The following is a 56,687-nucleotide window of genomic DNA, read 5'->3' on the forward strand; positions in this document are numbered from 1 at the left end:
AGCCGGAGCCGCGCCGCCCGCCGCGCCCGCCGCGCCCGCCGCGCCCGACGCGGCTGCCGTGCCCGACGCGTCCGCGGTGCCCGACCCGTCCGCGGTGGTCGCCAGGCCGGGGGAGACCGCCGACACCGCCGCGCGCGTCGACGGCTTCCAGGTCAGCCTGCCGGAGTTCGAGGGCCCCTTCGACCTGTTGCTCGGCCTGATCGCCAAGCACAAGCTGGACGTCACCACGCTGGCGCTGTCCAAGGTCACCGACGAGTTCATCGCCTACATCCGGGCCCGGGGCGACTCCTGGGACCTGGACATGGCCTCGGAGTTCCTGGTCATCGCCGCCACCCTGCTGGACCTGAAGGCGGCCCGGCTGCTGCCCGCCGCCGAGGTCGAGGACGAGGGCGACCTGGCCCTGCTGGAGGCCCGCGACCTGCTGTTCGCGCGGCTGCTCCAGTACAAGGCCTACAAGCAGGTCGCCAACGAGCTGAGCCGCCGCCACGCCTCGGCCGGCCGGATGTTCCCGCGCTCGGTGAAGCTGGAGCCCTCGTTCGCCGACCTGCTGCCGGAAGTCATCATCAACCTGACGCCCGAGCAGTTCGCCGCGCTGGCGGTGAAGGCGATGACCCCGAGGACACCGCCGGAGGTGTCGGTCACCCACCTGCACGGCAGCAAGGTCAGCGTGCGCGAGCAGGTCGCGGTGCTGATCGCCAAGATGCGCGAGTTCCGCACCGCGACGTTCCAGAAGCTGTGCGAGGACGCGCCGGACACCCTGACGATCGTCGCCCGGTTCCTGGGGCTGCTGGAGCTGTTCCGCGAGGCCGCGGTGCTGTTCGACCAGCCGGACGCCTTCGCCGAGCTGACGGTCTCCTGGACCGGCACCGACGAGGGCGACGTGCGGGTCGCGGTCGACGAGTTCGACCGGAGCGCGCCGGCCGACGAGCAAGAGCAAGAGCAGGATTCGGAAGCGGGAGAGCAGGAATGAGCGACGACGCCTGGGAGTACGAGAGCCCGGAGTACGCCGCTCCCGCGGATGCCGAGGCTCTGACGGCTGCCGAAACCGAAACCGAAGTGGAAGCAGCAGCGGAAACAGAAGCAGAAGCAGCAGCGGAAACGGAAGCAGCAGCAGAAGCGGAAGTAGAAGCGGAAGCGGAAGCTGTTGTGGAGGTCGCCGAGCCCGGAGCCGCCGCGGCCCCCACCCCCGCCACCGTCGGTCTGCCCGCCCAGCGCACCGAGCCCAAGTCCCCGCTGCCCGCTCCCCGCGCGGCGGCCGCCGACGCGGGTATCGCGGCTCTCGACGACGCCACGTGGCAGCTCTCGACCGACATGGCGCCGCTCCCGCCCCTGCGCCAGTGCCTGGAGGCGATCCTCCTCGTGGTCGAGGAGCCGGTCGCCGACGTCGTGCTGGCGCAGATCACCGAGCGGCCCCGCGACGAGGTGGTGCAGACCCTCCAGGAGCTCTCCGCCGAGTACACCGAGCAGCAGCGCGGCTTCGACCTGCGGCAGGTGGCCGGCGGCTGGCGGCTCTACACCCGCGCGGCGTGCGCGCCGCTGGTGGAGAAGTTCGTCCTCGACGGCCAGCAGGCCAAGCTCAGCCAGCCGGCCCTGGAGACCCTCGCCGTCGTCGCCTACCGCCAGCCGGTCAGCCGCTCCCGCATCTCCGCGGTGCGCGGCGTGAACTGCGACGGCGTCATGCGCACCCTGCTGACCCGCGGCCTGATCGAAGAGGCCGGGACCGACGTGGACAGCGGCGCGATCCTGTACCGGACCACGCCGTTGTTCCTGGAGAAGATGGGTATGCAGTCGCTGGAGGAGCTGCCCGCGCTGGCGCCGCTGCTGCCCTCGGTGGAGTCGATGGAAGAGATCGAGACACTGGCCTGAGTCCCCGGCCGGAGAGAGCCGGCCGCAAATGTGTCAGCTGATCGATTGCGGCGGCTCGCGATGCGTTACAGTCCTCCGCCATGACCGATCAACAGTCGCACCAGCAGCCCACGGCTGGTGCCCCTGACGCGGGACAGAACCCGCAGCAGGGTTATATAGCCCCTGGCGCGCAGCAGGGCACTTACGGACAGGCGCAACCGCAGAATCCCTACGGCCTTCCGCCGCAGAACCCCTATGGTGTGCCGACCGCTCCGGCGTACGGGCCGGGCGCCGAGAAGCCCCGCCGCAACTACGGCATGATCTTCCGGGTCGTGGGCATCGTGGCCTTCCTGGGCCTGGTCGGCGGCGGATACCTGGTGCAGAAGCACAACCAGGCCGACCGCAACTCCGACGGCAACATCAGCAAGAAGGGCGACCTCGGCGCGTTCAGTATGAAGGTCGGCGACTGCTTCAAGAAGCCCGCCGACTCGGCGGCCGGGTTCTCGTCGGTGAAGGCGATCCCGTGCGACCAGCCGCACGACGCCCAGGCCTTCTACACCTTCGTGTACCCGGACGCGGGCGACACCCCGCCGGCCGTGGACACGGCGGACGCCGTCAACGAGCCGAAGTGCAAGGACGCCATCGCGGCCAAGCTCGACGAGGGCAAGGTTCCGGACGGCGCGCTCCTGAACATCTACACGCCCGACTCCGCGTCCTGGAAGGCCGGGCACCACGACATCATGTGCGTCATGGAGAACGCCACCGACATCACCGGCAGCGTGATGAAGGGCTGACCGGCCCGGTGTAGCCCGGCTGAACGCGGGCGGACGAGCGAGCGTCGCCGATGGGGGACAATGGAGCCCATGAACACGCCCGCTCGCCGCTCGCAGCCCAGTAAGCCCGCCCCCCGACGTGGTGGAGGCGGCGCAGGCGGCTCCGGCGGCGGAAGCAGCTCGGGCGGCTCCGCCGGTTCCGCCGGCCGCCAGAGCGGCTCCGGCGCGCGTCAGGGCGGCGGCTCCGGCGGCCGTCAGGGCGGCGCCCGGCCGGCCCCGCAGCTCCAGGGCGGCAAGACCGGCACCGGCTCGGCCAAGCCGGCCCGCGACTGGCGCGACTACGACCCGTTCGCCGACCCCAACGAGGAAGGCGTCCGGCTGCAGAAGGTGCTGGCCCAGGCCGGCGTCGGCAGCCGCCGGGTCAGCGAGGACCTGATCGCCGCCGGGCGGGTCGAGGTGGACGGCGAGATCGTCCGGCATCAGGGCATGCGCGTGAACCCGGAGACCGCGGTGATCCGCGTGGACGGGATGCGCATCTCCACCGCCGAGGGCATCGTGCACTTCGCGTTCAACAAGCCGGTCGGCGTGGTCTCCGCGATGGACGACCCGGAGCGGCCGAACCTCGGCGAGTACGTGCGCGGCCGCAACGAGCGCCTGTTCCACGTCGGCCGGCTCGACGTCGACACCGAGGGCCTGATCCTGCTCACCAACGACGGGGAGCTGGCGCACCGCCTGGCGCACCCGTCCTACGAGATCCGCAAGGTCTACCGCGCGCAGGTCTACGGCGTCATCCCCCGGGACCTGGGCAAGCGGCTGCGCGAAGGCGTCGACCTGGAGGACGGCTTGGCCCGCGTCGACCACTTCCGGCTGCTGGACACGGTCGGCAAGAACGCGCTGGTCGAGATCACCATCCACGAGGGCCGCAACCGCATCGTGCGGCGCATCATGGACGCCGTCGGGCTGCCGGTGCGCGGCCTGGTGCGGACCAAGTTCGGCCCGATCTCGCTCGGCGACCAGAAGCCGGAGCGGCTGCGGCCGCTGAACAAGGAAGAGGTCGGCGCCGTCTACAAGGCCGTCGGGCTCTGAGCCGGAAACGAGAACAACGGAAGAGCCCCGGGACCGAGGTCCCGGGGCGCTTCCGTTGTTCGCTGTACTCCGTCACTTCGTCAGACGTGGCCGAGAGTGCCCCGAGGGCCGCCCCTGAGGTCACGCGGCCGTCGCCGCGGTTGCCGTGGTCGCAGCCGCTTGCCGCTGCCGCCGGTCCAGCCGGTACAGATAGTGGGCGAACACCGCCGCCACCAGCGTCACGGCCATCGCCGCCACCGACAGCGCCGCCATCGCGTGCCCGGCCGAGTGCAGGGCCTTGCCCGGCGCCACCGACAGGTACAGCGTGCCCAGGGTCGCGATGCCCACCACCTGGGCCAGCTGGGCGGTGGTGGCCAGGGTGCCGGAGGCGTCCGCGGCGTCCGTGACCGGCACGTTCAGCAGCGCCAGCGTCATGGTCGGCGCGTTGCCCAGGCCGATGCCGAAGCCGAGCACCAGCTGGTCGACGTAGAACCAGCCGCCGCCGTAGCCGCCGTCCTTGAACATCGGGATCTGCGCGGCCATCGCGACCGCCCCGATCAGCAGGCCGACCAGGGCCAGCCGCCGGACCAGGTGCGCCGGGATCTTCCGCCAGTAGAAGCTGACCAGGCCGAAGCTCGCGGCGCAGGGGGCGAAGGCCAGGCCGGTCCGCAGCGCGCTGAAGCCCAGGGCGCCCTGCAGGTGGATCGCCGTGGCGAACAGGTTGCCCGCGTAGACCACCATCACCAGGAAGATCAGGATCAGCGAGGGCTTGATCCCGGGCCGGCGCAGCACCCGGCCCGGCAGGATCGGGGACGCGCCGCGGGCGGCGACCCGGCGCTCGACGGCCAGGAACAGGGCCAGCAGCGGCACGGAGCCGACCAGCAGCACCCAGCCCCACACCGGCCAGTGCTCGTCGTGGCCCAGCACCAGCGGCACCACCAGGGCCAGGATGGTCGGCGACAGGGTCAGCACGCCGGCCAGGTCCACCTTGTTGCCCGCGCCCGTGCTCGGCGGCCGGACCGACGGCAGCGTGCGCGCCGCCACCACCCACAGCACCACGCCGATCGGCACGTTCACCAGGAACACCGGCCGCCAGGACCAGCCGAACAGGTTCGCGGTCACCAGCACGCCGCCGAGCACCTGCCCGACCACGATGCCGCTGGCCAGCACCGCGGTCCAGGCGCTCATCGCCCGGGCCCGGGCCTCGCCCTGGAAGGTCTGCTGGATCAGGCTCAGCACCTGCGGCAGCATGACCGCCGCGGCCACGCCCTGGACGACGCGGAAGGTGATCAGCTGCCCGGTGTTCTGGGCCACGCCGCAGGCCAGGGAGGCGACGGTGAAGCCGGCCAGGCCGGCCTTGAACAGGCGCTCGTGGCCCAGGATGCGGCCCAGGCGCGCGCCGGTCACCAGCAGCACCGCGTAGGCGATGATGTAGCCGGCGGCCACCATCTGGAGCCCGGCGCCGGAGGCGTGCAGCTTCTCGTGGATGCTCGGCAGGGCCACGTTGACGATGCTGCCGTCGAGCAGGGCCATGAAGTAGCCGACCAGGATGGTGGCCAGGATCAGGCCGGGGCGCTTGGGCGCGCCGGCCGGTGAATCAGGTTTGACCTTTTCCGCGGTCTGCGGATCGGCGGTGGAGAGCACCGTCCTGGAGGCGCGCTCGGCGGTCGTCGCGCGGTTCGGCTGGTTCATGGTCTCGGTCACAACACCAGGATGGGCCGAACTTTATCGTGGTACCAGGAGTCCGCTTATCCTAGTACCGACACTACCTGGCACCAGGATGCCGACCGAGGCATAGTGGTAGTCGTGAGCATCGACACCAGCATCCCAGCTGTCGCCCGACTGCGGGCGCCGGAACCGTCCACGGATCGGGACCCGGCCCCGCGCAGGCGCTCCGAGCTGGCCTCCTTCCTGCGCAGCCGGCGCGAGCGGCTGGACCCGGAGGTGCTCGGGCTGCCGACCGGCACCCGCCGCCGGACCCCGGGCCTGCGCCGCGAGGAGGTGGCGCAGCTGGCCGGGGTGGGGGTGACCTGGTACACCTGGCTCGAACAGGGCCGGCAGATCAACGCCAGCGTGCAGGTGCTGGACGCGGTGGCCCGGACCCTGAAGCTGGACCAGGCCGAGACCGAGCACCTGTACCGGCTGGCCGACGTGCCCGCGGTGCCGGCGGTCGGCAACTGCCGGCGGCTGGACCCGGAGGTGCAGCAGATCCTGGACGCGCTGCGGCCGCTGCCGGCCGCGGTGACCAACGGCCGCAGCGACGTGCTGGCCTGGAACCGCTCCTACGCGCTGCTGTTCCCGTTCCTGGTCAACGCGCCGGAGGACAAGCGCAACAGCATGTGGCAGGTGTTCACCGCCCCGGAGTGCTGCCACCCCTTCGTGAACCGCAAGGAGGAGCTGGGCCGGATGGTCGCGAACTTCCGGGCCCGCTACGGCCGCCACGTCGGCGAGCCGGCCTGGGACGAGTTCGTGAAGCGGCTGTGCGCGGCCAGCCCGGAGTTCGCCGAGCTGTGGGCCGAGCACAGCGTCGCGGAGGGCGGCGTGCGGGTCAAGACCTTCCGGCACCCGGCGCTCGGCGACATGAACGTGGTGGTGACCACGCTGGAGGTGGCCGCGAACCCGGGCGTCCGGATGATGGTCTACACCCCGAACGACGACGCCACCCGGGACCGGATCGAGCTGCTGCGCCAGGACTCGCTGGAGAGCGGCCACACCTACGCCTGCGGGCACTCGTTCGAGGCGCCGCCGCTGGCCGAGCTGCCCTCGCCGGTCTCGCCGTGCCCGGAGATGGCGGGCATCCGGCTCGCCCTCGGAACGGAGCGCGGGACCGCCCTGTAGACCCGCCGGTCCAGCACGATTTGAGGTGCGCCGGCCGCCGCTCCGGCCCCGTTCCAGGTCCTGGCCTGGGGCGATGGGGAGCGGCGGGCCGGCGCCGTCTCGATCGGCGGGACACCGGACCGGTGCGCGAGACGTCGGGGGCCGCCGATCAGTAGGCTTGGCCGCATGGCAGTGCGGGCGGTACGAGGCGCGATCCAGCTCGACCATGACGACCGGGACCACTTGCTGGCCGGCGTCACAGACCTGATCAAGGCGGTGCTCGAACAGAACAATCTCGCCGTGGACGATCTGATCAGCATGCTGTTCACGGCGACCCCGGATCTGCACAGCGAGTTCCCGGCGCTGGCCGCGCGGGAGCTGGGGATCGTGGACGTTCCCTTGATGTGCGCGGCCGAGATCGACGTCGTCGGCGCGATGCCGAGGGTGGTCCGGCTGCTGGCGCACGTGGACACGCTGCGCGGCAAGAACGAGATCCAGCACGTCTACCTCGGTGGCGCCGCCGCCCTCCGCAAGGACATCGCGCAGTAACCCACGGTCGTGGCCGATAGGGTTCCCTACATGCGTTCTGCCCTTGTCGTCGGCACCGGTCTGATCGGCACCTCCCTCGCGTTGGCGCTCTCCCGCCGAGGCGTGGACGTGTACCTCAGCGACGCCGACGAATCCGCCGCGCGAACCGCCGCCTCCCTGGGCGCGGGCCGCGCAGTGCTCCCGTCCCAGCCGGTCGACCTGGCCGTGCTGGCCGTGCCGCCGGCGCGGATAGCGGAAGTGCTGGCGAAGGGGCAGCAGGAGGACTGGGCCCGGGTGTTCACCGACGTCGGTTCGGTGAAGGCCCGGCTGCACGACGCCGCCGCGGTCGCGGGGGCGGACCTGTCCCGGTTCATCGGCGGCCACCCGCTGGCCGGCCGCGAGCGCTCCGGCCCGCTGGCCGGGCGCGCCGACCTGTTCGAGGGCCGGCCCTGGGTGCTGACCCCGGGCCCGACCACCTCCCGCGACGCCCTGAACCAGGCCCTGGAGCTGGTCTCGCTGTGCGGGGCGGTGCCGGTGGTGATGGACACCGACGAGCACGACCACGCCGTGGCGCTGATCTCGCACGCCCCGCACCTGGTGGCGGCGCTGATGGCGGCCCGGCTGGAGAACGCCCGCGAGGAGTCGGTCCGGATCTCCGGCACCGGTATCCGGGACCTGACCCGCATCGCCGGCGGCGCCCCGGAGCTGTGGGAGGACATCCTGGCCGCCAACGCCCCGGCGATCGCCGAGGTGCTGGCCGCCTACGCCGACGATCTGACCGCCGCGGTCCAGGCGCTGCACGCCGTCGCGGGGCCGGACGCCGAGGCCGCCAAGCGCGGCGCAGCGGACCTGGCCGACCTGCTGCGGCGCGGCAACGCCGGACACGCGCGGATCCCCGGCAAGCACGGCGCGACTTCGGCCTCTTACGCGGTCGTTCCGGTCCTGATCTCCGACCGGCCGGGAGAGCTGGCGCGGCTGTTCGCGGCGGCCGGGAGCGCCGGGGTGAACATCGAGGACGTGCGGATCGACCACTCGCCGGGGCGCGAGGCGGGCCTGGTGGAGCTGCTGGTCGACCCCACGGTCGCCGACCGGTTCGCGACCAGTCTGGGCGCTGCCGGGTGGACCGTGCAGGCGTGAGGACCGGCCCTTTCCCGGTACGGCCCACGCCCTGACGGCCCCACCGTCTACGGTGGACACCTATGCGATTCCTGCACACCGCCGACTGGCAGCTCGGCATGGGCCGCCGGTTCCTGGACCGCGAGCGCCAGGGACAGTTCGACGCCGCGCGGCGGGACGTGCTCGGCACGCTCGGTCGGCTGGCCGTGTCCGAGGGCTGCGAGGCGATCGTGGTCGGCGGCGACGTGTTCGAGACGAACACCGAGTCGGCGCGGACGGTGCGGCAGGCCCTGGAGAAGCTGCGCGGGGTCCCGGTTCCGGTGTTCCTGCTGCCGGGCAACCATGATCCGCTGAACGCGGCCTCGATCTGGGACTCCGAGCGGTTCCGCGAGGCCTGCCCGGAGAACGTGACGGTGCTGCGCGACGAGACGCCGGTGGCGGTGCGGCCCGGGTTCGAGGTGGTCGGCGCGCCGTGGCGGTCGAAGCGGCCGACGTCGGACCTGCTCGGGGACCTGCTCACCGGGCTGGAGCCGGCGCCGGCGGGCGTGCTGCGGGTCGCGGTCGGGCACGGCGCGGTCGACGCGGTGGCGCCGCAGGCCGATCCGGTCGCGGCGATCCGGCTGGCGGCGGTGCAGGCCGCGCTGAACGCCGGGAAGGCGCACTACGTCGCCCTCGGCGACCGGCATTCGACCACTGAGGTGGCGCCCCGGGTGTGGTACTCCGGCGCCCCGGAGCCGACCGACTTCGACGAGGTGGACGCGGGCAACGTGCTGGTGGTCGAGCTCGACGAGGCCGATCCGGCGCGGCCCCCCGAGGTGCGGCGGCACCGCGTCGGCAGCTGGCGGTTCGAGCAGGTGGCGGTCGAGCTCAACGGCGCCGCCGACGTCGCGGACCTGCGCGCGCGCCTGATGGCGATGCCCGACAAGGACCGGACCATCCTGAACTTCGCCCTGCGCGGCACGCTGTCGGTGGCCGACAAGGGCGCCCTGGACGCGCTCCGCGAACAGGTCGCCGACCTGTTCGCCGGCCACCGCGACTCCGCCAGCCGCTCGGACCTGGCGGTCAGCCCGGCCGACGGCGACTTCGACGGCCTCGGGCTGACCGGCTTCGCGGCGCTGGCCCTGGCCGACCTGCGCGAGCTGGCGACGGGCGGCGACGAGGACGCGGCGCACCGCGCGTCGGACGCGCTGGGCCTGCTGGTGCGCCTGTCCGGGAGGGCTTCGTGAGACTGCTGCGGATCCGGCTGACCGACTTCCGCGGCGTCGCCGACCGGGAGCTGACGTTCGCCGAGCGGGGCGTGACCCTCGTCGAGGGCCCGAACGAGTCCGGCAAGAGCAGCACCATCGAGGCCTTCGGGCTGCTGCTGGACGAACTGGACTCCTCCAAGAAGGAGGCGGTCCGCGCGGTCAAGCCCCGGCACCGCGACGCCGGCCCGGAGGTGGAGGCCGAGTTCCGGGTCGGGGGCCACCACCTGGTGTACCGCAAGCGCTGGCTGCTGCGGTCGCTGACCGAGCTGCGGGTGCTGGCCCCGGCGCCGGAGACGCTCACCGGCCGCGAGGCGCACGAGCGGGTCGTCGCGATCCTGAGCCAGGCCACCGACTACGACCTGTTCAAAGCCCTGCGGGTGCTCCAGGACAAGCCCTTCGACGTCGACCGCATCGCCACCAGCACCTCGCTGCGCGCCGCCCTGGACGCCGCGGCCGGCGGCGCCGGCCCGTCCGACCGCGCCGAGGACACGCTGGTGGAGCGCGTCGAGAAGGAGGTCGCCCGCTACTACACGCCCAAGCACCAGCAGCCGACCGGCGAGTACCGCGCGGCCCTGGACGCGTACGCGGCCGCGGTGCGGGAGGCCGACGAGCTGTCCGAGGCCCTGGCCCGCGTCGAGTCCGACGCCGAGCGGCACAGCGAGGTCTTCGCCCGCCTGGGCCGCTTGCAGCAGCGGTTGGCCAAGGACCGCGGCGAGCACGAGAAGCTGCGCGAGAACGCCGCGATCGTGGAGACGCTGCGGCGGCGCCGCGAAGAGGCGACAGCCCTCGTCGAGCGCGCGGAGCGGGACGCCGAGCTGGCGGCGAGCGCGCGGGAGGCTCGGCAGACGCTGGTGCTGACCGTGGGCGACCACGCGACCGACCTGAAGAAGCTCCGCGCCGACATCGAGGCCCAGGCCGAGGTCCGCGCGAAGGCCGAGGCCCGCCGCAACGGAGTCCTGGCGATGCACCAGGAAGCCGACGAGGCCCACCGCCTCGCCCTGCGCCGCCTCCAGGAAGCGGACGCCGACCACCGGTGGCAGCGCGACGCCCACGAGCTGGAGCGGATCAAGGCCGACCGGGAAGCGGTCGCCGAAGCCGACCGGGACGTGGCCGCGGCCCAGGCCGAACAGGCGGCCACCGAGATCGACGACCGCCTGGTCGACCGGATCGAGGCCGCCGACCGCGCCGTCCGCGACGCCCGCACCGCGATCGAGGTGACCGCGGCGACGGTGCGGATCGAGCGCCTCGGCGAGGGCGAGGTGACGGTGTCGGGGGCGGCGGTCGCGGGGGGCGTGTCAGTGCCGGCGGCTCGTGCGGAGCAGGCTGACACGGCGACGGCGGTCGCGGCGGCGGGATCAGCCGACGGCGAGAGTGCCGATGGCGCTGAGGGCCTTGGGGGCGCTCAGAGTACGGTCGCGGCTGTCGCCGGGACTGCCGGGCACGGAGCGGCTGTCGGCGGCGTCGGCTCGATCGGATTTGTCGCTCCTGGCGCGGCGCGCACCACCGTGCCCAGCACCGAGCCCGTCGTCCGTCGCATCACCGACCCTCTGGTCATCGAAGCTGCCGGGGTCCTGCGCATCACCCTCGCTCCCGGCGCCAGCGAGCGCGAACTCCGCGCCAAGCTCGACCTCGCCGAAGCCGATCTCGCCGACCTCTGCCGGCAGGCCGGCGTCCGCGATCTCGCTTCTGCGCGGGTCCGCCTCCAGCGCCACTCCGATGCCCGCACCTCGCTCCGCGCCGCCGAGACCGCGCGCGACCGGCTCAGCAAGGACCCCTCGGCGCTCGCCGACGAGCAGGCGCGCCTTGAGACCCGCATCGCCGACCATCTCGATCGTCGCGATCCCGGCACCCTGCCGCCCGTCGACCGGCACGAGGCCGAGACCGTCGCCGAGCACCGGCGTGCCGAGTCCGAGGAGGCCGCCGCCCACCTCGACCTGGCCGCCGCCGCGCTGCGCACCGCCGCGGTCGAGGCCGGCGAGCTGGCCGCCGCCGCCGAGAACCTCCGCGGCCGCGCCGACCACCTCGCCGCCGAGCACGAGGCCGCGCGGGCCCGGCTCGCCCAGGCGCGCGCCGTCGCTGACGACGACGCGATCGAGTCCCGGGACGGCGACGCCGCCAAGGCGCTCGCCACCGCCGTGCAGGACCGCGCCGCGCACGACGCCGCCTATCGCGAGGCCGCGCCGGAGCAGGTGGACTGGCTGCTGACCAATGCCCGGGGCGTGCTGACCCGGACCGAGGCCGAGATCGCCGAGGCGCGGGGCGAGTTGCAGCGGCTGGCGGGCCGGTTGGAGACCGTCGGGGACGATCTGGCCGACCGGCGCCGGGAGGCCGAGGCGCGGCGGGACGTCGCCGACCGGGAGCGGCGGGCCGTGACCGCCCGGGCCGAGGCCGCGCGCCTGCTCCAGGAGACGCTGCTCCGGCGGCGGGCCGAGGCCACCGAGGCCTATCAGGGCCCGTTCAAGGAGCAGGTCGAGCGGTTCGGGCGGCTGGTGTTCGGGCCCTCCTTCGGCGTCACCGTGGACGGCGACCTGCGGGTCTCGCACCGCACGCTGCACGGCCGCACCGACCCCTACCCCGAGCTGTCGACCGGCGCGCGGGAGGCGGTGGCGATGTGCGTGCGGCTGGCGTGCGCCGCGCTCGTCGGGCCGGAGGGCGGCGTGCCGGTGCTGATCGACGACGCGCTCGGGGCCGCCGACCCCGACCGGCGCCGGACTCTCGGCGCGCTGCTGTCCCACGCCGGTTCCGCCGGCGGCGTCGCGGGGGCCGACAGCACCGACGGAACCGCCACGCCCGGAGCCCAGATCGTCGTCTTCACGTGTGATCCCGACCGCTACAGTTCGGTCGGATCGGCGCAAGTCCGCTCACTGGTCCAGAATGGCGATCGTGAGAACAGCCCGTCCGAGTGATCCGCTGACGCCCAGCGAACTCCAGAAACAGCGCGGTATGCGCCGGATGAAGTCCGTGGCGACCGGGTTCCTGCTGGGCGCGGCCGTGGTCTACATCACGATGAAGATCCTCCAGAACCACGGCGTCACCGGCTGGACCGGCTACGTCGAGGCCGCGGCCGAGGCCGGCATGGTCGGCGGCCTGGCCGACTGGTTCGCGGTCACCGCGCTGTTCAAGCACCCGCTGGGGCTGCCGATCCCGCACACCGCGATCATCCCGAACCGCAAGGACCAGTTCGGCGAGGGGCTCGGCACGTTCGTCGGCGAGAACTTCCTGTCCGAGAACGTCATCCGCGGCCGGCTGTCCTCGCTCGGCATCTCCAAGCGCACCGGCCAGTGGCTGGCGCAGCCGGAGAACGCCGCCCGCGTCACCAAGGAGCTGGCCACGGCGGTGCGCGGGGTGCTGGCCGTGCTGCGGGACGAGGACATCCAGAAGATCCTGAGCGAGGCCGTCACCTCCCGGCTGGCCAAGGCCGACCTGGCGGTGCCGCTGGGCGGGCTGCTGGAGCGGTTCGCCGCGTCCGGCGGCCACCACGAGCTGGTCGACACGCTCGCCGCGCGCGCCCACGACTGGCTGGAGGCGAACCCGGAGGCGATCGAGAACACGGTGTCCAGCGAGGCGCCGCTGTGGTCGCCGCGCTTCCTGGACGACGCCGTCGCCCGCCGCATCCAGCGCGAGCTGGTGAAGCTGGCGGCGAACGTCCGCGACGACCGGCACCACGCGCTGCGCAAGACCCTGGACCGGTTCCTGATCGATTACGCGCAGGAGCTGAAGACGGACCCGGACACCGGGCGCAAGGTGGAGGGCCTCAAGACCGAGCTGCTCAACCACCCCGAGCTGCAAAGCCTGGTGGCCTCCGGCTGGACCGCGATGCGGCAGGCGGTGATAGCCGCCTCGGAGGACCCGGACAGCGACCTCCAGACCCGGGCCCGCGAGGGACTGCGGACCCTGGGCCGCCGGCTGGAGAGCGACGTCCGGCTCCAGGAGAAGGCCGACGGCTGGGTCCGCGAGGTCGCGGTGCACCTGGTGACCACCTACCGCGACCAGATCACGTCGCTGATCACCGACACCGTGGCGGCCTGGGACGGCCCGGCCACCTCCCGCAAGATAGAGCTCCAGGTGGGACGTGACCTGCAGTTCATCCGGATCAACGGCACCGTGGTCGGCGCGCTGGCCGGTCTGGTGATCTACACGCTGTCGCAGCTGGCGTTCTGAGCGGGACGGCGCAGGGCTGTGTGGGCCGGTCCTGGCATGCGCGGCCGGGTCTTGCGCGGCCGAGTCCTGCGCGGCCCGGTCTTGCGCGGTCCCAGCCTCGGGGTCCGAATCGGCCCGCCCGCATCCGCTGACAGCAGAACGGCTGGCCCGGTCGCGCACCCCGCTGCCAGGGTGGAGCCATGAGACTGTTGATTGTCGGCGGCAGCCGCTTCCTGGGCCGGGCCGTGGCCGAGACCGCCCTGGCGGCCGGCCACGAGGTCACCGTGTTCAACCGTGGCCGCTCCGCCCCGGACGTCCCCGGCGTCACGGCGGTACGCGGCGACCGGGAGTCCGAGGCCGACCTGGAGCGCCTTGCCGGGCACGGGCCCTGGGACGCGATCGTCGACACCAGCGGCTATGTCCCGCAGGTCGTCGGGCGTTCGGCCCGCGCGCTGGCCGGCAGCTCCCCGGTCTACGTCTTCATGTCCACCTGCTCGGTCTTCACCGACTGGCCGCTGCGCCCGCTCGCCGACGACAGCCCGGTCTACGCCTGCCCGCCGGACGCCGGCCCCGACGACGGCGACTACGGCGCCCTCAAAGCCGGCTGCGAGCGCGCCGTGGACCGCGACTTCCCCGGCCGCACGCTGCACCTGCGCCTGGGACTGCTGCTGGGCCCGTACGAGGACGTCGGCCGCCTCCCCACGCTGCTGCTGCGCATCGCCGACGCTGGCGGCGCCCGCGACGAGCGGGTGCTGGCCCCGGGCGACCCGGCGTATCAGGTCCGGCCGATCGACGTGCGCGACGTCGCGCGGTTCACGCTGGGCGCGATCGAGCAGCGGCTGCGGGGCGCGTACTTGGTCACCGGCACCCCGGCCAGTGCCACCACCTACGGGGAACTCCTTCAGTCCTGCATCGACGCCACCGGCTCCCCGGCCCGCCTGGAGTGGGTCGACGGCGCCTTCCTGACGCGGCACAACGTGGCGATGTGGACCGAGCTGCCGCTATGGGTCCCGCCGGAGGACGTGCCTTGGGACAACGACACCTCCCGCGCCGAGGCCGCCGGACTGCGCTGCCGTCCGCTCCGTGAGACGGTGGCCGACACCTGGGCGTGGCTGGCGGCCGACGACGGGAAGGTGCGGCACTCCTACCGCCCGAACCGGCCGCACGGCCTGGACCAGGACCGGGAGCGGGAAGTGCTGGCCGCCTGGGACGCCGAGAAGGCGAGCGGCTCAGCGGGCTGACGGTTCTCCGGACCATGCCGCCGGGACGTCGAACCGTCCACGGAGTGGGCGGCCCGAGGAACCAGGAAGATTTCCGCCCGCCCGACGGGTTGTCGCTGTCGGAGGGGAGCACCGTGGCGATGGCGACACATCCATCGCCACGGTCCCCGCCGCCGCGCCGGCCCGCCCGGCCCGCCGCCGCGCCGCCGTGCTGGCGGTCCGAACTCAGCCGGCGGTCCGGACTCAGCCGGAGACCGGCAGCACCGACGACGGCGTGGTGATCGGGTACGGCGCGCCGACCGGCGTCAGCCGCCCGGTCCCGGCGTCCACCCGGAACACCGTGATCGAGTCCGAGCGCTGGTTCGCGCTGAACAGCAGGCCGCCGTCCGGGGACAGCACGATGTCCCGGGGCCAGGAGCCGCCGGCCGGCACCACCTCGACCGGCTCCAGCCCGGCGCCGTCCTCCAGCACCGCGAACACCGCGATCGTGTCGTCGACACGGTTGGCGGTGTAGACGAAGCGGTCGTCGGCCGACACCCGGATCGCGGCGCACCAGCACTCGCCGCCGCGCTCGCGGTCGGCGGCCGCCCGGGAGTCGACGGCGGCCCCGGCCTTGCCGATGCCCCCGGCCTCGTCCCACGAGCACACCAGGACCGTGCCGGCCAGCTCGTTGATCAGGTAGAAGTACCGGCCCGAGCCGTGGAAGGCCAGGTGCCGGGGCCCGGAGCCGGGCGGCACCGCGATGACGCCGTGCTGGGCCAGCCGCCCGGCGGCGGCGTCGTACTCGTACACGTACACCGAGTCGGTGCCCAGGTCGACCGACAGCACCCAGCGCCCGGACGGGGTGACCACCACCTGGTGCGCGTGCGGGCCCTCCTGCCGGTCGGTGCGCGGCCCGGACCCGCTGTGCCGGATGAGCTGCGCCGGCTCGGACCCGCTCACCCGGCCCTGCTCGTCCAGCGGGAACACCGCCACCGAGCCGGAGGTGTAGTTCGCGACGAACAGCGTCGTGCCGTCCGGGTGCAGCGCCAGGTGGCACGGATCGGCGCCGCCGCTGGCCGTCTTGTCCCGCACGTCCGACCCACCCTCGGCGACCGTGAACCGCGCCGAGGCGACCCGTCCCTCCGGCTGCTGCTCCACCACCGCCGTCAGCACCCCGCGCGCGTCGTCGTGGACGACGAAGGACGGGTCGGCGATGTCCACGACGGACACCGGGGACAGGGCGCCGTCGGCGTCGCAGCGCAGGCAGTGCACGCCCGCGCCGTAGCCGCCGACCAGAAGATACGAATTCGCAGAGTCGACCATGGTCCGTATTCTCACCCAAACACCGGGGTCCGTCTCACTGGAGGGCTGCTTTGGGGTCCGGCTTCCCGATACCGGAAGTCGGTATCGATGCTGCGCCGGAAGCTATTTCCGGGCTGATCCTGGCGGGCCGGATCCGAGGGAGGGGCTGTGAGGGAGATCACAGCCCCTCCCTCCGGAGCAAATACCCTAGGGGGGTATAGTAAACGGCATGATCGAGCTGACTGTGATCGACAACGACGTGGCCGCCGCCGCTTCCTGTTCCTGCTGCACCCCGTCTGCCGAGTCCGCCACGTCCGCCGAGTCCGTCGAGCCGAAGGAGGCCACCGTGTCCGAGAACACGACCATCGCCGTCTACACCGTCTCCGGGATGACCTGCGGCCACTGCGTGAAGTCGGTGACCGAGGAGGTGAGCGCCCTGGCCGGCGTCACCAAGGTCGACGTCGAGCTGGCCTCCGGGAAGGTCACCGTCACCAGTGCCGCGCCGCTGGCCGACAAGGACGTCGAGGCCGCCGTCGACGAGGCCGGCTACACGCTCGTGCACTGAGTCCGACCCCCGCAGGCCCCACCCGCGACGCGGGCGGGGCCTGCGGCGTTCATCAGAGGGCTGTTCGTCTCGTCATCAGGGCTCTACACTCCCGCCTCAGTTGCGAGGTGTGGGATGAAGATCGTCGTTTTGACCAAGCACGTCCCGCAGGCCGTCGGGGAGGTGGGCTACGCGCAGGACCTGACCGTGGACCGGTCGGCGGTGCGCTGCCGCCTGCAGGACGGCGACGAGTACGCCGTGGAGCAGGCGCTGCGGATCGCCGCGCGGCGCCTGGACGTGCAGGTGACGGCCCTGACCATGGGGCCGGCCGGCGCGGTGGCCGCGCTGCGCTCGGCGCTGGCGCTGGGCGCCGACGAGGGCGTGCACGTGCTCGACGACGCGCTGCACGGCTGCGACGCCCCGGCCACCTCCCTGGTGCTCGCCGCCGCCTGCCGCCGCCTCGGCTTCGACCTGGTGCTGTGCGGCACGGCCTCGGCCGACGGCGCCATGTCCGTGGTCCCGACGATGCTCGCCGAACGCCTCGCGGTCCCGGCGCTGTGCCGCTGCGACCGGCTGCACACCGAGGAGGACGAGGTCCACGCCCGGCGCGACGACGGCACCACCGTCGAGGACCTCACCGCCGCCATGCCCGCCGTGCTGTCGGTCACCGACCGCGGCGGCGAACCCCGCTACCCCCGCTTCGAAGCCGTCGCCGAGGCCCGCCACAAGCTGGTCCGGACCTGGACCCTGGCCGATCTCGGGGTCGACGCCGCCCACGTGGGCCTGGCCGCGGCCGCCACCGCCGTCCGCCGCGTCACCCGCCACCACCCGCGCCCGGCCACCGTGACCGGGGACGATCCGCGATCCGCGGCCACCCGCATCGCCGACTTCTTGGCGGAACGCCAGTTCCTTTGAGCGCCCCGGCGCTCCTGAGAACTTCTCCCGCACTACCGGACATCGTGGCAAGGAGGCCCGATGGCGAAAGTGTTGACGCTCGTCGAACGCGACGCGCGCGACGGTACGGTGCGGCGCTCGGCATGCGCGCTGCTGACCCTGGCCCGGCGGCTCGGCGAGCCGGTCGCGGTGCTCGGGGTCGACCCCGCGCAGGACGACCCCGCGCACGACGGCGCATCCCACGACGGGGCCGCCCCCGACCCCGTCCTCGATCCCGCCCTCGATCCCGCCCTGATCGACACCCTGGGGAGGTACGGCGCCACCGAGATCTGGCGCCCGGCGCCCGGCCCGGCGCGGGTCGGCGACGTCGATCTGCTCCAGCACCTGGCCGCCCGGCTGGACCCGGCGGCGATCCTGATCCCGGCCACGCACCGCGGCCAGGAGACCGCCGCCCGCCTGGCCGTCCGCCTGGACTCCGGCATCATCACCGACGCCGTCGACGTGCTGCCCGGCCCGGACGGCGGCCCGGTCGCGATCCAGCGCTGCCTGGCCGGCTCCTACCTGGTGGAGTCCAGCGTGGTGCGCGGCGTGCCGGTGATCACCGTCCGGCCCGAGGCGGCGGCGCCCGAGCCGCGTCCGGCTGTGCCGGTGGTGCGGCTGGCCGAGGTCGAGCCGGTGCCGACGGCGTCCCCGCGGATCGTCGCGGCGCCCCGCACCTGGTCCGCGCCGCCCGCGCTCGACCAGGCCGACATCGTCGTGGCCGGCGGCCGGGGCATCGGCTCGCGGGCCGCGTTCGCCGTGCTGGCCGAGGTGGCCGAGGCCCTCGGGGCCGCCGTGGCCGGCACGCACACCGCCGCCGAGCTGGGGTGGGTGCCGTCGGAGGCGCGGGTGGGGCCGACCGGCAAGACCGTGCAGCCCCGGCTGTACCTGGCCTGCGGCATCTCCGGGTCGGTGCGGCACCGGGCCGGGATGCAGGGGGCGAAGACCGTGGTCGCGATCGGCGACGACCCGGGCGCCCCGATCTTCGGGATGGCCGACCTCGGCGTGGTCGGCGACGTGCGGGAGATCCTGCCCGCGCTGCTGGCCGAGATCCGGGCCCGCGAACGACGCCGCGAGGCCTGACCGCCCAGCCCCGCACGCCCCGACCGCTCCAGCCCGACCGCTCCAGCCCGACCCGACCGCTCCAGCCCGACCCGACCGCTCCAGCCCGACCCGACCGCTCCAGCCAGCCCCGACCGCTCAAGCTCAGCTCAGCCGGCCCGACCGTCCCACCACCGACAGAACGGAGGCCCACGTGGCCGTACGACTCATCATCGGCGCGGCGATCACGCTCACGGCGTTCGCGTTGGCCGGACGCCGGGTGCTGATGCTCTATCGCCTGGGCCGCACGATGCAGCCGGCGGAGCCGGGCCGCGCGGACCGGCCGGGCGTGCGCCTCTGGGCGGTCGTCACCGAGGTCCTCGGCCAGCGCAAACTCCTGCGCTGGTCCGGGCCGGGCCTGGCGCACTTCGCCGTGTTCTGGGGCTTCGTCGTCCTCGGCGCCACCATCGTCGAGGGCTTCGGCGCCCTGTTCGACCGCGACTTCCACATACCGTTCATCGGCACCGCCGCTTGGCTGGGCTTCCTGGAGGACTTCTTCATCTGCGCGGTGCTGGCCGGCCTGGCCGGCTTCGCCGCCATCCGGCTGCGGCAGGACCCGGAGAAGGCGGGCCGCAAGTCCCGGTTCTTCGGCTCCCACACCACCGCGGCCTGGTTCGTGCTGTTCATGATCTTCAACGTGATGTGGACGCTGCTGCTCTACCGCGGCGCCCAGATCAACACCGGCAACTTCCCGTTCCCGCACGGCGCCTTCGCCAGCCAGGCCGCCGGCCACGTGCTGCACGGCGCCGGCCGGACCGCCAACGACGTCTTCGAGACCGTCGGCGTGCTCGGCTCGCTCGGCGTCGTGCTGAGCTTCCTGGTGCTGGTCGTGCACTCCAAGCACCTGCACATCTTCCTCGCGCCGTTCAACGTCGCCTTCTCCCGCCGCCCGCGCGGGCTGGGCGCGCTGCTGCCGGTGTACTCCGGCGGCCAGAAGGTCGACTTCGAGGATCCCGGCGAGGACGACAAGATCGGCCGCGGTGTCATCGAGGACTTCACCTGGAAGGGCCTGCTCGACTTCGCCACCTGCACCGAGTGCGGACGCTGCCAGTCGCAATGCCCGGCCTGGAACACCGAGAAGCCGCTGAGCCCGAAGCTGCTGATCATGAGCCTGCGCGACCACGCGCTGGCCAAGGCGCCGTACCTGCTGGCCGGCAGCGACGAGGAGAAGGCCGCGCTGGAGGCGAGCGCGGTCGACGTCTTCAAGGAGGCGCAGCGGCCGCTGGTCGGCGGCGCCGACGTCAACGGTGTCATCGACCCGGACGTGCTGTGGTCCTGCGTCACCTGCGGCGCCTGCGTCGAGCAGTGCCCGGTGGACATCGAGCACGTCGACCACATCGTCGACCTGCGCCGCTACCAGGTGCTGATCGAGGCCGAGTTCCCGCGCGAGGCCGGCACCATGCTGCGCAACCTGGAGAAGAACGGCGACCCGTGGGGCCGCGGCGCCAAGGCCCGCCTGGAGTGGACCGCCGGCCTGCCGTTCGAGGTCCGGGTCCTCGGCGCGAACGGGGAGGACCGGCTCCCCGACGACGTCGAGTACCTGTTCTGGGTCGGCTGCGCCGGCTCGCTGGACGACAACGCCAAGAAGACCTCCCGCAACGTCGCCGAACTGCTGCACGAGGCCGGGGTCGAGTTCATGATCCTGGGCTCGGGCGAGACCTGCACCGGCGACGCCGCCCGCCGCCTGGGCCAGGAGTTCCTGTTCCACGAGCTGGCGACGCAGAACGTGGAGACGCTCAACTCCGCCGGCGCCAAGAAGATCGTGGTCACCTGCGCGCACTGCTTCAACACCCTGGCCAACGAGTACCCGCAGCTCGGCGGCCACTACGAGGTCGTGCACCACACCGAGCTGCTGGCCCGGCTGATCAAGGACGGCCGGATCAGGCCGGCCGGCGAGGTCGACGTCGCGGTCACCTACCACGACCCCTGCTACCTGGGCCGGCACAACCGGGTCTTCGACGCCCCGCGCGACATCCTCGGCGCGGTGCCGGGCGTGAAGCTGAACGAGATGCCGCGCAACCGCGAGAAGTCGTTCTGCTGCGGGGCCGGCGGCGCGCGGATGTGGATGGAGGAGACGATCGGCACGCGGATCAACGAGACCCGCACCGACGAGGCGCTCGGCACGTCGCCGGAGCTGGTGACCGCCGCCTGCCCCTACTGCATCGTGATGCTGACCGACGGCGTGGCCACCCGCAAGCAGCAGGGCCGGGCCGACGAGTCGGTGCGGGTGGCGGACGTGTCGGAGGTGCTGCTCCGGTCGGTGCGGCGGCCCGCGCCGGGCACCGGGGTGCCGGCGCCGACCGCCGGTGGCGCCGGAGGTGACGCCGCCGCCCCCACCGCCGCCACTGCCACCACCGCCCCCACCGAAGCCACCACCGAAGCCACCACCGACGACGCTACGAAGCCGTGACCTCGCGCAGCACGCTGATCAGGGCGTCCGGCCGCTCCTCGACCGCGACCAGGTCGACGAACCAGGTCCGGATGCCCAGCGCGGACCCGCCGCCGTCGGCCGCGTGGTCGCCGACCATGACGGCCGACGCCGGGTCCACGCCCAGCTCGTCGCAGGCCAGCTGGAAGATCGCCGGGTCCGGCTTGATCAGCCCGACCTCGAAGCTGAGCACCACCGCGTCCAGCAGGTCCAGCAGCCCGGCGTGCTTCAGGTGCGGCCGGATGTCGAAGGAGATGTTGCTGATCACCGCGGTCGCCAGCCCGCGGTCCTTGGCCTCGCGCAGCGTCTCCACCGCGTCCGGGTACGGCAGCCAGGCCTCGGCGCTGTTGCTCCGCTCGTACAGCGGCTCGACCAGCTCCTCCCAGGGCCAGCCGGACTCCCGGATCAGGCCGGTGTAGCAGGCCCGGTGGTGCGGCTCGTCCAGGTCGCGGGTCTCGTAGATGGCGGCCAGGTGCTCGGGGATGCGGGTCGGGTAGGCGCCGTACCAGGCCCCGGCCTCGATCAGCCGGCCCGCCTGGTGCGCGACGTCGGCGTCGGTCAGGTCCAGTCCGGCCGCGTCGGTGACGGCTCGCACCCACCGCTCCGCCGGTTCGATCCGCATCAAGGTGCCCGAGAAGTCGAATAGCATCGCACGGGGATGGTCCATGGCTCGACTGTAGTTGACTCCTTACCGCAACAGCTCGTCGATCCACTGCGTGACCGCGTCGGCCAAGGCGTCCAGCACCGGCTCCTCGGTCTTCTTCGCGGTGAAGCTGTGGTCTCCCGCGGGCAATGCGTCCAAGCGATGCGTTCCGGGCAGTTCCGGGAACTCCCCGGGCGTCCCGAACGGGTCGGTGGCGCCCTGCACGACCAGCGTCGGCAGGCCGGTGCCCAGGAGCTCCTCGGCCCGCGACTTCTCCGGCCGGCCCGGCGGGTGCAGCGGGAACGCCAGCGCCACCACGCCCGCCGCCCCGGTCGCGGCCCCGGTCCGGCACGCCACCCGCGCCCCGGCGCTGCGCCCGCCGACCAGGAACGGCTTCTTGCGCGCGGCCGTGCGCACCGCCGCGGCGACCGGCAGCCACCCGGCGTCCAGGGTCTTCGGCGCCGGGGCGAGCTTCTTGCCCGCGACCACCCACGGCTGCTCGACCAGCACCACGTCGATCCCGCGGCCGGGCAGCGTCGCGGCCAGCACCTGGAGGTCCGGCGCCGCGATGCCGCCGCCCGCGCCGTGGCCGAGTGCCAGCACCGCGCGCCGTTTGCGGGCCGGGGCCGGGAAGCGGGTGATCCGCGCGTCGCCGGCCGGGGTGGTGATCAGCTCCTGCACGCAAGCGAGGGTAACGGCCGGGCGCGCCCCGGGCCCGGCGGACGCGCGCGCCCGCGCTGGGCCGTCTCGGACCCGCTCGGCGGGAGTCCCGGCCCCGAGCCGCTCGGCCCGGCCGGCGCACCGCGCTGTGACCTGCCGCGGAGCGCGGGACCCTACCCCGATCCGGCGGCGCTCGCTCGTTGAGACCCGCTCCTCCACCGTCCACCAGGCGTGCCACTGGGCCCGACGGTTAGAGTCGGAGCCATGAGCACGCATTTCGATGTCGTCGTCCTGGGCGCCGGCCCCGGCGGGTACACCGCGGCGGTGCGCGCCGCGCAGCTGGGCAAGCGCGTGGCGGTCGTGGAGGAGCGCTACTGGGGCGGCGTCTGCTTGAACGTCGGGTGCATCCCGTCCAAGGCGCTGCTGCGCAATGCCGAACTGGCCCACACCATCACCCATGAGGCGAAGACGTTCGGGATCTCCTCGAACGGTCCGATCACCTTCGACTACGGGGCCGCGTTCCAGCGCAGCCGCCAGGTCGCGGACGGCCGGGTCAAGGGCGTCCACTACCTGATGAAGAAGAACGCCATCACCGAGTACGACGGCCGCGGCACCTTCCTGGACCAGCGGACGCTCAGCGTCGCCAAGTCCGACGGCTCCACCGAGACCGTCACCTTCGACCACTGCATCATCGCCACCGGGACCCGCACCCGGCTGCTGCCCGGCACCTCGCTGTCCGAGCGCGTGGTCACCTACGAGGAGCAGATCCTCAGCTCCGAGCTGCCGGGCAGCATCGTGATCGCCGGCGCCGGGGCCATCGGCGTGGAGTTCGCCTACGTGCTCAACAGCTACGGCGTGAAGGTCACCATCGTCGAGTTCCTCGACCGCATGGTGCCGCTGGAGGACGCCGAGGTCTCCAAGGAGCTGGCCCGCCAGTACCGCAAGCTCGGGGTCGACGTGCTCACCGGCACCCGGGTGGAGGCCATCGACGACTCGGGCCCGAAGGTGCGGGTCACGGTCACCGGCAAGGACGGCGCCCAGCAGGTGCTGGAGGCCGACAAGGTGCTGCAGGCCATCGGCTTCGCGCCCAACGTCGACGGCTACGGCCTGGACAAGACCGGGGTGGCGCTCACCGAGCGCGGCGCGATCGCGGTGGACGGCCGCGGCCGCACCAACGTCCCGCACATCTTCGCCATCGGCGACGTCACCGCCAAGGTGATGCTCGCGCACGTGGCCGAGACCCAGGGCGTGATCGCCGCCGAGACCATCGGCGGGGTGGAGACGATGGAGATCGACTTCGTCATGGTGCCGCGCGCCACCTACTGCCAGCCGCAGATCGCCAGCTTCGGCTGGACCGAGGAGCAGGCCCGCCTGGAGGGCTTCGACGTCAAGACCGCCAAGTTCCCGTTCAGCGCCAACGGCAAGGCCGCGGGCCTGGGCGACGCGGTCGGCTTCGTGAAGGTGATCAGCGACGCCAAGTACGGCGAGCTGCTCGGCGCGCACCTGATCGGCCCTGAGGTTACTGAGCTTCTGCCGGAATTGACCCTGGCGCAGCAGTGGGACCTCACCGTCCATGAGGTGGCCCGCAACATCCACGCGCATCCCACCCTGGGCGAAGCGGTCAAGGAAGCCGTGCACGGGCTTGCCGGACACATGATTAACATGTAGATCAGTATGTTGACGTGTTCGCTCGCCGGGCGGGCGCCCGGCGGGCCGGCACGCCGCAGGCGCGCCTCACCCCGGGGTGCCTCGAACGCGGAAGGCCCGCCCCATGAAGGCCCGCCCCATGAAGGCCCAGCCGAAGGCCCCGACGCCGCCGTTCTCCGAACCGGTCGCGGCGGCGGGTGTTGACCCCGGACGATACGCTTCCTACGCCACCGTGGCAGTGCAGCCCGGCGTGGCCGGCTGATGAGCGTCGCGAGAGGCGGCACGACGTGACGACGCACAGCGCTGAGGTCGGGATCGGCGGCGCCGAGCCCGTGTCCGGTCTTTCCGGCACCGGCGAGGCGGAGTTATGGCGGCCGCGAATAGCCGCGCAGCGCCACCACGGCCCCGAACCGTTGCCCGAGCCCGACCACGGATCCGTACTCGGCCCCGGCGACCACACCGGCACCGGTACTGATACCGGCAGCGACACTGACACCGACATCGATACCGGCACCGACCCGCACCCCTCCCGCTCCGGGTCCGGCCCCGCCGCCACGCTGGCCCACGCCTGGGCCACCGGCCTGTCCGCCGCCGCGGCCTCCCCGCTCGGCTACGACCAGGCGCTGTGCGTGGTGCGCCCGCTGGCCGAGCAGCTGGTGGCGGTCCCGGACGACCCGGAGCCGGCCCGCGAGCTCGGCGAACGGGCGGCCAAGGCGCTGATCGACGCGCACTGCTTCCAGGGCGCCTGCGTCGCCGTCACCGTCGAGGTGCTGGACCACCACTTCCCGCCGTTCCTGCACCCGGCCACCCGCAGCGCCCTGCGCGCCGGCCTGGCCGCCGCCTTCGCCGAGGGACTGCGCGAGCGCACCCGCGCCGAACAGGCCTCGATCCACGAGGCGGTGCTCACCGCCTACCGGGCCGGCGAGGCGCGGTTCCGCACCGTGTTCAGCAACGCCGCGCTCGGCATCGTCATCACCGACCGGCACGGCCAGGTGCTGGAGGTGAACCCGGCGCTGGCCGAGATGCTCGGCGTCGACGGCTACACCGCGCGCGGCCGCCCGATCAGGAACCTGATCGACCCCGCCGACCCGGCCGAGTACTGGCGCGGCTACGACGCCCTGCTGGCCGGGCGCGCGGTGGAGACCGAGTCCGACACCCGGATCCGGCGGGCCGACGGCGGCGAGGTGTGGACGCACGTGCGCACCACCGCGGTGCGCGACGACGACGGCGAGGTGGCGCTGCTGATCGGGCTGCACGAGGACGTCACCGCCCGGCGGCTGGCCACCGACCAGCTGCGGCACCAGGCCACCCACGACGCCCTGACCGGCCTGCCGAACCGGGTCCGGCTGCTGGACGCGGTCGCCGAGCTGCTGCGCTCGGCCGGCCCCGAGGACCGCCTCGGCCTGGCCTTCCTGGACCTGGACGGCTTCAAGGGCGTCAACGACACCCTCGGCCACCACGCCGGCGACCGGCTGCTCACCGAGGTGGCGGCCCGGCTCACCGCCGCCACCGACCCGCGCCGCCACGTGGTGGCCCGGATGGGCGGCGACGAGTTCGTGGTGCTGTTCCGCCGCACGCACGGCCCGGAGTCGGTGTTCCCGGTGCTGGAGCGGATCCTGACCGAGGTGCGGCGCCCGATCGTGCTGGACGGCCACAGCGTCTCGGTGACCGCCAGCGCCGGCCTGGTGGAGCGCCCGGCCGCCGCGGCCTCCGCCACCGAGCTGCTGCGCGCCGCCGACATCACGCTCTACTGGGCCAAGTCCGCCGGCAAGGCCGACTACGCGCTGTTCGACGAGGACCGCAACGCCCGCGAGGTGCACCGCTACGCCCTGGCGCAGGCGCTGCCGGCGGCCCTGGCCGCCGGCGAGATGTTCCTGGAGTACCAGCCGATCGTCGGGCTGGCCGGCGGCCGGCCGCCGGCCGTCGAGGCCCTGGTCCGCTGGCGCCACCCGGAGCGCGGCCTGCTCAAGCCGGCCGAGTTCGTCCCGGTCGCCGAGGAGACCGGCGCGATCGTCGAGCTCGGCCGCTGGGTCCTGGACCAGGCCGTCCGGGACGCCGCCGGCTGGCCGGACGGCCCGGCGGTCGCGGTGAACGTCGCCGTCCGCCAGGTCCGCGACGCCGGACTGGTCCGCGACGTGGAGCGGGCCCTGGCCGGCAGCGGCCTGCCGGCGGACCGGCTGTGCCTGGAGATCACCGAGACCGCCCTGATGGACGCCGAGGACGAGCGACTGCCCGGCCCCGGCACGCTGCGCACCCTGGCCGACCGCGGCATCGGCATAGCCGTGGACGACTTCGGCACCGGCTACTCCAACCTGGCGCGGCTGCGGCACCTGCCCGCCACCGCGCTGAAGATCGACGCCTCGTTCGTGGCCGGCCTCGGCGATCCCGAGGGCGACCGGTTCGCCGAGTCGGTGATCACCAGCCTGGTGGCCCTGGCCCACGCCAGCGGTATGACGGTGACCGCCGAGGGCGTGGAGACCGCCGACCAGGCCCGGCGTCTGGCCGCGCTCGGAGTGGACTACGCGCAGGGCTTCCACTACTCGCGGCCGGTGGCGGCGTGCGACATACCGGGGGTGCTGGAGCGGCTCGTGCGGGCCCGCAGCCGGGCCGTGGTCCACGCGACGGACGGACCGGACGACTCCGAGCCAGGATAAAGCGCTCGACTAAGGGTTCGAACAAACCGTGTAGTAGCGGAGCGGTCGCCCACCGTCAGCGGCCGGCGGGGCGGCCCGGCTCAGGCGCCCCGGCCAGGAACTCCAGCACCGCCGACCCGGCCACCGCGCGGAACTCGTCGAAGTAGGCGTGCCGCGCACCCTCGATGAGCATCATGCGCGCTCCGGGGACGCGGTCGGCGATCAGCGGCGCGTTCGCGGCCGGATTGAACACGTCGTCGGTGCCGTGGACCACCAGCGTCGGGGCCGCGATGGCCGGCAGCGCGTCCCACGCGTCGTGCTTGCCGCTGGCCGCGAGATGCCGGGCGCGCGCGAACGCCGGCATCTCGGGATCGCCGAGCACGAAGTACGGGCCCTGGTGCGCGGCCAGCCACTCCGGCGTGTACATCAGCTCCAGCAGGAACCGCTCCGCGGCCTCGCGATCGGCCTGGGCGAGCGTCCGGCGGATGCCCTTGTCCCGCTCGACCGCGTGCGGGCCGCCCGGCGACGTGCAGCCCAGCACCAGCGCGCCGACCCGGTCCGGGAAGTCGGCGGCGAGCCACTGCGCGACCCGGCCGCCCATCGAGGTGCCGTAGACATGGGCTCTGGCAATACCCAGATCATCGAGCACGGCGACGACGTCGGCCGCGAACCCCCGCGTGGTGTACGGCTCGTCGGGCTTGTCGGAGCCGCCGACCCCGCGCCAGTCGAGGGTGGTCGTCCGGTATCCGGCGTCCTCGAAGTCGCCGCGCGCGCCATCCCACCAGTGATGGTTGTTCGACTGCCCGGCCAGCAGCACCAACGGCGCGCCGCGGCCCGCGCTCTGATGAGCGATCACGGTGCCGTCGGCGGCGACCGCCTTGCCCGCTTCGACGTTCACTCCGCCGCCACCTCTTCCCAGCTCACGCCATCGCTCCCACCGTCGCGCCGATCAGGCTACCCACTCCTGGACGACCATCGCTTTGATCGGTCTGGAAGGCTGGGGCCCATGCCGACCGCCGTGCCCCTCCCGACCGCCGCCGCAGCCGATCTCAAGGCCCTTCTCGGGGACCGCGTGCTCACCGAGCCCGGAGCGCTCGCCGCCTACGGCCGGGACGCCACCCCGCTGTTCCGGCGTGCGCCGGACGTCGTCGTGCAGCCGGTGACCACCGAGGAGGTGTCCGGCGTGCTGCGGATCGCGACGAAGCACCGGCTTCCGGTGACCACTCGCGGCGCCGGCACGAACCTGTGCGCGGCGACGGTGCCGCTGTCCGGCGGCATCGTGCTGTCCACGACGCGGATGACCGAGCTGAAGGAGGTCAGCCGCGACGAGATGCTGGCGGTCTGCCAGCCCGGGGTGACCGCCGGGGCGTTGAACCGCGCGGCCGCCGCCGAAGGCCTGATCTATGTGCCGGACCCGGGCAGCAAGGAGGCTTCCACGGTCGGCGGCAATGTGGCGACCTGCGCCGGGGGTCTGCGAGGGCTGAAATACGGGGTAACCAGGCAGTATGTGCTGGGCCTGGAGGCGGTGCTTCCCGACGGCGAGGTGATCCGCACCGGCGGCCGCCTGGTGAAGGACGTCGCCGGCTACGACTTGACCCGCCTGCTGGTCGGCTCCGAGGGCACGCTCGCGGTGCTCACCGAGATCACCATGGCCCTGGTCCCGAACCCGGCGGCGGCGCGCTACGGCGTCGCCTACTTCGAGACCATGGCCGACGCCTCCGAGGCGGTGCGCGACATCGTCGCCAACGGTCCGGCCCCGGCGACGCTGGAGTTCATGGACACCGTCTGCATCGCCGCCGTCGAGGACTTCGCCCGGCTGGGCCTGCGCCGCGACGCCGGGGCGCTGCTGCTGTTCGGCGACGACGGCGAACCGGACGCGGTCGACCGCTCGCTGGCCCGGATGGCCGAGGTCTGCGGCAAGCGCGCGACGCATATCGAGCTGGCCGAGTCCGTGGCCGCCGCCGAGGACCTGCTCGCGGCCCGCCGCTGCAACCTGCCGGCGCTGGCTCGCAGCGGCAGTATGACGATCCTGGAGGACGTCACCGTGCCCCGGCCCAAGCTGGCCGAGATGGTCGCGTTCGTCGCCGGCGCCGCCGAGCGGCACGGCGTCCGCATCGGCACGTTCGGCCACGCCGGCGACGGCAACCTGCACCCCACCGCCGTGGTGGACGGCGACGACCCGGCCCAGACCGACGCCGCGATGGCCGCCTTCGACGAGATCTTCCGCCGCGCGGTGGATCTTGGCGGTACGATCACCGGCGAGCACGGCGTGGGGGCGGCGAAACTGCCGTACCTGGAACACCGATTGGGGCCGGAGCAGATGGCGCTGCTGCGCCGGATCAAGAGCGCGTTCGACCCGCTCGGTCTGCTCAACCCCGGGAAGCTGGGGTCATGACCGAGGAGCCTTCGCCGCGCGGGCCGGCCGGCCGCGGGGTGTTCAGCAAGGACCTGCTCGACGCCTGCATCTCCTGCGGGTTCTGTCTTCCGGCGTGTCCGACCTATGCGATGACCGGACAGGAGCAGTCCTCACCGCGCGGCCGGATCACGCTGATGCGGCTGCTGGAGACCGGGGACCTGGCCCCGGACGACGACACGCTGGCCGAGGAGTCCTCGCTCTGCCTGGGGTGTCGGGCCTGCGAGACCGTGTGCCCGGCCGGGGTCCAGTACGGACACCTGCTGGAGGAATGGCGCGACGAGCAGTGGCGCGGCCGCGGGCGGCCGTGGATCGTCCGGCCGCTGCTCCTGGTCGCGAATCGCAAGTGGGTGCTGCGGATTCTCGGCACGGTGCGGCGCAGCGCGCGTAAGCGGACGCGCGTTCCCGCGAGCGGGGCGGCAGTCGGAGCTGGAGCCGGAGTCGGAGTCAGACTCGGAGCAGGGCCCGGAGCCGGAGCAGAGACCAGGGCCGGAGCAGAGACCGGGCCCGGAGCAGACACCGGGGCCGGAGCAGGAGCCGGGGCGTCCGGACAGCGCACTCTGATGCTCGGGTGCTTCGAGCGGGCGCTGTTCCCGTCGGTCAGCCGCAGCCTGGCCGCGCTGGACCCGGACCTCGCGGTCGATCCGGACCAGGGCTGCTGCGGCGCGCTCCACGCGCACAACGGCGAGCTTGAGAAGGGCCGGGACCTGGCGCGCGAGCTCGGCGAGCGGCTCCCCGGCATGATCGTCACCACCAGCGGAGGCTGCGCGGCGCACCTGGCCGACGTGATCGGCCGGGAGCGGGTCGTCGAGGCTTCGGAGTGGCTGGTGAAGAACGCCGAGCTGGAACAGCGTCCGCTGCGGGTCGGCCTCCAGGACAGCTGCCACCTGCGCAACGGCCTCGGGGTGTGGAGGGAGCCGCGCGAGCTGCTCGGCCGCGCGGCGACCTACGTCGAGCTGCCTTCGGCAGGGTCCTGTTGCGGCGCGGCGGGCACGTACGCGCTGGTCCGCAAGAAGGAGAGCAAGGCGATCCTGGCGAAGAAGATCGCGGAGATCGAGGCCGCCGACCTGGATCTCGTGATCGCCGTCAATCCGGGGTGTCTGCGCCAGCTCCAGACCGGGCTGCGCAAGTCCAAGTGCCGGACCAAGGCTGTGCACATCGTCGACTTCGTGCGCGGGCGTTGACCCTCAGGGCTTCGCAGTGAGCGGATAGGCCATCTGGAAGGCCAGGCGGCCGTCAGCCTCGTCGGCGATCCGGGTGAGGACGTCGTCGAGTTCGAGGAACTCGTCCCAGACCGGCCGGCCGCTCGCGGCCGCGAGGCGGGCGACGACGAGGTCTTCGAGGTCGGTCCGGCGTTTGCCCTTCCACACCGCGTCGGCGAGGCTCACCAGGAGGTCCTCCAGGCCGGTGGCGTCGTCGAAAGCGGCGTGGGTCGCGGCGCCGAAGAGGACGGCGTCCTCGTCCAGGCCCAGGGGGACCGGGCGGGTCGCGGTCCAGGCGACGAGTTCGGCGGCGACGTCGTGGACCGCTCGCAGGTGGGCGACCAGGCGGGGCGGGGCCGCGACCGCTTCCAGGACGGCCGCCGCGGGCCGGGGGAGCGGGCGGAGGGCCGGCAGCGGCGGAACCGGGTCGGCGAGGGCTATCGCGGCTACCCAGGCTGCGGTGGTCATCCGGCCAGGGTAGCCAACTCAGGGTACTAATGGGGGTGCGCACGGACGCGGGCGCCGCGGACCTCCCCGGTCCTCGGCGCCCGCTCGTCCCCGCTGCCGCTCCAGCGCGGGGATTCAGGGGGTCATGCCCGCCGGGTCACCCGTTGTACTGCACCAGGATCTTCGTGAAGTCCCACGGGTTCTGCGCCACGCTGGAGCAGGTGCCGTCGGCCCAGTTGTGCGGGACGCTCGGGTCGCAGGCCCGGTCCCGGTTCACCGACCAGTAGGCGAACCACGCCGGGTGGTTGGCCTTGGCGAAGTTCAGCAGGGCCGTGAAGTCGCTCTGCGTGAACAGCTCCGAGGGCTGGTCGGTGTGGCCGTTCATGATCTGCAGGCCGAGGTGCGACCAGGCCTGCGCGGCGGTCCAGCCGTAGATGGTCTGGAGCTGGGCGATCGCGTCGTTGGCGATGGTCTCGGTCTGGGCCACCTCGGTGCCGGCGGTCAGGCCGGTGTCGAAGTCCATGATGTTGATGACGTCCAGGCGGGCGCCGTTCGCCACTGCCTGCTTGATCTCGTCGGTGCCCGAGCCCGGGAAGCCGATGGTGGTCATCGGGATCGTGAGGGAGACCTTCAGGGTGGGGTTGTTGGCCTCCAGGATCTTGATGGCGCCGAAGCGGACCGCGGTGTTGCTGTCCAGCGCGGTGTTCTCGTAGTCGAAGTCGACGTGCTTCAGCTGGTACTTGTTGACCACCTGCTGGTAGGCGGCGGCCAGCGCGGAGGCGCTGCCGCAGGTGGAGCCGAGCTCGTTGCCGTTGTATCCGCCGAAGGACACTGCCACGTCGCCGCCGACGGCGCGGATGGCGTTGACGTCGGCCAGCACGGTGGTGTCGGCGGCGACGGTGCTGGTGCTCAGGCCGCCCCAGGCCGGCGTGCAGCCGCCGGAGTCCAGGACGAACGCCAGGTTGAGCTGGTTCTCGCCGGCGGCCACGATGGCGGCCATCGTCTGCGGGCTGTTCTCCAGCGGCATGAAGTAGGCCGGGTGGGCGTAGGCGCCGTTGTTCGGGGGCGGGCTGGTCGAGGGGGAGGTGGACGGCGACGTGGACGGTGAGGTCGACGGCGAGGTCGACGGCGACGTGGAGGGGGACGTCGAGGGCGAGGTCCGGGGCGTCGTCGGCGACGTGCTGGGGGAGGAGGTGCTCGGCGTGGTGGGCGGGCTGCTGGAGGAGCCGCCGCCGGCCGGGCCGGTCAGGCTGACGTCGTCGGCGTAGTACGTGCCCTGTCCGTACCAGCCGTGGGTGTAGATGGTGACGCTCTTGGTGGACGCCCCGGTGGTGAAGGACGTCGTGAGCTGGTTCCAGGCGCCGTTGGTGCTCCAGGTGCTGGGATCGGTGGTGCCGGTCCCGGTCGCGCCCAGGTAGACGTAGTTGCCCTGGACCCAGGCCGACAGCGTGTAGGACGAGCTCGGCTGCACGCTGATGGTCTGCGTGCACTGGGCGTCGTCGGAGGACGTCGCGGCGGCGGCCAGGGCGTGGGTGCCGGAGTGGACCGGACTGCCGACCACCGATCCGCTGCCGGCGGTGCAGGTCCAGCCGGCCAGGGTGCCGGTCTCGAAGCCCGGGTTCGAGACCAGATTCGCGTCCGCGGCGCTGGCGCCGGTGGCGGCCAGGGCGATGCCGGCGGTGGCCAGGGCCCCGGCGGCGAGCGCGGACAGGGCGCCCGCCGCTATCCGGCGGGACTGCCCGGGTGGTGTGCTGGTGACCATCAGGTCTCCTCATCGATCGATGTCCAAGCGACCCCGCTGCCAGGAGCGTGGACTAGACCAATGGCCGCGTCAAGGGACTAGACCAATTCATTGCCTTGCTTCACTCCCGCCCATTCATCGGTCTCCGATTGTTCGGGCGAAGTGGATCTGCCGCGGGCCCGCCGTCTCATCGAGGGCCTCGCGTCGGTGCTGGTCCCCGCGATGTGCGGCATGTCCCCTTGACCGCGTTAGTCCGGCCGCCCTACAGTTCCCGCGATGTTTCATCGATGAACGATGCAAGAAGGGGGGCGGCGGTGACGCAGCTCCGGTTCACCCAGAAGGGGACAAAGAGTTCTCTTCGGGCGCGCAACGACGTGCTGGTGCTCCAGTGCGTCGCGGCGGGCGGTGGCCGGTTCTCGCGCACCGACGTGATCCGGGAGACCGGGCTGCCCACGGCGACGGTGTCGGAGATCGTCGCGGACCTGATCGAGCGGCGGCTGGTGCGCGAGGCCGGGCGCGAGGCGCAGCCGGTCGGCAAGCCGCGGGTGCTGCTGGACCTGGACGACGCCCACCACCGGTTCATCGGCGTGCAGGTCGCCAACGAGCGGATCACCGCCAGCCGCTTCACCCTGAACGGCCACCGCGAGGCCACCGAGACCGTGTCGCGCCCGCTGGACGCGCCCGCGCTGCACTCGGTGGCCGGGATGGTGCACCGGATGGCCGAGCCGGTCCGGGGCCGGGTCACCGGCGTCGGGGTCGCGGTGCCGGGCATCGTCGGCGACGACGGCGTGATCCGCGCGGCGGTCAATTACGGCTGGCACATGGTCTCGCTGGGCCACGAGCTCTCCGAGCTCTGCGAGGGCCTGCCGGTGCACGTCGTCAACGACGCCAACGCGGTGGCGCTGTCCGAGGTGGCGCTGTCCACCGACAGCGTCAACACCGTGGTGGTGCTCTGGATCGGGACCGGCATCGGCGCCGGCATCGTCCTGGACGGCCGCCTCTACCACGGCGGCGCGTTCCGCAGCGGCGAGATCGGCCACATCGACATCGGCACCTCGCTGCGCTGTCACTGCGGCCTGATCGGCTGCCTGGAGACGGTCGCCGCGCAGCCCACGATCCGGGGCGACGCGACCGACCAGGCCGTGGCCGCCTACCTGGCCGGCGGCGACGACCAGGACTCCCGGGCCCTCACCGAGCGGGTCGGGCGCGCGGCCAAGGAGATCGCCCGGCTGCTGTCCACGCTGGCCGGCACCCTGGACGCCACCGAGTTCATCCTCGGCGGCCCGATCGCCGCCGACCCGCTGGGACCGCCGCTGATGCGCGCCGTCAACGACCTGCTCGCGCTGCGGGTGATGTCCGGATTCGAACAGCTGGTACTACGTTCCTCAACTCTGGGTACCCACAGTCTCGTGTTCGGCGCCGCGGCCCATGCCATCCGACAGGAGCTCGGAGTCGTCATCACGATGCCCGCGGGCGCCGACGAGGCCGGTGATGTCCCGGCGGCCTGACGGCCGGCACCCTGACCACCCGACCACCCGCAGCGCGGCCCGCCGGCCGCCCGAGACCGTGCCGCCCCGAAATCCTGAGCCGGGGCGACACACCGGAGCCGCCCCGAAATCCTGAGCCGGGGCGACGCCGGGGCCGCCGCTCCGAAATCCTGAGCCGGAGCGGCGACCGACAGCGCCGCCCCCGCATCCTGAGCCGGGGGCGGCGCTGGGTTTCCGGCCTCTGCCGGGTAATAAAGGTGTCCTCTTATACGGAGCTCATACAGACCTCATATAGAGGTCATACGGACTCCGGCTCCCGCCGGTACCGTCCCGGCGCGATTCCGTACTCCCGCTTGAACGCTTTCGCGAACGCGAACTCCGAGGAATAGCCCACACGCTGGGCCACCGCGCTCAACGGCGCGTCGGACTCGCGCAGCAGCCGCCCGGCCAGCGTCATGCGCCACCACGTCAGGTAGGCCAGCGGCGGCTCGCCGACCAGCGCCGTGAACCGCTGCGCGAACGCCGAGCGGCTCAGCCCGGCCCGCGCCCCGAGCTCCGCGACGGTCCATGCGCGCGCCGGGTCCTCGTGCAGGCCCAGCAGGGCGCTTCCGACCGCCGCGTCCGTGAGCGCGCCGGGCCAGCCCGCCGCCGATCCGGCCCCGGGCCCGTTCCCATTCCTGTTCCCGGCCCCGGGCCCGTTCCCGGCCCCGGGCCCGTTCCCGGCCCCGGGCCCGTTCCCGGCCCCGGGCCCGTTCCCGGCCCCCGGCTCGGCCGCCCCGCGATCGATCCAGGCCCGCAGGATCAGCAGCAGCATCGCGTCGACCAGCGCCGGCACCACGCCGTCCTGACCCGGCCGGCCCTGCTCCAGCTCCTCGCCGAGCAGCGCGACGGTCGCGGCCAGCCCGGGGCCTTCGCCGGCCCGCAGGTGCAGCACCTCCGGCAGCGCGGCCAGCAGCGGATGCGGACGGCTCCGGCCGAGCTGGTACGCGCCGCAGATGAGCAGCGACCGCTCGCCCGGACCGTCCACGTCCACCCGCCCGATCAGCTGGCCCGGCCGCCACCGGCCCGGCCGGAAGTCCCGCAGCGGGCTCGCCGGGTCGTCGGCCAGCGAGACGGTGCTGCCGTGCCGCAGGAACACCACGTCGCCGGGCTCCATCGGCACCGGATCGCCGTCGGGCGGGAGGATCCAGCAGCTTCCGCGGAGGAGGGCGTGGAACGTCGTCCCGCCGACCGCCGGGAAGCGCAGGCCCCACGGCGCCCGGACTTCGGTGCGGGCCGAGCGGGTGTGGCCGACGCGCATGGCGGCCAGCGCGTCGGTGAGGACGTCCATGGTGGGGATGGTAACCCTCGGTCCGGACGCTTGGACATGTTTTCAGGATTCGACGACATTCATCATCCGGAGCTGCCGCTCTAGCGTGGGGTGCGCAAGCGAGAGTGCAGCGGAGCAGGGAGCTGATGACGATGACTGTCCTGGTGATCGGTGCGACGGGCAAGACCGGACGCGCGGTGGTGGAGGCGCTGGTCGCGCGCGGGGCGAAGGTGGCGGCCGGCAGCCGGACGCCGGGGACGGAGGCCGCCGATGCCGCGGTCCGGCCCGTGCGCTTCGACTGGGCCGACCGCGCCTCCTGGGCCCCGGCGCTCGACGGCGTCGACGGCCTCTACATCGTCGGCCCCACCGGCGAGCCCGTCGGCGAGGTCCTGGTCGGCGAACTCCTCGCCGACCCGGTCGCCGCCGGCCTGCGGCGCGTCGTGCTGCTGTCGGTCCTCGGCGCCGACCGGCTGCCGCCGGAGGTCATGATGGCCGACTGGGAACGCGACGTCCGCGCTTCCGGCAAGGACTGGACCATCCTGCGCCCGAACTGGTTCCACCAGAACTTCGGCGGCGGGTTCGCCGCCGGGATCCGGGAGCAGGGCGTCCTGGAACTCCCGGCCGCCGACGCCGCGCTGAGCTTCGTCGACACCCGCGACGTCGCCGAGGTCGCGGCCGTGGCGCTGACCGAGGACGGCCACGCCGGCCAGGTCTACGACATCACCGGCCCACAGAGCCTGACATATGCCGAGGCGCTGAAGACCATCAGCGCCGCGAGCGGCAGGGAACTGGCCTTCCGGCCGATCAGCCACGAACAGGCCGCCGAGAACCTGCGCACCGCCGGCGTCGGCGAGCGCGCGATCATCTGGCAGCGCGGGCTGTACGACCTGATGCTGGAAGGCACGAACGCGCCGGTGACCGATGTCGTGGAGCGGGTCACTGGCGGCGCGGCTCGCAGCCTGGACGCGTACGCGGCTGAGAACGCCGACGTCTGGCGCTAGCGAGCTGGTCCGGAGATTCGCGTGTGGGCGAATCTCCGGACCGGGCCGCCGGGCGTCAGGGTCAGGCGTCAGGCGTCAGGCGTCAGGCGTCAGGCGTTAGGCGTCAGCCGTCAGCCGTCAGCCGTCCTCGCGCATCCCCCACGGCGACCCGTACTCCACCAGCAGGTCCAAAAACGGCTGCGGCGCGAAAGCTTCCGGCCCCAGCACCCCGGCTCCGCTCCATGCGCCTGTCGCGAGCAGCTCCAGCGCCACCACCGGGTTGATCGCCGTCTGCCACACCACCGCCTGCGATCCGTACTCCCGCATCGACCACTCGTTGTCGACCACGTGGTAGAGATACACCTCGCGCCGAGCACCGTCCTTGGTCCCCGTGACCCACGTCCCGGCGCAGGTCTTGCCGCGCATCCGGGGGCCCAACGTCGCCGGGTCCGGCAGCGACGCGGCGACCACATCGCGCGGCGACACGGCCACCGCGCCGCGGTCGCTGCCGACCGTCACCGGCTCGGTCCGGTCCAGGCCGAGGTCGTGCAGCGTCCGCAGCTTGCTGATGAAGTCCTCGCCGAGGCCGTACTTGAACGTCACCCGCTTGGCGTCGACCCAGCGCGGGACCAGCAGCACCTCCTCGTGCTCCACGTTCACGCACTCCACCGGGCCGATGCCGTCCGGGAACTCGAACACCTCCGGCTCGCTGAACGGCGCCGTGGTGAACCAGCCGCGGTCCCGCTCGTAGACCACCGGCGGGTTCAAGCACTCCTCGATCGTCGTCCAGATGCTGAACGAGGGCGCGAAATCGTAGCCCTCGACCGTCAGGTTCGCGCCGTCGCGGACGCCGATCTCGTCGATCTCGTCGAACAACTCGTCGGCGGCGTGGCGGGCGAAGACGTCGGACAGACCCGGCTCCACGCCGATGCCGACCAGCGCCAGCCGGCCGGCCCGCTCCCACTCGGCGGCGCGCGCGAACTGGGCGTCGCCGAGCTTCTCGCCGCACTCGGCGTACGGCCGCTCCGGATGCGGGTGCGACAGCGACATCGCCATGTCCAGGTAGTCGGCGCCGGCGGCCAGCGCGGCCTCGAACAGCGGCAGTACGAAGCGGGGGTCGGTGGCGTTCAGCAGCACGTCGCAGCGGTGCTCGGCGAGCAGTGCGCGCACGGCGTCGCGGTCGGAGGCGTCGACACGCGCCGCGACGAAGCGCGCGTCGCCGTCGAGGGCGGCGACCGCCGCCTCGGCGCGCGCCGGGTCGTAGTCGGCCACCACCAGCAGCTCGAAGAAGGGACGGCGGGCGGCGATGCGGGTCACGGCGGTGCCCACACCGCCGGCGCCCACGAGGAGGATGCGCATGCCCAGATGGAACCGCCGCCCCGATTTAACGTCAATGGTGTTGGCATAAGGGCTAGGCTGCCGCCATGCCCCCGAAACCGGTGACCCCCGAGACCGCCCGGCGCCGACGCCGCCCCACGAAGCAGGGGACGGTGCTGACCCACGACCTGATCGTCGCGACCGCTCTGCGCATGCTCGCCGAGCACGGCGCCGACGGCCTGTCGGCCCGCCGTCTCGGCCTGGCCCTCGGCGCCGACCCCAGCGCCGTCTACCGCTACTTCGCGGGCATGGACGACCTGGTGCTCGCGATCGCCGACGAGCTGATCCACCAGGCGCTCGACGGCATGGGAGCCGACCGGCGAGTGGCGTGCGGACCTGCGCACGCTCGGCACCCGCGTCCACCGCGCCTACCTCGCGCATCCGCAGGCCGCGCAGCTCACCGCGAACCGGGTGTCAGGGCGCTCCCACGAGATCGACGCCGACGAGACGATACTCGGCATCCTGCACCGTGCCGGGTTCCGCGACGCCGCGGCTGCCCGCGTCTACCACGCCTTCATCGACCAGACGCTGGCCTTCGCCGCCCTGGACGCGGCCTCGCTCGCGCTGCCGGACGAGGCCCGGGAGGCGGACGAGCGGCAATGGCGGGCGACGTACGCGCGGCTGCCGGCCGAGACCCATCCCCATATCGCGGCCGCCGCGCCGCTGCTGGTGGCGCGGATGAACGACAGTGCCTATCCGGCCGCGCTCGATCTGCTGATCGCCGGTGCCGGTGTGGAGCTCGAAGCCTGACCTGTGGGCGCGCGCTGGACTATTGAACTAGTGCAAAATGTACTTGCCGCTAGTTCAATACTTTCGTAGACTTTCGATCATGCCTGCGAAGACTCCCGCACCCGTGACCCTGACCGGCCGCCACGTGCGTCTGGAACCGCTGACACGCCACCACCTGTCCGACCTGTTCGCGGCCGGCGGCAACGACGACGCCGTGTGGCAGTGGCAGGGCGGGCCGACGCCGCGGACCGAGGCCGAACTCGGCGAGAAGCTGGACACGATCCTCGACAACGAGGCCTACGTTGCGTTCGCCGTCATTCTGCTGGAGAGCGGCCGTGCGATCGGCTGGACCACCTACCTGGACATCAGCCCGATCGACGAGCGGCTGGAGATCGGATGGACCTGGTACGGCAGCGCCTACTGGCGCAGCGCGGTCAACACCGAGTCCAAGCTCCTGCTGCTCACCCACGCCTTCGAGGACCTCGGCATGGGTCGCGTGCAGTGGAAGACCGACCACATGAACCAGCGTTCGCAGAACGCGATCGCCCGCCTCGGCGCGCGGCCGGAGGGCGTGCTGCGGCGGCACCGGCTGCGGCCGGACGGCACGTGGCGCGACAGCGTGTACTTCTCGATGCTGAAGGACGAGTGGCCGGAGGCCAAGCAGCGGCTTGGGGAGCGGTTGGAGAGGGGCTGAGGCGCTGGTGGTGGTGCCGCAATGGTAGAACGCGAAGATCCTGCCGCCCTCGGACGCCACCTTCGCGGTGTAGACGCAGAAGTGCGCCGGTGGACATCCCGTGCGTGACGCTTACACGGACTTTGCAAGCGACACGCCCGATCATCCCTCGAACGAGTACGGGTGCTGCGCTGAACGAGTGATGATCACCGGGTCGCTCCGCGGTTAGGGTGAAGGGCCGCGCCGGAGCCGAACCAGGGGGAGACCATGACCGCCACGCCATCCGCCCCTGTCGAACGCCACGAGGCCGGGGGCGGTGATCCGGCCGGGGAAGCTGTTTCCCCGGATGGCGTTCCGCGCGTTGTCCCGGATGGCGTCCCGCACGGCGTTCCGCACATCGTTCCGCACGGTGTTCCGCGCCGCGTGAGCACTCTTGAGCTGTTCTTCGACCTGGTCTTCGTCTTCACCATCACCCAGCTCACAGTGCTGCTGGCCGACGACCTGTCGTTCGCGCAGGCCGGACGCGTGCTGCTGATCTTCTCCGTCCTGTACTGGATGTACGGCGCCTACGCCTACCTCACCAACCAGGTGCCGCCGGAGACCCTGGCCCGCCGCGTCGTGCTCGTGGCCGGCATGTTCGGGTTCCTCACGTGCGCGCTGGCGGTGCCGAAGGTGTTCACCAGCGACGGCGTCGCCTTCGGGCTGGCCTTCGTCCTGGTCACCGCCGTCCACAGCACCCTCTACGCGCTCGTGCACGGCAAGTACGTCCTCGCTTTCGCCATCCCGAACCTGGTCGCGGCCGGGTGCGTCACGGCCGCCGGCGCCGTCGACGGCGTCCCGAGCGATCTGCTGTGGCTGGCGGCGGTGCTGCTCCAGCAGCTGGCACCGATCGTCTCCAGCCGCATCACCGGCGAATACGCCGACGGCCGCGCCGCCGTCACCGAGCACGTGGGCGAACTGGACCCGGCGCACTTCGTCGAACGGCACGGCCTGCTGCTGATCATCGCCTTCGGCGAGTCGATCGTCGCCATCGGCCACGGCGCCGAGGAGTCGCACCTGGACTGGACCCTCGCTGCGGGGATAGCCCTGGCGCTCGCCTTGGCCGCGACCCTGTGGTGGTCCTACTTCGACGCCGACGAGTCCGCCGCCGAGCACGCCCTGGGCGCCGCCACCGGCATCAAACGCTTTCGCTTGGGCATGCTCGCGTATTACTACAGCTTCATCCCGATGCTGCTCGGCATCGCGTTCCTGTCCGCCGGCCTGAAAAAGGCGATCGGTCACCTCGCGCACGAACTGCCCGCCGCGCCGGCCGTCGCACTGGCCGGAGGGGTGGCGGTATTCCTGGTCGGCGACCTGTGCTTCCGATGGAGTCTGGGGATCGCGCCTATGCGCTACCGGGCGGTCGGTATCCTCGCTGTGCTCGCCACGGTCCCGCTGGCCCGCGCCGCGTCCGCCGCCCAATTGCTGGGCCTCACGGTTGTCATGGTTTTGATGCTGGTCGCGGAGGGCCGTGGCCGACGCCGTGACGCGCCACCGGCGCCTGCCTAGATCGTAGTGGATCACCTATTGACGCCTGCCCCATGGCTGGTTAGACAGAGCAGAGTCCGCACATCAGCCGCCCTGTCCTGAGGGAGCCGACGATGACCGAACTGCTCGAGTTGGAGCCGCGCGAGACCGCCACCGAGGATCTGGACGTGGACGCCGCGTTCAGCGGATTGGTGGACGCCAGCCGTGATCATACCCAGTGCCCGCATTGCTGCGACGATGATGTGAGCCAGTGGTTCTTCGCCACCAGGATTCCCTGGTAGAACGCATGATTCGCAGAGCTTTCCAGGCTTCTCGGGCTTTTTAGCTTCTCAGGCTTTCTAGCTTCCCGAGCTTCTTAGGCTCCTCAGGCTTCACAGGCTTCTGGCTACGACGGCACCAAAGGCTCCACGGAAGAAGGAACGGTCGACATGAACGGCGGACTGTCGGCGGAAGAGGTAGAGGCCCTGATCGTCGGGCACGCCGAGAGGGCCGGCACCGCGATCCGGCTCCAGCCCGGACCGGTCTGGCTGATGGTTCGCCCACGCGGGTCCCGGATCCCCGAGCAGGGGTGGAAGCTGCACGTCTCAGCCCGGATCGCCACCCTGGGCACGACCGCCGACGCGATCGTCCCGGCGCTGCTGGCCGAGGGCTGCGCCTTCAAGATCGCCCGCTCCGGCGAGGCGCTGGCGCGGATGAACGACGGGACCACCACCCCCTCCTCGATCGGGAAGGCGTTCACGGTCTACCCCGAGCAGGACCGCGTCCGCGAGGTCGGACTGCTGCTGGCGGAGCTGCTGCGCGGACGCGCGGCGCCGCGCGTGCTCAGCGACCGGCGGGTGGCGCCCGACGCGCCGGTGTACTACCGGTACGGGCCGATCGACAAGCCGTGGACCGCCGATGCGCAGGGCAAGCTGGTCATGACGCTGACCGGGCCGGATGGTGAGGAGTTCCCGGCGCAGGCGACGTTGCGGTACCGGCAGCCGGGGTGGGTGGTGGATCCGTTCACGGGGCAGGGTGGGGATGGGCCGGTTGGTGCGGTGGGGCCGGTTGGTGCGATGAGTGGGGTAGTTGGTGGGGCGGGCCCGGTTGGTGGGGTGGGTGGGGGCGAAAAGCCCGCGGTCTTCTTGGCTTCGTCGACGCTGTCGATCCCGCCGACGCGGTTGGGCGATCATTTCGAGATCGACGGCGGCATCGTGCACGCCGGTCGCGGCGACGTCATGCGCGCCGTGGACCTGCGCGACGGGGGCCGGGTCATCGTCAAGCAGTCGCGGGCGTTGGTCGACGAGGGCGAGGACGGCGTCGACACCCGGCTGCGGGTGCGCAACGAGCGGCGGGTACTGGCGGCACTGGAGGGCGTGGAGGGCGTCGCGGGATTCGTGGACCACTTCCGCGCCGATGCCGACGAGTTCCTGGTGACGCGCGACGTCGGCCGCTTCAACCTGGCTGATGACGTCATGGAGCACGGCCGGTACGCCGCGGCGGACGAGCCGGAGGCCGTGCCGGGACGGACGCTGGAGCGTCTGGCACAGCGCATGGCGGCGATCATCCTGGCGGTGCACGAGCGAGGGGTGCTGATCCGCGATCTGAATCCGCGCAACGTGGTCGTCGGCCCGGACGGCGACGCGAACCTGATTGATTTGGGACTGGCCGGGTTCAACGGGCTGCATCTGCCGGGCGGGACGTCGGGATATTCGTCGGCACGCCAGTTCCGGAGCCAGGAACCGACGACCGGGGATGACCTGCTGGCGCTGGGGACGACGTTGATCTACGCGTGGACGGCGCTGCCACCGGTGGTGCTGAGTAAGGATTCTGATGAGCCGCGATGGGTGGCGCTGAGGATGATCCGCGCCAGGCGGGGGCCGGCTCCGGATGGGGTGGTGGGGCTGATCTGCGATCTGCTGAGTATGGATGACGAGCGGACGCACGAGGCGGCGCGGTTGATGGCGGCGGGGGAGTTCGGGGGTGGGCGGCCGACGCGGACGGCGTTGCCGCGGCCGGCGGCGGTGAGTGATGGGCTGGTGGCGGAGATCGCGGGGAATCTACTGGGTGACTTGGTGGGGCAGACGTGGAGGGTGTTGGGGGAGGTGCCTCGGTACGAGAAGGTTGCGGTTGATGGGTGTGTGTATCGGGGTGGGGCGGGGATTGGGTTGGAGTTGTTGGAGCATTTGGGGGATGGGGACGGAGATGGGGTTGGGAGTGGGCGTGGGAGTGGGGTTGGGAGTGGGAGTGGGGAGGGCGTTGGGAAGTTGGTGGAGGAGTTGGTGAGGTTCAGTGAGCGGGGGGCTGATGTTGTGCGGTTGGGGCCGGGGTTGTGGACTGGGAGGACGGGGCTTGATTTGTTTCGGGTTAGTGCTTTGCGGAGGTTGGCGGGTGGGGTGGAGGTAGCGGCGGACGCGGGGGTGGCGCGGGTGGATGCGGAAGCGGGTGCGGGTGCGGGTGCGGCGGCGGGGGTGAGGGCGGCGGCGGGAGTGGGTGCGTCGACGGGGGTGGGTGCGTCGGCGGGAGTGGGTGCGGGGGCGGGGGTGAGGGCGGGAGTGGAGTCGCGGATTGATGTTGAGTGGAAGCCTGAGTACTGCGATTTGATCAGCGGCGCTTCGGGCGTGGGGCTTGGGCACTTGCTGCTGCATGATCTGGATGGCCGGCCCGAGCATCTGGATGTGGCGCGGTGCTGTGCTGAACACGTGCTGGCGAACACCGTGCCCGATGAGCGGTCACAGCCGGGTGTGTTGCCGGAGCTGGCCGGGGTCGAACCGTCGGCGGCGAAGGGACACGGCCTGGCGGGGACAGTGGAGGCGCTCGTCGCGATCGGCGCTCGGCTGGGCGATGCGAGGATTTTGGCGGCGGCTGATGAGCGGGCGCGGGATTTGATGGAGAGGGCTGATCGGCTGGCGGTGAAGTCGCGACGGCCTACTACCGCACCGTTGGCTGCTTCGTGGTGTCAGGGGCTGTCGGGGATTGCGTCGACGTTGTTGTTCGCTGGTGATTGTTTGGGGGACGCGAGGTACGTCGCTGCTGCGCGGCGGGCTGCTGATGCGTGTATTGCGTTGGTGCCGCGGATTGATAAGCCGATTCAGTGTTGTGGGTTGGCTGGGGTTGGTAACATGTTGATTGATGTTGCTGTGCATGATGATGATGAGAAGTATTGGGGTGCGGCGCGGGGGGTGATCGGGCAGATGTTGTTGAGGAGCGCTGGGGCGCCGGGGCATCCGTTGTTTGTCAAGGATAATCCGACGGAGTACAGCGCTTCTTGGGCTTATGGGGTGGCGGGGATTTTGAGCTTTTTTCGGAGGTTTTTGCGGGGTGGGGGGGCTATGGTTTTGGGTGTTGGGGTGGGGGTTGGATTTGGGGTGGGGGCGAGTGTGAGGGTAGGTGCGGGGGCTGCCGTTAAGAGCTGAAGATCAAAGTCAAAAGCTGGGTAAGGCAGGCGCCTCCGGCGAGGGCCTCGGATCCCTCGGGGAACTGGCGCCGGCTCCATAGGGGGGTACATTCAGGGCCCTGCGCTGGCGGTTGGTGAGGTGGGGGTTCGTTCCCCTCGGTCACGTCGGCAGCCCTACGGGTACAGTGCCGCCGCCCAGGTGTCAAGTCCACGCGCTTACTTTTGAGGTGTTGGCGGCGGTTGCGTACAGCGTGGACTGGACACCCGGTCGGCGGCACTGTAGGCAAAGCCCTGCCGACGTGACCGAGGGGAACGAACCGAAAACCCAGACAGGGGACTGACAATCTCGGCGGCGGAGGTTGTTGCTGTGCTGCCGGTGGCCGCCGGTTTCAGCCTCGGTGGGTTGCCGTTGATGGCTATTGGTTGCCGCTGCCGGTTTGGACCCCGGGCGATGTGCCGTTGAGACTGCCCGATTGCTGCTGCGGTTCCGCCGTTGATGTTGTCCGATTGCTGCTGCGGTTCGGACCTCGGGCGTTTGCAGTCGTCTCAGGTCTGGCGCGCTGGGCCAGTCGCCGGTCGCCGGTCGCCGGTCGCCGGTCGCCGGTCGCTGGTTACCGTTCACCGTTCACCGGTTGCGCGTCGCGTGCTCCACGATCGCGTCGAGGCTTGCGGAGTGGGCGCCGCGCCAGTAGGTGTGGTCGCAGGATTGGCATTCGGCGAAGGTGTCGTAGTTCTGTGCCGTGCCGGTTTGGAGGCGGTCGCGCATTTCGTCTTTTGTTACTGGGCGGAGTTCGCCGTTGCAGGCTGTGCAGCGGGTCCAGGGGGCGAGGGTGGGTTCGAAGCGGGTCAGGACTTCGTCGAGTTGTTCGGTGGGGTTGGTGCTGTAGATGTAGGCGCCGGCGAATAGTTCTCGGCGGTGGAGGAGGCCGCGGTCGCGGGAGAGCATTATGCGGTGTTCGGTGGCGGAGCGGGTGGCTAGGGCGGCGTCGCCTATGTCGGGGGTTTCGTAGGCGGCGTCGATGCCGAGGATGCGGAGGCGGCGGGCCAGGGTGCCGAGGTGGATGTCGAGGAGGAAGCGGAGGGGGGTGGTGGTGGGTTGGGGGGTGGTGAAGGTGCGGACTTCGATGTGGTCGCCGGTGGTGGGGATGTGGTGGGGGCGGACTTCGTCGTTGTTGACGAGGAGGGCGCCGACCTCGGTCAGGGGGATGCCGAGGGATTCCACTACGTGGCCCAGGCTGGAGGTGCCGTCGGTGGTGATGGCGCTGGTCGCGGAGCGGTGCTGCGCGGCGAGGAAGAGGTGCAGGCCGGGGTCGAAGGCGATGGTGATGTCCGCGTTGCTCACGGGCTCAGCATGCCAGCCGGGTTGAGTGGGGGACCACTTGTTTGTGGTTGCTACTCGGGTTCTTGCAGGCTCGGGGCCGCGTTGGCCATGACCCATTCCACCAGCGGTGTCATGGCTTGCCAGTCCTTTTTGAGGGTGGTGGCGAAGGTGGGGGTGGCGGCTTCCGACGGGTCGATGTCGCGGCCGGCTGTGAGGTATTCGCGGCGCATCAGGTCCAGGCGGGGGTGGTCGGCGGGGACGCCTCGGGGGCGGGTGCGGACTTGGTCGCCGCCGATGGTGAAGCCGTGCTTTTCCAGCTTGGCCACGATGGTGACGAGTTCGGGGCCGGTGGCGTCGTTGTCGACGGCGGCGCGGAAGCGTTTCGTCTGCTCGCGGTCCAGGGTGTAGAAGCCGCCGCCGATGGTCAGGCCGTCGATGCCGAGGGAGAGGTAGTAGCCCACGCCCCGGGCGGCGGACAGGAAGCCTGCCTGGTGGGTCTTGTAGGGGGACTTGTCCTTGCTGAAGCGGATGTCGCGGTGCGGGCGGAACATCGACGGCTCGGCGCGGAAGGTTGGGGCGAGTTGGTCCAGGAGGGCCTGCATGGGCTCGCGGACTGTGCGCTCGTAGACCGCTTTGTGCTCGGTCCAGTAGCTCTTGGAGTTGTCGGCGACCAGTCCGAGGTAGAAGTCGTAGGCCTCATCGGCGAACCCTGCGAAACGCGGCATGGCGCCATCGAACCATGCCCGTGGTGGGGGTGGTCGGTCGGTGTCACCCGTTCGGACGGCCCGGGTGCGGGGTCGGGGTTGGTGCGGCAGCGTGGGGGCAAAGGTGCGCCGTCATGGCCACGTCCCAGGAGGCGGAATGAGCGACAACACCTATCGCGTGACCGAGATCGTCGGGTCGTCGTCGGAGAGTATCGACGCCGCGATCCGCAATGGTCTCAAGCGGGCCGGAGCCACGCTGCGCAAGCTCGACTGGTTCGAGGTGACGCAGGTCCGGGGCCATTTGGTGGACGGCGAGATCGGGCATTTCCAGGTGGGGCTGAAGGTCGGCTTCCAGTTGGAGGACCCGGAGTGAGTTAGTCGCGGGCGGCGTTGTTGACGCGTTGGAGCAGCGTCAGCAGCGTCGCTCGTTCGTTTTCGTCGAGCGGCGCGAAGGATTCCGCGAGCGCCATCGACGCCACCGGCCGTCCGGCGGCCAGAACCTGCCGGCCGGCGTCGGTGATGAAGTGCTCCACCCGGCGGCCGCGTCCCGGCCGGCGTTCGATCAGCTGTTGGGCTTCCAGCCGGCCGGCCAGTGCGCCGAAGGACTGCTCGCCCTGGAAGGTCTCGACGGCCAGTTCGCGCCCCGAGGATCCGGGTGTCCGCGCGATGGCCCGCAGCGCGTCCCACTGCACGAGGGTGGTCCCGACGTCGCTGAGCGCGGTCTCCAACGCACGGTGGTTGCGGTATTGCGCCTGCTTGACGGCGCGGCCGAGCGATTCGATGTCGACAGGCATGGGGCCATGTTACTACGCATCAATAGCTACGCTTGCTTAACTACGTATGCGTAGTTAGAGTGGGTCGCATGACAACCGACATGCGTTCCACGGCCCGCCGTCCCGAGGTCCCGCTCACTGTTGTGGAGAGTGGGCCGGAGTCCGGTCGTGTCGCCCTCGTCCTGCACGGAGGCGGAGGTCCGGTCACCGTTGCCGGCATCGCCGATCATCTGTCCCGGACCATGAGGGCCCTGACTCCCACTCACCCTGGCTGGAACGGCACGGAGCGTCCGGACTGGCTGGTCGACGTGGCGGCCCTCGCCGACGTCTATCTGGATCTGCTCGCTGCCGGTGGCCACGAGGACGTTCTGCTCGTCGGGTCTTCGATCGGCGGCTGGATCGCGGCGGAGATGGCGGCCCGTGCTGAGCCCGGCCGGATCGGCGGCCTCGTCATCATCGATGGCGTCGGCATCGAGGTCGCGGCCCACCCGATTCGTGACTTCTTCGCGCTGGACGCCCGGGGGGTCGCCGAGTACAGCTATCACGAGCCCGAGCGGTTCTACGTGGACCCGGCGACTCTCGCCGAGGAACAGATCGCTCTGCGGATGGGGAACATGGCCAGTCTCAGGGTCCTGGCAGGCGACCCCTATATGCACGACCCGACGCTCGACGCCCGCCTGCCCGCGATCACTGCGCCGACGCTGGTGCTGTGGGGCGAGTCCGACCGCATCGCCACCAGTGGATACGGACGCGCCCTGGCGCAGCGGATTCCCGGTTCCCGCTTCGAAGTCATCCTGCGGGCCGGTCACCTGCCGCAGCTCGAAAGGCCCGAGGCGACGTTCGGGGCGATCGAGAGCTTTGTCGCAGGACTCTGATGCGTCTCAGGCGGCGTTCCCCAGAGCGACCAGCTCGGCGTTCGGGAACTCCCGCCGCAGCGCCTCGACCGCGTCGAGCGGAACCGCCTCGCCCGATAACGAGACGCGCCGCAGCCACCCCCGGTCGCCACCGGATTGGGTGGCCAGCGCGGCCAGCACTGCCGTGAACGCTGTCGGCGTCGACGTCCACAACGTCACCGCTCGCGTCACCAGTGCCTCGGCGACCTGGCGCGGCTCGGCGAGATCGGAGTCGGGGAGAAGCAGGATGCTGCCACCGGCGGCCAGCACGCCGAAAATATCGTGCATCGACAGATCGAGGCTGAGCGGCGCTGCCTGAAGCAGGGAGTCCCGGTGGGTCACCTCGTTGCGAAGATTGAGCCAGTTCAACAGGTCGACCAGGTTCTGGTGCCGGATTCCCTCGGTCGCCCCGACGGCGTAGGCCAGATCCGACGGGCTCGGCGCCACCACGGCCGAGCGCGGCAGGGTGTCCCAGGACCGCAGGTGGTTGGCATGCAGACTGTGCGGGCGTTCCAAGGGAAGGCTGCTGCGGCCCTGGCGGGACCGTGGATGTCGCGAAGCCGGGGTGGCCATCACAGTATTCACATTCGGCATGCGCAGGCGGATCGCAGTGCCCTGCTGCCAGAACCTGGTGCCGATCACGAGGTGTCGAACCTGTAGTGCCGTCAGCAGCTCGACGCAGCGGTCCACCGGCCAGTGCGGGTCCAACGGCACACAGCAGCCGCCGGCGCGGACGATCGCGATGATCGCCTGCACGCTCGCGGGCTCGTGGTCCACCAGCACCGCGACCGGCACTCCGGGGCCGACGCCGGTCGACGCCAGCTGTGCCGCGCGGACGCGGGTCGCCTCGGCGAGGTGCCGGTGGGTCATCGCGATGCCGGCCGGCGTCCGTAATGCCGGGGCCGTGCCGTGCGCCCACGCCGCCGCGTCGAGCAGGTCCGGGATCGTCAGGTCGGCCGGGATCGGGCGGGTGAGCGCCACCGCCTCGTCGAGGGTCACCGCCCCGGACCGCGGGCGTCGGCGAACGACAGAGCCTTCATTCGCTCCTCACTTCGTCGATGGGGGCCGGGCGGGCCGTACCGTCGGGCGCCGAGTGTGCCGCGTCCGGCCGGCCTTGTCGTGTCACGGGAATCGTGGACGTTCGCGCGGCGGCCGGAGCTGGCACAGTGGCGCAGCCGCTCCACCGCGCATGAAGGATGTACCCGATGTCGCAGGAAATTCACTCGTCGTTGCTCCACGAACTGGTCGCCGAGCAGGCCGCCCGTCGGCCGGACGCAATCGCGCTCAGCCTCGGCGACACCACCGCCACCTATCAGCGGCTCCAAGGCGTGGCGGACGGATTCGCCGCCAAGATGCGCGCGCACGGCGTGCAGCCGGGGGAGACCGTCGCCGTGCTGATGCACCGTACGCCGCGCCGCGTCGTCGGCCTGCTCGCGATCCTCCGAGCCGGAGCCGCCTACCTGGGACTGGACCCGGACGAGCCGCAGGAGCGGCACTCCCGGCTGGTCGCCGAGGCCGGGGTCCGGTTCCTCATCTCCGACCTGGACAGCGGGCTTCCCGAGGGACTCAAGGTCCTGACGCCGGAGACCCCGGTCGACGAAACGGCCGATCCCGGGGCGCCGAGCCAGACCTCTGACGATCCCGCCTATATCACCTATTCCACTGACGAGCCGAGCGTCGTCGCGGTCTCGCACCGGTCCGTGAACCAGCTCATCGCGCGCCAGGGCCTTACGATCGACCCGGACGACGTCTTCCTCCACGGAGCACCGCTCGCCTCCGACGCGGCAGCGCTGGAAGTCTGGGCCGCGCTGACGAACGGCTGCCGCCTGGCGGTCCTGCCGCCCGGACCGATCGACGTCGACCGGCTGGCGCGCGTCATCGCCGCCGAGAAGGTCACCGTCCTGGCGCTTCCCGAAGAACTGCTTCAGGAACTCACCGATGCCTACCCGGCTGTTCTCGCGTCGGTCCCGAAGGTCGTCCCGGCACCGCTGACGACGGCGACCGCCGCACTCTGACCGAGTCCTGACTTGCGCCTCAAGCGCCGCCATACGCACGCTCAAGCCGATTCGCGCGGGATAGGCCGCGTCGGATCGCGAGCGGGGAGGCAGCCATGTTCGAGGTGCTGGGCCTGGACACCCAGGCCACCACTGTCTACAAAATGCTGCTCACCCGGTCCACGTGGGATCGCGACCAGCTCGCCGCCGCCAGCGGACTGTCCGACGACCAACTGCGGCCCTGCCTGGAACGCTTGGCCACGTTGGCGTTGGTACGAGTCTCCGCACGGGCTCCCGGCCGGCTCCGCGCGGTGCGGCCCGAGGTCGGGCTCCGGCGGCTGGCCCAGAAACAAGAGGACGAGCTGTTGGCCCGGCGCCGAGCCGTGGCCGACAGCTACCTCGGGATGTCGCGGATGATCGCCGAATTCGCCGGCGAGCGCCCCGAATCGCCGTCCCCGGAGGCCGAGGTCCTGCCCGACGCCGACGCGGCGCGCGCCCGGCTGGAAACGCTGGCATTCCAGGCCGCGCTCAGCAGCGAGGCGTTCGTCCCGGGCGGCGCGCAACCGCCGGAGGCGGTCGCCGCAGCGCGAGTGGACGTCGCCGAGGCCCTGGCGCGCGGTGTCAGGGTACGAAGGATCTATCTGGAGAGCGCGGCCAACGACGCCTTCACCCGCGACCACCTGCGCCGGCTTGCCGACAGCGGCTGCGAGATACGGCTGGTCCCGGCGCTGCCGTTGGCGATGACGCTCGTCGACCGGCGGATCGCGGTGCTGCCGATCAGCGCCGACCGGGACCCCGGCGCCCCCGACAGCGGGATTCTGGTGCTCACCAGCTCCGGAGCGCTGACGATGTTGACCGCGTACTTCGACCGGATGTGGGCCGCCGGACGCCCGGTGGGCAGCCCGGTGCGGCGCCCCGTCGACGGCGTCAACGCCCAGGAGCTGGAGCTCCTCAGGGTTCTGGCACAAGGCCGGACCGACGAGTCCGCCGCCCGGCATCTGGGACTGTCGCTGCGGACCGTGCGGCGCATGGTCGCGGACCTGATGGAGCGGCTCGGCGCGCGCAGCCGGTTCGAGGCCGGAGTGCGGGCCGCTGAGCACGGCTGGCTGGCCGACTCCGACGCCGACCTCGACGCAGAAGCATTCGACCCGCTCACCCCGGTCGGCGCGTAGCCGCCCCGGTCAGCGAGAGCCGGATGAGCTCGGCCGTCGTCCCGGCGTTGAGCTTGGCCCGCACCCGCCGCAGATAGGTGTCGACGGTGTGCGGGCTCAGCCCGATGCGCGTGGCGGTCTGGTCGTGGGTGAACCCGGCGGCGATGTAGGCGACGACCTCCCCCTCGCGCGGCGACAGCTCGGGCCGGAACGCGCGGATCGACCGGATGAGCGAGACGACGTCCGGCGGCGTGCGCCCCGCCACCAGCAAGTCAGTGTCCATATGTCCACGCTGCCTGTGCGCGTCCGGTTCCGGAAGGCTCCGGCGTGGCAGCCGTTGGTCCGGTCTTGGCAGCTTCCTGCCATCGGCCGCGACCACAACCACGGTTCCGGGGTGGGTACTTCTCCCCTCGTGACCGCCGGACCCGCGCGGGATTCTGTGCTGCGACGCGAGACGGATCCCCACCAGGAGGCACGCTGTGACCAGCGATCTTGGCTTCTTCGACATCGACCTGCGCACGGTCGGCCTGGTCGTGTCCGAGGTGGAGAGCGTGGTCGGAGCCGGGAACGGCGTGGTCGGCGAGGTGGGGTCGCTGCTGCTGGGCAGCTCGGACTTCGCGCAGATCGGCGCCCTGGTGAGCGGGGCCGACAACCAGTTGCACAGCACCCTGATGGACGTGCTGACCCGCGGCATGCAGTTCTTCGACGGCCTCAACGGCGCCGTGCAGTGCTGCGTGGACGACTACGCGTCGCTGGACTCCCTGGTGTCCGACAGCTTCGGCGGCAAGACCACGCCCGCCGTGCCGGCCCGCGGCAGCGACCCGGCGACGGTGAAGCGGTGGTGGGACGGCCTGGGCAGCGACCAGCAGAACACCCTGCTGACCACCGACGCGGCCGAGATCGGCGCGCTGGACGGCGTGCCCGCCGCCGAGCGGGACATCGCCAACCGGTCGGTGCTGTCGGGCCTGCGGCAGCAGACGCAGAAGCAGCTCGACGACCTGAAGGACTCGCCGCTGTCTCCGTTCGACGCGGAGTCCCCGGAGTACGCGATGCGGCAGCGGCAGATCGACGCGCTGCAGACCAAGCTGGGCGGGATCGACGAGTTGCAGAAGGTGCTGCGGCCGGCCTCCGACGGGACGCCGCCGAAGTACCTGTTGGAGGTGGACACCGCCGGCGTCGGGCACGCGGTCGTGGCCAGCAACAATCCGGACACCTCCGACAACGTGGTGACCGTGGTGCCCGGCGTCGGCACCGACCTGTCGGCGGGCCGCGTCGCCGACTACACCAAGACGGCCGACAGCGTCGTGGCGTCGGCGCACAACGCCGACGCCGGGCACTCCACCTCGGCGATCGCTTGGATGGACTACGACGCTCCGCAGAGCGTGCCCGCCGCGCTGTTCTCCGGTCCGGCCCGCGCCGGCGGCGTCACGCTCGACCAGTTCCAGCAGGGCCTGTACGCGACCCACGACCCGTCCGATCCCCTGCACACCACGGTGATCGGCCACAGCTACGGCACGACCGTCGTCGGCGACGCCAGCCAGGCCGCCGGCGGGCTGCGCGCGGACGACGTGGTCCTGGCCGCCAGCCCCGGGGTCGACGTCGACTCGGCCGCCGCCCTGCACACCCCCGGCGGCGCGGCGCACGTCTGGGCCACCCGCGACGACCACGACCCGATCGTCTGGGCCGAGGGCTTCCACGACACCGACCCGGTGACCCCGGCGTTCGGCGCGCACGTGTTCGACGCGGGCGCGGGGCCGTCCGGGTTCCTCGCCGCGCACTCCTACTACCTCGATTCGTCGTCGCCGGCGATGGCGAACTTCGGACGGATCGCCACCGGCCACTACGACCAGGTGACGGCGCCCCCGCCGCCGGACCCGGAGCCGGTGTTCCCGTTCGTCGCGGACTGAGGCGGACCGGTCCGTAGGGGGCCGGTCCGCCTCGCGCTGCCCGATCCGGCACCCGGCCGGGCGCCGGCCGGGTGCCGGAAGATCACCCCCGGGTTAGCGTCGGCGTGTGGAGCTACCGGTCATGCCGCCGGTGCGGCCGATGCTGGCGAAGGCCGTACACGAAGTCCCCCGCGATCCGGGCCTGGTCTACGAGCCCAAGTGGGACGGCTTCCGCTGCGTGGTGTTCCGCGACGGCGACGAGGTCGAGCTCGGGTCCCGCAACGACCGGCCCCTGACCCGCTACTTCCCGGAGCTGCTCGCCCCGCTGCGCACGGCGCTGCCGGAACGCTGCGTCGTCGACGGCGAGATCGTCGTGGCCACCGACGGCGGCCTGGACTTCGACGCCCTCCAGAACCGGCTCCACCCGGCCGCCTCCCGGGTCCGCAAGCTGGCCGGGGAGACGCCCGCCAGCTTCGTCGCCTTCGACCTGCTGGCGCTCGGCGACCGCGACCTGACCGGCGAGCCGTTCCACGAGCGCCGCCGCCTCCTGGCGGGCGCCCTCGGCGACGTGACCGGCACGGTGCTGCTGACGCCCGTCACCGACGACCCCGACGTGGCGCAGGACTGGTTCACCCGGTTCGAGGGCGCCGGGTTCGACGGCGTCATGGCCAAGCCCGTCGACCTGCCCTACGAGCAGGACAAGCGGGTCATGGTGAAGGTGAAGCACGAGCGCACCGCCGACTGCGTCGTCGCCGGATTCCGCTGGCACAAGGACGGCCAAGGCGTCGGCTCGCTGCTGCTCGGCCTCTACGACGACGAAGGAGTGCTGCACCATGTCGGCGTGGCCAGCAGCTTCACCGCGGCGCGCCGCCGCGACCTGGTCGACGAGCTGGCGCCGCTGCGCGAGAACGCGCTCGAAGGCCATCCCTGGCGCCCCTGGGCCGACGCCCAAGCCGAGGCCCAGGCGCAAGCCCAGGCCCAGGCTCAGGCCGGAGCCGGAACCGGCGGCGGCCGTCGGCCCGGCGCGCAGAGCCGCTGGGCTCCCGACAAGGACCTGACCTGGGAGCCGCTGCGCCCGGAACTCGTCGCCGAGGTGCGCTACGAACACCTGCTGTCCGGCCGCTTCCGGCACGGCGGACGGCTGGTCCGCTTCCGGCCGGACCGCAGCCCGCAGTCGTGCACCTATGCCCAGCTCGAACAGGTGGCCCCGGCCGAACTGGCCGCGCTGTTCAACGCGGAGCCGGGCCGATGAAGGACGCGACGATCCTGGAGATCGACGGCCGCGAAGTCACCGTGTCGCACCCCGACAAGGTGTACTTCAGCAAGCGCGGCGAGACGAAGATGGACCTGGTCCGCTACTACCTCGCCGTCGCCGGACCGATCATGAACACCCTGCGGGACCGGCCCCTGCTGCTGGAGCGCTATCCCGACGGCGCCGGCGGCAAGAACTGGTTCCAGAAGCGCGTGCCGAAGACCGTCCCGGACTGGCTGACCACCATGGAGGTCGCCACGCCCAACGGCACCACCAGCGACGCCCTGGTCGCCGCCGACATGGCCCACGTCGTGTGGGGCGTCAACCTCGGCTGCCTGGGCTTCCACGTCTGGCCGATCCGCGCGGCCGATCCCGGGATCACCGACGAGCTGCGCGTCGACCTCGACCCCTCGCCCGGCGTCGGCTTCCCCGAGGTGCGGCAGGCCGCCGTGCTGACCCGGGAGCTGCTGACCGAACTGGGGATCGAGGCCTACATCAAGACCTCCGGCTCGCGCGGACTGCACGTCTACCTCAGGCTCCAGCCCCGCTGGGACGGCTACGAAGTGCGCGCCGCCGCCGTCGCGCTGGCCCGGGAGCTGGAACGCCGGCACCCCGAGAAGATCACCGCGCAGTGGTGGAAGGAGGAACGCGGCGCCCGGGTGTTCGTGGACTTCAACCAGAACGCGCCGCACAAGACCGTCTTCGGGGCCTGGTGCGCGCGGCCCCGCGTCGGCGCGCAGGTGTCGACCCCGATCGGCTGGGACGAACTCGCGACGGTGCAACCCGACCTGCTGACCATCGCCACCGTCCCGAACCTGGTCGCCGAACGCGGCGACCCTTGGGCCGAGTACAACGTCCGGCCGCAATCCATCGAGCCGCTCTTGGAGATGTCGCGGCGCGATATGGAGAACGGGCTCATGGACGCTCCTTGGCCACCGGTCTACCCCAAGATGCCCAACGAGCCGCCGCGCGTCGCACCCAGCCGGGCAAAGCACACAGAGTCCTGAGTCCAGGATCCCTTCTCAGGCTCAGGACTCGACGAACTCCGCCCGCACTCCCAACAAGCGCACCGGACGCTCCAATTCCAAGCCGGACAGCACCTCCAGCGCGGCGCGTTCGAGGTCGGCGGCCTCCGACGTCGGCGCGGGCAACGTCATGCTGCGGGTCGTCGTCACGAACGGCGCGTACCTGATCTTCACCCCGATCCGCGCCGCCGGCCGCCCCTCCGCCACCACGTCCAGCGCCACCTGCCGGGCCAGCAGACGCATCTGCTCGGCCAGCACCTCCGCTCCCGACAGATCCTCCTGGAACGTGATCTCCCGGCTGCGAGACCTCGGCACATATGGCGTGTCCGACACCTTCGCGTCACCGGCGCCGTTGGCCAACAGCCAGAAGTACGGGCCCATCTTCGGCCCGAACCGCTCCGCCAGTTCGTCCCGGTCGGCGCGCGCCAGCTCGGCGACCGTCCGAAATCCCAGGTCCGCGAGCTTTTTCGACGTCCGGGACCCGATGCCCCACAGTGCGTCGGTGGGCCGCTCGGCCATCACCTCGGCCCAGTTGTCGACCGTCAGCCGGAAGACCCCGGCGGGCTTGGCGAAACCCGTCGCGGTCTTGGCCCGCAGCTTGTTGTCCCCGATCCCGACCGACGACTCCAGACCGGTCCGCGTGCGCACCGTCTCCCGCACCAGCGCCGCCAGCGCCTCCGGGTCCTCGGTCCGCGCCCCCAGGAACGCCTCGTCCCACCCCACGACCTCCACCACCACCGGCAGCCCGCGCAGCACCTCCATCACCTCTTCGGAGGCCTCCTCGTACGCCGCACGATCCGTCGCCACGAACACCGCCTCGGGGCACTTCCTGGCGGCCAGCCGCAGCGGCATCCCCGAATGCACGCCGAACTCCCGCGCCTCGTACGAGGCCGTGGCCACCACCCCGCGCTTGCCCGGATCCCCGTCCCCGCCGACCACGACTGGCCGGCCGCGCAGCTCCGGCCGCCGCGCGACCTCCACGGCGGCGATGAACTGGTCGAGGTCGAAGTGGAGGACCCAGTCCCGCGCGGACATGGGTTCAGTATGGGGGATTTCGGGGGATTTCGCCGTCGCGGCCGAGGCCACCTTCTGTCCTGCTTCTGTCCGTCAGGAGAAACATGACGGCGTGGACCGGCGACGGCTGCGACCCACCACCCGACAAGGAGGTCGACGTGGATCATGGGCAGGAACCACTGTCGGAGGCCCAACAGCGGCGAGTGCTGGAGCTGTTCGGCGCCGAACTGCGCGCGGCCGTCGCGCGCCGGGCCGACGGCGATCCGGACCGCGCGGCGCTGGCGGCGTATCTGGAGTCGCGGCGGGCGTTGCTGGAACAGGGCGCGCTGGGACAGGGTGCTGAGAAACGCTCCGCGAAACGGTCCACTGATCGGCCGGCCATCAGCTCTTGAACGGGTCGGACACCCGCGCACGCCAGGCTCGGCTTGCTCGGCCGAATGCCTGCGCGTGCCAGACCGCCTGCGCAGCCGAATCAGCCTTCGGACACGATCGCCTTGCTCGGCCGAATGCCTGCGCGTGCCAGACCGCCTGCGCGGCCGAATCAGCCCTCGGACACGATCGCCAGCACCGCCGCCACGATCCGGTCGATCTCCGCCGGATCGCTGATCAGCGTCAGCGCGCGCTCGCCGGCGTGCACCCGGTCGTGCGGCGGCCGTGCCTGGGCGTCCGGGCCCTCCGCCGCGCCGAACACCGTCCGCACCACCGATGCCACCACGGCGTGCGCCGGCTCCCCGGTGCCGAGCCGCCGGCGGATCTCCTCCAGCGCCGCCTCGGCGAGCGCGGCCAGCC

The 56,687-nt window shown here is 72.0% G+C and carries 49 protein-coding genes and 3 pseudogenes (1 of these 52 running past the window's edge); 35 read left to right on the forward strand and 17 right to left on the reverse strand.

What is annotated here, in order from left to right:
- The 4 genes from ABD481_RS36495 to ABD481_RS36510 form a co-directional block, all read left to right on the forward strand.
- A partial coding sequence (locus ABD481_RS36495; protein ID WP_344670425.1) for a segregation and condensation protein A occupies nt 1–970 on the forward strand: 970 nt, incomplete at its 5' end.
- Nucleotides 967–1,866, forward strand: coding sequence for an SMC-Scp complex subunit ScpB (scpB, locus tag ABD481_RS47535; protein WP_425559380.1), 900 nt, complete (start codon nt 967–969; stop codon nt 1,864–1,866). The genes ABD481_RS36495 and scpB, both read left to right, overlap by 4 nt.
- A gap of 80 nt (nt 1,867–1,946) precedes the next feature.
- Nucleotides 1,947–2,639 carry a septum formation family protein gene (locus ABD481_RS36505; RefSeq protein WP_344670426.1) on the forward strand — a complete coding sequence of 231 codons (693 nt, stop codon included), beginning with the start codon at nt 1,947–1,949 and terminating at the stop codon, nt 2,637–2,639.
- Nucleotides 2,640–2,708: 69 nt separating this feature from the next.
- Nucleotides 2,709–3,704, forward strand: a complete 996-nt coding sequence (locus ABD481_RS36510; RefSeq protein WP_344670427.1) for a pseudouridine synthase — start codon at nt 2,709–2,711, stop codon at nt 3,702–3,704.
- A 120-nt stretch (nt 3,705–3,824) separates the two neighbouring features.
- On the opposite strand, the gene ABD481_RS36515 is transcribed toward ABD481_RS36510, so the two are convergent.
- Entirely contained in the window at nt 3,825–5,387 is a 1,563-nt protein-coding gene (locus ABD481_RS36515; RefSeq protein ID WP_344670428.1) for an MFS transporter, read from the reverse strand.
- Nucleotides 5,388–5,489: 102 nt separating this feature from the next.
- Between ABD481_RS36515 and ABD481_RS36520 the strand changes: the two genes are divergently transcribed.
- The 7 genes from ABD481_RS36520 (at nt 5,490) to ABD481_RS36550 (ending at nt 14,772) form a co-directional block, all read left to right on the forward strand.
- A complete protein-coding gene (locus tag ABD481_RS36520) occupies nt 5,490–6,521 on the forward strand; it encodes a helix-turn-helix transcriptional regulator (RefSeq protein ID WP_344670429.1) in 1,032 nt (343 codons plus the stop codon).
- 165 nt (nt 6,522–6,686) lie between these two features.
- Complete coding sequence (aroH, locus tag ABD481_RS36525) at nt 6,687–7,049, forward strand: chorismate mutase (protein ID WP_344670430.1); 363 nt, start codon at nt 6,687–6,689, stop codon at nt 7,047–7,049.
- A 30-nt stretch (nt 7,050–7,079) separates the two neighbouring features.
- On the forward strand, nt 7,080–8,165 hold the full coding sequence (locus tag ABD481_RS36530; protein WP_344670431.1) for a prephenate dehydrogenase: 1,086 nt from the start codon (nt 7,080–7,082) through the stop codon (nt 8,163–8,165).
- 62 nt (nt 8,166–8,227) lie between these two features.
- Nucleotides 8,228–9,370, forward strand: coding sequence for a metallophosphoesterase family protein (locus ABD481_RS36535; protein WP_344670432.1), 1,143 nt, complete (start codon nt 8,228–8,230; stop codon nt 9,368–9,370).
- Entirely contained in the window at nt 9,367–12,297 is a 2,931-nt protein-coding gene (locus ABD481_RS36540; RefSeq protein WP_344670433.1) for an AAA family ATPase, read from the forward strand. The genes ABD481_RS36535 and ABD481_RS36540 overlap by 4 nt, the downstream gene beginning before the upstream one ends.
- Nucleotides 12,266–13,552, forward strand: a complete 1,287-nt coding sequence (locus ABD481_RS36545) for a DUF445 domain-containing protein (protein ID WP_344670434.1) — start codon at nt 12,266–12,268, stop codon at nt 13,550–13,552. Before ABD481_RS36540 ends, ABD481_RS36545 begins: the two co-directional genes overlap by 32 nt.
- Before the next feature lie 179 nt (nt 13,553–13,731).
- Nucleotides 13,732–14,772 (forward strand): NAD-dependent epimerase/dehydratase family protein, encoded by a 1,041-nt coding sequence (locus ABD481_RS36550; RefSeq protein ID WP_344670435.1) that lies wholly within the window; start codon nt 13,732–13,734, stop codon nt 14,770–14,772.
- 222 nt (nt 14,773–14,994) lie between these two features.
- Here ABD481_RS36550 and ABD481_RS36555 read toward each other — a convergent pair whose 3' ends face one another.
- On the reverse strand, nt 14,995–16,056 hold the full coding sequence (locus ABD481_RS36555) for a lactonase family protein (protein WP_344670436.1): 1,062 nt from the start codon (nt 16,054–16,056) through the stop codon (nt 14,995–14,997).
- Between the two features lie 208 nt (nt 16,057–16,264).
- Here ABD481_RS36555 and ABD481_RS36560 point away from each other — a divergent pair, with 208 nt between their 5' ends.
- The 4 genes from ABD481_RS36560 to ABD481_RS36575 all read left to right on the forward strand — a co-directional run bounded on the left by ABD481_RS36560 (nt 16,265) and on the right by ABD481_RS36575 (nt 21,023).
- Nucleotides 16,265–16,600: a heavy-metal-associated domain-containing protein gene (locus ABD481_RS36560; RefSeq protein WP_344670437.1), complete on the forward strand. Its 336-nt coding sequence runs from the start codon at nt 16,265–16,267 to the stop codon at nt 16,598–16,600.
- Between the two features lie 114 nt (nt 16,601–16,714).
- The gene (locus tag ABD481_RS36565; RefSeq protein ID WP_344670438.1) at nt 16,715–17,494 is read left to right on the forward strand and encodes an electron transfer flavoprotein subunit beta/FixA family protein; all 780 of its coding nucleotides are present in this window, start codon (nt 16,715–16,717) and stop codon (nt 17,492–17,494) included.
- Nucleotides 17,495–17,554: 60 nt separating this feature from the next.
- Nucleotides 17,555–18,595 (forward strand): electron transfer flavoprotein subunit alpha/FixB family protein, encoded by a 1,041-nt coding sequence (locus ABD481_RS36570; protein ID WP_344670439.1) that lies wholly within the window; start codon nt 17,555–17,557, stop codon nt 18,593–18,595.
- Between the two features lie 172 nt (nt 18,596–18,767).
- Nucleotides 18,768–21,023: a (Fe-S)-binding protein gene (locus ABD481_RS36575; protein ID WP_344670440.1), complete on the forward strand. Its 2,256-nt coding sequence runs from the start codon at nt 18,768–18,770 to the stop codon at nt 21,021–21,023.
- On the opposite strand, the gene ABD481_RS36580 is transcribed toward ABD481_RS36575, so the two are convergent.
- Complete coding sequence (locus tag ABD481_RS36580; protein WP_344670441.1) at nt 21,010–21,708, reverse strand: HAD family hydrolase; 699 nt, start codon at nt 21,706–21,708, stop codon at nt 21,010–21,012. The genes ABD481_RS36575 and ABD481_RS36580 overlap by 14 nt on opposite strands.
- Nucleotides 21,709–21,729: 21 nt before the next feature.
- Entirely contained in the window at nt 21,730–22,365 is a 636-nt protein-coding gene (locus ABD481_RS36585) for an alpha/beta hydrolase family protein (RefSeq protein ID WP_344670442.1), read from the reverse strand.
- Nucleotides 22,366–22,608: 243 nt separating this feature from the next.
- Here ABD481_RS36585 and lpdA point away from each other — a divergent pair, with 243 nt between their 5' ends.
- The 3 genes from lpdA (at nt 22,609) to ABD481_RS36600 (ending at nt 26,645) form a co-directional block, all read left to right on the forward strand.
- Entirely contained in the window at nt 22,609–24,012 is a 1,404-nt protein-coding gene (gene lpdA, locus ABD481_RS36590) for a dihydrolipoyl dehydrogenase (RefSeq protein ID WP_344670443.1), read from the forward strand.
- A gap of 103 nt (nt 24,013–24,115) precedes the next feature.
- Nucleotides 24,116–24,253 (forward strand): hypothetical protein, encoded by a 138-nt coding sequence (locus ABD481_RS36595; protein WP_344670444.1) that lies wholly within the window; start codon nt 24,116–24,118, stop codon nt 24,251–24,253.
- A gap of 25 nt (nt 24,254–24,278) precedes the next feature.
- On the forward strand, nt 24,279–26,645 hold the full coding sequence (locus ABD481_RS36600; RefSeq protein WP_344670445.1) for a putative bifunctional diguanylate cyclase/phosphodiesterase: 2,367 nt from the start codon (nt 24,279–24,281) through the stop codon (nt 26,643–26,645).
- A gap of 55 nt (nt 26,646–26,700) precedes the next feature.
- Here ABD481_RS36600 and ABD481_RS36605 read toward each other — a convergent pair whose 3' ends face one another.
- Nucleotides 26,701–27,522 carry an alpha/beta fold hydrolase gene (locus ABD481_RS36605; RefSeq protein ID WP_344670446.1) on the reverse strand — a complete coding sequence of 274 codons (822 nt, stop codon included), beginning with the start codon at nt 27,520–27,522 and terminating at the stop codon, nt 26,701–26,703.
- A gap of 108 nt (nt 27,523–27,630) precedes the next feature.
- Between ABD481_RS36605 and ABD481_RS36610 the strand changes: the two genes are divergently transcribed.
- The gene (locus ABD481_RS36610) at nt 27,631–29,019 is read left to right on the forward strand and encodes an FAD-binding oxidoreductase (protein WP_344670447.1); all 1,389 of its coding nucleotides are present in this window, start codon (nt 27,631–27,633) and stop codon (nt 29,017–29,019) included.
- Nucleotides 29,016–30,221, forward strand: a complete 1,206-nt coding sequence (locus tag ABD481_RS36615; RefSeq protein WP_344670448.1) for a (Fe-S)-binding protein — start codon at nt 29,016–29,018, stop codon at nt 30,219–30,221. Before ABD481_RS36610 ends, ABD481_RS36615 begins: the two co-directional genes overlap by 4 nt.
- A gap of 3 nt (nt 30,222–30,224) precedes the next feature.
- Here ABD481_RS36615 and ABD481_RS36620 read toward each other — a convergent pair whose 3' ends face one another.
- Both ABD481_RS36620 and ABD481_RS36625 read right to left on the reverse strand, forming a co-directional pair.
- Nucleotides 30,225–30,707 carry a phosphohydrolase gene (locus ABD481_RS36620; RefSeq protein ID WP_344670449.1) on the reverse strand — a complete coding sequence of 161 codons (483 nt, stop codon included), beginning with the start codon at nt 30,705–30,707 and terminating at the stop codon, nt 30,225–30,227.
- A gap of 136 nt (nt 30,708–30,843) precedes the next feature.
- On the reverse strand, nt 30,844–32,448 hold the full coding sequence (locus tag ABD481_RS36625) for a carbohydrate binding domain-containing protein (protein ID WP_344670450.1): 1,605 nt from the start codon (nt 32,446–32,448) through the stop codon (nt 30,844–30,846).
- A gap of 293 nt (nt 32,449–32,741) precedes the next feature.
- On the opposite strand from ABD481_RS36625, the gene ABD481_RS36630 reads away from it, so the two are divergent.
- Nucleotides 32,742–33,935, forward strand: a complete 1,194-nt coding sequence (locus tag ABD481_RS36630) for an ROK family transcriptional regulator (RefSeq protein WP_344670451.1) — start codon at nt 32,742–32,744, stop codon at nt 33,933–33,935.
- 277 nt (nt 33,936–34,212) lie between these two features.
- Here the strand turns inward: ABD481_RS36630 and ABD481_RS47540 are convergent.
- Nucleotides 34,213–34,563: pseudogene (locus ABD481_RS47540) on the reverse strand (helix-turn-helix transcriptional regulator); the annotation flags it as partial.
- Between the two features lie 192 nt (nt 34,564–34,755).
- Nucleotides 34,756–35,244: pseudogene (locus tag ABD481_RS47545) on the reverse strand (cupin domain-containing protein); the annotation flags it as partial.
- A 125-nt stretch (nt 35,245–35,369) separates the two neighbouring features.
- On the opposite strand from ABD481_RS47545, the gene ABD481_RS36640 reads away from it, so the two are divergent.
- The gene (locus tag ABD481_RS36640) at nt 35,370–36,224 is read left to right on the forward strand and encodes an NAD(P)H-binding protein (protein ID WP_344670453.1); all 855 of its coding nucleotides are present in this window, start codon (nt 35,370–35,372) and stop codon (nt 36,222–36,224) included.
- Nucleotides 36,225–36,341: 117 nt separating this feature from the next.
- Here ABD481_RS36640 and ABD481_RS36645 read toward each other — a convergent pair whose 3' ends face one another.
- The gene (locus tag ABD481_RS36645) at nt 36,342–37,562 is read right to left on the reverse strand and encodes a saccharopine dehydrogenase family protein (RefSeq protein WP_344670454.1); all 1,221 of its coding nucleotides are present in this window, start codon (nt 37,560–37,562) and stop codon (nt 36,342–36,344) included.
- Between the two features lie 65 nt (nt 37,563–37,627).
- Here ABD481_RS36645 and ABD481_RS36650 point away from each other — a divergent pair.
- The 5 genes and pseudogenes from ABD481_RS36650 (at nt 37,628) to ABD481_RS36670 (ending at nt 43,904) form a co-directional block, all read left to right on the forward strand.
- A pseudogene (locus ABD481_RS36650) lies at nt 37,628–38,330 on the forward strand (TetR/AcrR family transcriptional regulator).
- Between the two features lie 79 nt (nt 38,331–38,409).
- The gene (locus ABD481_RS36655) at nt 38,410–39,003 is read left to right on the forward strand and encodes a GNAT family N-acetyltransferase (RefSeq protein ID WP_344670455.1); all 594 of its coding nucleotides are present in this window, start codon (nt 38,410–38,412) and stop codon (nt 39,001–39,003) included.
- A 402-nt stretch (nt 39,004–39,405) separates the two neighbouring features.
- The gene (locus ABD481_RS36660; RefSeq protein WP_344670456.1) at nt 39,406–40,530 is read left to right on the forward strand and encodes a low temperature requirement protein A; all 1,125 of its coding nucleotides are present in this window, start codon (nt 39,406–39,408) and stop codon (nt 40,528–40,530) included.
- Between the two features lie 92 nt (nt 40,531–40,622).
- Nucleotides 40,623–40,790, forward strand: coding sequence for a hypothetical protein (locus ABD481_RS36665; protein WP_344670457.1), 168 nt, complete (start codon nt 40,623–40,625; stop codon nt 40,788–40,790).
- A 147-nt stretch (nt 40,791–40,937) separates the two neighbouring features.
- Entirely contained in the window at nt 40,938–43,904 is a 2,967-nt protein-coding gene (locus tag ABD481_RS36670) for a class III lanthionine synthetase LanKC N-terminal domain-containing protein (RefSeq protein ID WP_344670458.1), read from the forward strand.
- 606 nt (nt 43,905–44,510) lie between these two features.
- On the opposite strand, the gene ABD481_RS36675 is transcribed toward ABD481_RS36670, so the two are convergent.
- Nucleotides 44,511–45,227 carry a Mut7-C RNAse domain-containing protein gene (locus ABD481_RS36675; protein ID WP_344670459.1) on the reverse strand — a complete coding sequence of 239 codons (717 nt, stop codon included), beginning with the start codon at nt 45,225–45,227 and terminating at the stop codon, nt 44,511–44,513.
- A 50-nt stretch (nt 45,228–45,277) separates the two neighbouring features.
- A complete protein-coding gene (locus tag ABD481_RS36680) occupies nt 45,278–45,931 on the reverse strand; it encodes a DUF2461 domain-containing protein (RefSeq protein ID WP_344670460.1) in 654 nt (217 codons plus the stop codon).
- 136 nt (nt 45,932–46,067) lie between these two features.
- Here ABD481_RS36680 and ABD481_RS36685 point away from each other — a divergent pair, with 136 nt between their 5' ends.
- The gene (locus ABD481_RS36685; protein WP_344670461.1) at nt 46,068–46,283 is read left to right on the forward strand and encodes a dodecin; all 216 of its coding nucleotides are present in this window, start codon (nt 46,068–46,070) and stop codon (nt 46,281–46,283) included.
- 1 nt (nt 46,284) lies between these two features.
- On the opposite strand, the gene ABD481_RS36690 is transcribed toward ABD481_RS36685, so the two are convergent.
- Entirely contained in the window at nt 46,285–46,704 is a 420-nt protein-coding gene (locus ABD481_RS36690; RefSeq protein ID WP_344670462.1) for a MarR family winged helix-turn-helix transcriptional regulator, read from the reverse strand.
- Nucleotides 46,705–46,772: 68 nt separating this feature from the next.
- Here ABD481_RS36690 and ABD481_RS36695 point away from each other — a divergent pair, with 68 nt between their 5' ends.
- Nucleotides 46,773–47,558: an alpha/beta fold hydrolase gene (locus ABD481_RS36695; RefSeq protein WP_344670463.1), complete on the forward strand. Its 786-nt coding sequence runs from the start codon at nt 46,773–46,775 to the stop codon at nt 47,556–47,558.
- A gap of 6 nt (nt 47,559–47,564) precedes the next feature.
- Here the strand turns inward: ABD481_RS36695 and ABD481_RS36700 are convergent, their stop codons facing one another.
- Nucleotides 47,565–48,575, reverse strand: a complete 1,011-nt coding sequence (locus ABD481_RS36700; RefSeq protein WP_344670464.1) for an AMP-binding protein — start codon at nt 48,573–48,575, stop codon at nt 47,565–47,567.
- A 206-nt stretch (nt 48,576–48,781) separates the two neighbouring features.
- Here ABD481_RS36700 and ABD481_RS36705 point away from each other — a divergent pair, with 206 nt between their 5' ends.
- Both ABD481_RS36705 and ABD481_RS36710 read left to right on the forward strand, forming a co-directional pair.
- On the forward strand, nt 48,782–49,591 hold the full coding sequence (locus tag ABD481_RS36705; protein ID WP_344670465.1) for an AMP-binding protein: 810 nt from the start codon (nt 48,782–48,784) through the stop codon (nt 49,589–49,591).
- Nucleotides 49,592–49,686: 95 nt separating this feature from the next.
- The gene (locus tag ABD481_RS36710; protein WP_344670466.1) at nt 49,687–50,742 is read left to right on the forward strand and encodes a helix-turn-helix transcriptional regulator; all 1,056 of its coding nucleotides are present in this window, start codon (nt 49,687–49,689) and stop codon (nt 50,740–50,742) included.
- Here the strand turns inward: ABD481_RS36710 and ABD481_RS36715 are convergent.
- Nucleotides 50,723–51,004 carry a response regulator transcription factor gene (locus ABD481_RS36715; RefSeq protein ID WP_344670467.1) on the reverse strand — a complete coding sequence of 94 codons (282 nt, stop codon included), beginning with the start codon at nt 51,002–51,004 and terminating at the stop codon, nt 50,723–50,725. The genes ABD481_RS36710 and ABD481_RS36715 overlap by 20 nt on opposite strands.
- A gap of 196 nt (nt 51,005–51,200) precedes the next feature.
- Between ABD481_RS36715 and ABD481_RS36720 the strand changes: the two genes are divergently transcribed.
- From ABD481_RS36720 to ligD, 3 genes are all read left to right on the forward strand, one after another.
- Complete coding sequence (locus ABD481_RS36720) at nt 51,201–52,628, forward strand: alpha/beta hydrolase (RefSeq protein WP_344670468.1); 1,428 nt, start codon at nt 51,201–51,203, stop codon at nt 52,626–52,628.
- A gap of 106 nt (nt 52,629–52,734) precedes the next feature.
- Nucleotides 52,735–53,859 (forward strand): ATP-dependent DNA ligase, encoded by a 1,125-nt coding sequence (locus ABD481_RS36725; RefSeq protein ID WP_344670469.1) that lies wholly within the window; start codon nt 52,735–52,737, stop codon nt 53,857–53,859.
- Nucleotides 53,856–54,866, forward strand: coding sequence for a non-homologous end-joining DNA ligase (gene ligD / locus ABD481_RS36730; RefSeq protein ID WP_344670470.1), 1,011 nt, complete (start codon nt 53,856–53,858; stop codon nt 54,864–54,866). The genes ABD481_RS36725 and ligD overlap by 4 nt, the downstream gene beginning before the upstream one ends.
- A gap of 21 nt (nt 54,867–54,887) precedes the next feature.
- Here the strand turns inward: ligD and ABD481_RS36735 are convergent, their stop codons facing one another.
- On the reverse strand, nt 54,888–55,919 hold the full coding sequence (locus ABD481_RS36735; RefSeq protein ID WP_344670471.1) for a DNA polymerase IV: 1,032 nt from the start codon (nt 55,917–55,919) through the stop codon (nt 54,888–54,890).
- Between the two features lie 83 nt (nt 55,920–56,002).
- Here ABD481_RS36735 and ABD481_RS36740 point away from each other — a divergent pair, with 83 nt between their 5' ends.
- A complete protein-coding gene (locus ABD481_RS36740) occupies nt 56,003–56,290 on the forward strand; it encodes a hypothetical protein (protein ID WP_344670472.1) in 288 nt (95 codons plus the stop codon).
- 149 nt (nt 56,291–56,439) lie between these two features.
- Here the strand turns inward: ABD481_RS36740 and ABD481_RS36745 are convergent, their stop codons facing one another.
- On the reverse strand, nt 56,440–56,687 hold the end of the coding sequence (locus ABD481_RS36745) for a hypothetical protein (RefSeq protein WP_425559381.1). Its footprint extends 760 nt past the window's final position; 248 of the gene's 1,008 nt are visible here — the last part of the coding sequence; its start codon lies beyond the right edge, outside the window; it ends in the stop codon at nt 56,440–56,442.

Source organism: Catenulispora yoronensis, assembly GCF_039531695.1.
In the GTDB taxonomy this organism is placed as follows: domain Bacteria; phylum Actinomycetota; class Actinomycetes; order Streptomycetales; family Catenulisporaceae; genus Catenulispora; species Catenulispora yoronensis.

What these genes read in the sequence shown, in the direction of transcription:
- ABD481_RS36685 (WP_344670461.1), top strand. Translation starts at nt 46,068, where the DNA reads ATGAGCGACAACACCTATCGCGTGACCGAGATCGTCGGGTCGTCGTCG.
- ABD481_RS36655 (WP_344670455.1), top strand. Translation starts at nt 38,410, where the DNA reads ATGCCTGCGAAGACTCCCGCACCCGTGACCCTGACCGGCCGCCACGTG.
- ABD481_RS36555 (WP_344670436.1), bottom strand. Translation starts at nt 16,056, where the DNA reads ATGGTCGACTCTGCGAATTCGTATCTTCTGGTCGGCGGCTACGGCGCG.
- ABD481_RS36560 (WP_344670437.1), top strand. Translation starts at nt 16,265, where the DNA reads ATGATCGAGCTGACTGTGATCGACAACGACGTGGCCGCCGCCGCTTCC.
- ABD481_RS36665 (WP_344670457.1), top strand. Translation starts at nt 40,623, where the DNA reads ATGACCGAACTGCTCGAGTTGGAGCCGCGCGAGACCGCCACCGAGGAT.
- ABD481_RS36735 (WP_344670471.1), bottom strand. Translation starts at nt 55,919, where the DNA reads ATGTCCGCGCGGGACTGGGTCCTCCACTTCGACCTCGACCAGTTCATC.
- lpdA (WP_344670443.1), top strand. Translation starts at nt 22,609, where the DNA reads ATGAGCACGCATTTCGATGTCGTCGTCCTGGGCGCCGGCCCCGGCGGG.
- ABD481_RS36715 (WP_344670467.1), bottom strand. Translation starts at nt 51,004, where the DNA reads ATGGACACTGACTTGCTGGTGGCGGGGCGCACGCCGCCGGACGTCGTC.
- ABD481_RS36640 (WP_344670453.1), top strand. Translation starts at nt 35,370, where the DNA reads ATGACGATGACTGTCCTGGTGATCGGTGCGACGGGCAAGACCGGACGC.
- ABD481_RS36645 (WP_344670454.1), bottom strand. Translation starts at nt 37,562, where the DNA reads ATGCGCATCCTCCTCGTGGGCGCCGGCGGTGTGGGCACCGCCGTGACC.
- ABD481_RS36610 (WP_344670447.1), top strand. Translation starts at nt 27,631, where the DNA reads ATGCCGACCGCCGTGCCCCTCCCGACCGCCGCCGCAGCCGATCTCAAG.
- ABD481_RS36510 (WP_344670427.1), top strand. Translation starts at nt 2,709, where the DNA reads ATGAACACGCCCGCTCGCCGCTCGCAGCCCAGTAAGCCCGCCCCCCGA.
- ABD481_RS36625 (WP_344670450.1), bottom strand. Translation starts at nt 32,448, where the DNA reads ATGGTCACCAGCACACCACCCGGGCAGTCCCGCCGGATAGCGGCGGGC.
- ABD481_RS36615 (WP_344670448.1), top strand. Translation starts at nt 29,016, where the DNA reads ATGACCGAGGAGCCTTCGCCGCGCGGGCCGGCCGGCCGCGGGGTGTTC.
- ABD481_RS36505 (WP_344670426.1), top strand. Translation starts at nt 1,947, where the DNA reads ATGACCGATCAACAGTCGCACCAGCAGCCCACGGCTGGTGCCCCTGAC.
- ABD481_RS36705 (WP_344670465.1), top strand. Translation starts at nt 48,782, where the DNA reads ATGTCGCAGGAAATTCACTCGTCGTTGCTCCACGAACTGGTCGCCGAG.
- scpB (WP_425559380.1), top strand. Translation starts at nt 967, where the DNA reads ATGAGCGACGACGCCTGGGAGTACGAGAGCCCGGAGTACGCCGCTCCC.
- ABD481_RS36690 (WP_344670462.1), bottom strand. Translation starts at nt 46,704, where the DNA reads ATGCCTGTCGACATCGAATCGCTCGGCCGCGCCGTCAAGCAGGCGCAA.
- ABD481_RS36535 (WP_344670432.1), top strand. Translation starts at nt 8,228, where the DNA reads ATGCGATTCCTGCACACCGCCGACTGGCAGCTCGGCATGGGCCGCCGG.
- ABD481_RS36570 (WP_344670439.1), top strand. Translation starts at nt 17,555, where the DNA reads ATGGCGAAAGTGTTGACGCTCGTCGAACGCGACGCGCGCGACGGTACG.
- ABD481_RS36740 (WP_344670472.1), top strand. Translation starts at nt 56,003, where the DNA reads ATGACGGCGTGGACCGGCGACGGCTGCGACCCACCACCCGACAAGGAG.
- ABD481_RS36580 (WP_344670441.1), bottom strand. Translation starts at nt 21,708, where the DNA reads ATGGACCATCCCCGTGCGATGCTATTCGACTTCTCGGGCACCTTGATG.
- ABD481_RS36550 (WP_344670435.1), top strand. Translation starts at nt 13,732, where the DNA reads ATGAGACTGTTGATTGTCGGCGGCAGCCGCTTCCTGGGCCGGGCCGTG.
- ABD481_RS36670 (WP_344670458.1), top strand. Translation starts at nt 40,938, where the DNA reads ATGAACGGCGGACTGTCGGCGGAAGAGGTAGAGGCCCTGATCGTCGGG.
- ABD481_RS36530 (WP_344670431.1), top strand. Translation starts at nt 7,080, where the DNA reads ATGCGTTCTGCCCTTGTCGTCGGCACCGGTCTGATCGGCACCTCCCTC.
- ABD481_RS36695 (WP_344670463.1), top strand. Translation starts at nt 46,773, where the DNA reads ATGACAACCGACATGCGTTCCACGGCCCGCCGTCCCGAGGTCCCGCTC.
- ABD481_RS36545 (WP_344670434.1), top strand. Translation starts at nt 12,266, where the DNA reads ATGGCGATCGTGAGAACAGCCCGTCCGAGTGATCCGCTGACGCCCAGC.
- ABD481_RS36595 (WP_344670444.1), top strand. Translation starts at nt 24,116, where the DNA reads ATGAAGGCCCGCCCCATGAAGGCCCAGCCGAAGGCCCCGACGCCGCCG.
- aroH (WP_344670430.1), top strand. Translation starts at nt 6,687, where the DNA reads ATGGCAGTGCGGGCGGTACGAGGCGCGATCCAGCTCGACCATGACGAC.
- ABD481_RS36620 (WP_344670449.1), bottom strand. Translation starts at nt 30,707, where the DNA reads ATGACCACCGCAGCCTGGGTAGCCGCGATAGCCCTCGCCGACCCGGTT.
- ABD481_RS36680 (WP_344670460.1), bottom strand. Translation starts at nt 45,931, where the DNA reads ATGCCGCGTTTCGCAGGGTTCGCCGATGAGGCCTACGACTTCTACCTC.
- ABD481_RS36710 (WP_344670466.1), top strand. Translation starts at nt 49,687, where the DNA reads ATGTTCGAGGTGCTGGGCCTGGACACCCAGGCCACCACTGTCTACAAA.
- ABD481_RS36565 (WP_344670438.1), top strand. Translation starts at nt 16,715, where the DNA reads ATGAAGATCGTCGTTTTGACCAAGCACGTCCCGCAGGCCGTCGGGGAG.
- ligD (WP_344670470.1), top strand. Translation starts at nt 53,856, where the DNA reads ATGAAGGACGCGACGATCCTGGAGATCGACGGCCGCGAAGTCACCGTG.